Genomic DNA, 57671 nt, shown 5'->3' on the forward strand with positions numbered 1-57671 from the left:
TGTGGTGGCTCGAAGGGACGGCCCAGCCGGTCTGGCAGATCCTGACCCGCGTCGGAATCGACCTGTTCGTCATGCTGGTCGGCGGCGCAGTCTTCGCCGTGTTCTGGGTCGAGACCACCGACATGGGGCCGGAAGCGACGGCCAAGCAGATCCACAACTCCGGGATGCAGATCCCCGGCTTCCGGCAGAACGTCGGCGTCATCGAGAAAGTCCTTGAGCGGTAATTCCGCAAGTGACTGTCATCGGTGGTGCGCTCGTTGGTCTTCTGGCTGTTATGGCCAACATGCTGGGCACCATCGGTGGCGTCTCCGGTACCGGGCTGCTGCTGACGGTCTCCATCACGTACAAGCTGTACGAGGAGATCGCCGAAGAGCAGCTCATGGAGATGCATCCGATGATGCGCCAGATGTTCGGATAGAACGCCCGAATATCTACACTTCTGGCTCTATTGAAACCCTCTTGCCGTCTGGCGGTTTGCTTAGAAGCTAGTGTTGCATGGGATCCGTGAAATACGGTGGGAAGAGTGGCTCTCCCTAACGTCCACGCTGAAGGTTTTCAACAGAGCCACACTTCTTTAGATCCGCTACGTCTCTTGAGCGACTGCCCCGGCTTCAATTTTCTCCTGTCAAGAGATGGTCAGTGTGAGCCACGTCGCAATTGCCCTGCATGAGTACAAGGGCGATTTTATTTTCACCGAACACGGCTGAGCTCGTATTGAATCATTCGCAATCTCCCCTTTTGAGCCAACAGCTACTATGGGAGATCGGGACAAAAATCACGGGCAGTACTTGAACAGTCAACCTAAAATATCAAAAAGGCGGTATCGCACCACCGTCGGTAGTTCCCATTGGAAAAAGAGATAGTCACAACTAATAGGGTTAGGTTCTCAGGAAACGTCTGGATGGGTGTCTATGAGATTTCTCCGGTTGGCCGTGCTCGCCCCGCCGCGGTGCGGCGGGCGAGCACTGCCTATCATGTTCCGCTTCGAGGTATTCCGCGAATGGGTTGATCATGCGCTTGACGAGACGCTACGTCGGAAATTGGAAACACCGACCGACCGTACCGGAATCCCGGCATCCTACAGCCAGCTGGACGCGGGTTGAGATCGCCCGCTTCTATAGTAGCCATTGAAAATCAATGCACACTCGACCGCACGACTGCAGTGCGGTCGGTGTGTAAATCGTTTCAATTGTTACTATAGCAGCAATATCGTGAATGACGGCGACTTCGCTTCTCGTCCAAGGTGACAGCGTTCTCACCGACTGAGACCACCGTTTCCGTTCGACTGAGTGGCCCGGTCGATCTGATTTCTCTCCTCTTCCTCCAGAAACTGAGTCAGCAATCAGGACTGATGGGAACTACCGACAGTCTGATGACCCCGCCAACGTGGACGACTATCAAATTTCGAATAGGACAGACGGGCGCTCGGCTCCGCAGCGGTCAGCCGTCTGTGCCGCCGCGAGCAACTGCTCTCGTGGTCTCCTGTCTGTCCCCGGGTGGTTCCTGAGGTTCCAGCAGTATACAAGTATTTTTCATTCAGGAATTTAAGAGCACTGCGGTGATGTCTTCCGTGATCGATACCAATCCCAAATCCAACCACGCTCAAACGATGGGTTCGATGACTCGATCCAACATCGCACCCACCGTGCGTGTCTCCTACAGGTCAAGTCCGACTGTCGAGCCATAATAAATCCCTTCGTCTCTGAACACTGAACCATTGTCGGTTTTGTGGACTCCCCACTCGAACATGAGCGTCGGGTAGTCGCTGATAACGACCGGACTGTTCTGTGCCGTAGTGGCGTCGGCTCAGAGGTCACATCTATCGCTCCACCACGACGAAACAGTATACCCAACCAGTAGTGCGAAAACTGGGGTGGCCACGGCACGATACCGAAAAGATTGGCTTAAAAAAGTTAGCACAACAATACCTAAAATAGACAGCATTGGTATCGTCCATAGTTGTAACAAATTTATATCACGCTGCTTGATAAGTTTACTTAGGCCCAGTAGAGTCAGTGGGATGACAATAAATAGACTAATATTATGCAAGTACTTCCATCCCGGACCGGAGTAAGCAAAGTTAATTACGGGATTAAAGAATGCAACCCCGCGAAGGATGAATAAGACCAATAAGTCTGGAAGATTAGTAATGAAAACTATTGGATCAGTACCGGTGACAGCACCGTGTTTGTATTCTGAAATAATGAACTTCTTATATCCATTATAAATTATCCAGCCATTATTCCACGCTCCGGAGATACTACCTGATTTGTTTCCACCTCGAAGCATGGCATTCATCGGGATAACCGCCAACAAGCTTACGAGTACAAAGACAATCTTCCACGAACTAAACAAGGCTATTCCGCCTCTTCTTTCTCGGACGATCATATCGCTAACGACCCATGCCACAACGATCGGGACACCATGAGGTCGAAGAATTGCAAGCCAGGCAAAAACTCCAAAGACAGCCAACTTCCTTTGTTGGGTTGGGTTAGCATGAAATATAGTGTACGAATAAAGTGCCAACGCCATTGCGAAAATTGAGACCGTTTCGGTTAGTATTGCGATATCCCACCGAAACGCGTCGTATGAGATTGCCAGAGCTAGCCCTGCCACTATGCCAGCCGTCTTATTTAGATGCTGTGCCGCAGTATAGTAAACTAAGAGACAGGCAGCAGCAGAAAGCATTACTTGGAAAAAGACCCACAATTGGAGATTCTGGCCAGAAATACTGTAGACAGAGCAAAAAGGCACCGTAAAACCTATATATGAGGGCCCTTTTGTGAAGGTGATAATTCTGATTGGGTCTGAGAAGAGTAGGCTGCAAGTTTCAATATAGGTACCTGTATCTGGTGGCGTTCTAGGGTGTGGGTATCCAGCATGAAACCAGTGAAAAACTCTGAGCGCGAAGGCGATAGAAAATATAGAAAGTGACGTCAAACAATCGTCAATTTGAGTATAGGAATCCGGAATTAGATTCCTTAGGTGATCTCCGATAGTTGACGAGACCATATCTATATTTGGACCTATTCGCTATTGATATAAAACTGTCTACTCTCTACCTTTCTGGACAATATTAAATAGGCACAGCAGTAATGACTTGTTTCTGGATTACTTACTGAACGGAACTTAGGATGAGTAACCTTCTGTATTAATAACCGCTAAAACCGTTGCTCATTCGAATTGTCTTAATCCACTTTGTTTACCATTTGATTTTTCGTCAAAATATATTTTGTGGCTCACTTTTGATCAGTGTATCCAAGAGCGTGTAATTGTTCATTTACCGAAACTATCTCGGTGCGATTCGTCTCAATTTCGGGAGTATACGAACCAGTGTCCGTCGCAGTTGTTCGGACCCACGGCACTTCGCGGAGGATTTTCATCGGTAGTTCTGGATGTCCCCAGATATCCTTTTCTCCGAAGGCATTCGCGTGGTCTGCTGAAATAACTACTTTTTCGGCATCGATATTATTCAGTAACACTTCAATGTCGTCAAGAACATATCGAAGATTTTCAACGTATGCATCCCAAATTTCCTCCCAGGAGTGGTCATTTGGTTTACCCTGTTCCCAAATCCACTCGGCATCATCGGAACCTCCGTCTCGAATCCCGAATCCGAGCGGGTTTGGAACGCTCGGAAAGTGAGGTTGCATGTAATGAGCCATCAGCCGTGCATTAGGATCTTGCCGGTGGACATTGATAGCGTGGTTGGTCACTGACCGCGCCAATGTTGTCCCCGCATCCTCGTTGTACTCTGTTTTCCACACTTCGACGAACTGTCCGAATTCGGAACCAGTCAGTAACCTATCGGAGTTGGGATTCGCGGTTACATAATTTGTATTCTTGATTTCGTCTTGGTATCGGTCGGTGAATGTCCGCCTCATCCAACTGGCGGAAGAACTTCCGACAGAATAGTGCACTGGTACATCTTCAGGGATGAAATTGTATTCGGACGCTACCGCGCGAAGCGCGTCAGGGCGACACGCATCTAACAGAAGTAGCGCATCCCAATCGTCCTCATAGACGGATTGTCCACGGTATGTTCCCATCCAACGTCTATACCCATACCGGGCTTTCCGGACCATAGCTTCGCCAAGATATTTTATCCCTTCACGGTGATATGCGGAAAGGGTGCGGAAAAACAAATTCCTCAGAGTCATAGCGAGTTTACAATCTCACCCCAATTATAACTAACCCATGTACTGCGATGACTTGACCAGCGGATGTTACGCAGCCATACATTTGGATTCGGTCGCTGTATATTTATCTCTTCCACCTGTAAAAAAATAAACCCATTAACGCCTCAACATTATCTTTTGGCTGAAACTCAAACCTTGGTTGCGTGGCGGTAGCGAGCGTCTCCTATAAGACGGTCGTTACTGGTGGGTCCTTTGTGCGTCTTCGATCAGCCGTTCCAACAGCGGTGGTGAAGAGTAGCCAAGGAAATCGCCGAGTTCGTGGAAAATAAGCTGGGTGTGCGACCAAGGGCCTGATTCTGTGTCTATACTCCGGACTATGTGAGTAATTCGGACAGTTCTTGATCTAAATCTGATTTTAGGGCGTCCCAACAGTGGTCTTGTACCCGTGTGAAATTATCCGACTTCAGCCGTTGAATCGTCGTCTCAGAGCCACTAATGTCGTCAATACGCTCCGCCAACAGTGCTGGGCTATTTTCTGTAAGCAGTTGCGATTCATCCAATAAATCCGACGTTGGTACGGTTTCCGTCGCGATAACGGCGTTGTACGTCAACATATACTCGAATATCTTGATTGGGTACGCGTACTTGAAGTTGTTCAAACCTCGCTTGTACGGTAACAGACAGAGACCGATATCCGCTCTGTGTAGCTCCCGAAATACGTCTTCGTGGCTTAGTTCGCCAAGATACTCAACACGTTGAGATTCATCCACCATCTGAACGAACGGTTTATCGAGCGATTCGTTGAAATTCTCCGGTCTTGCCGCGGCATCAGGCGTTGGTCCAACGAGCGATAGTTCCACTTCATGATTGACCTGCTGCATCGCGTCCAGAACGATATCGATGCCTCTATGATAATACATACTCCCAACGTATATGATACGAACAGGGTCGTTATTGTCGGCTGAACATTCATTTTTTTCCTCAACACCGTTACAATCAACACCACCCTTGAGAAGGATGTTCTTTGGTTTATCGAAGTCTACGTACCCACTCAAATCCGAATATACCCTGACGTCTGCGTGTTCCCCTGCGAACAGTTCAATCTCAAACCGGAGACGATGATAAGCACCTCGAATGCTGTATTTTTCCCCACCTACGTGGTTCTTGACGACGCTGTACCTACCCTCTGGTACATCAGGTGCCAGCAATATCCACTTGGTCCCCAGTACAAGTTTCAATAGTATCGATGGCACAACCGCTTCGGCACCCTGTAGCGTATATATCGTCTCGGCCTTCCTGCCGATGACTACGGATGCTAAGAATACGAACAGCGGGAACAGTAGGCGTCGGACGCCACCGCTACCTGGTGGTGAGTAAATCTGGCTGGCTTTGTCCGATAGGGCCTGTGGAATTTGGTCGGGTTCCGAACGCACGATCAAGAGAGTCTTATGATTCGAACAGACGTAGTCGACAAATTGGAATTGAGCTCGCGAGGATGGTCCAGACACGTCTTCAAGAATCAGAATAGCAGGGCCTGACATATTATTACAGTCGAACTGTCGGTATTTGACTTATTCGTCTCGGTTACTCAGCCACTGACCTATGGCAGGGATGTCCAAGTTGTATTTTTCCAACGCTTGTTGAACGAGTTCACGCTCGTAACTTCCGATTGCAGTCTTTCCAACAGTGAACAGGTAGCCGAGTGTAACTGCGAAGAGAACTGGTATCGTAACGACTGTGTCGGACAGCCTAACGACATGCCTACTAAACCAAAACAGAACTCCTAAACAGATACCGCTGTAGGAGACGACGGCGGTTATGTTCCGTGGTATCGACAGTATTCCAGATTTGCGATAGATTTGCGTCCCTATCAGAATGTTCCGGAACGCATAACTCAAGCTTGTTGCAACCGCCGCTCCCTCGGTCGAATAGCTCGGAATCAGGAGGACATTCAGAAAGATGTTCAAGACTGCGACCAGCACACCACTTAAAAAAAGGAACTGCGAGTAGCCGAGCGCCTCAAGTGAATCCCCGTTCGGGCCAGTGATAATATGTGTAAAAAAGCCTAGTGTCAGAATTACTAGTGTCAGTGACCCCGCGGTATACTCCATGCCATAGATGACCGCAATAATTGGCTCAGAAAAAAGTATAAATACAGATACAACCGGGATTGCCACTATTGCAGTCCACTTCACTATCAGCCGGTAAATCTGTTGAAACTCTTGTTTCTCCTCATTTGAATCTAATTTCGAAAGCGTCGGCATTGCGAGGTAACCAGTCGATTGTGGAATAATTAGTAACAGCGATGCGAGTGGATACACCACATTGTAAATCCCAACTGGTCCACTCGTGGTTGAGTAATATGAAAGCAAAATTGTATCAATATCAGTCAATATTTTATACGTCACTCCGGACAGTGCGATTGGTATTGAGAACGTGAGTACTTTTTTTGAGATCGCAGTATCTATTTCAATCCGATTCAGATATTTGCTGAGATAGTAGATACCCACAATCGACGAGAGGAGATAGCCTGCCACATATACGTACGAAAAGTCCACCATGGAACCGCCGATGTATATGAGAGTGAGGAACCCACACAGTTTGGACGCTGGGTACAGTACATCATCCATCAGGATTTTCGGAATCGTCTGGTTCATTCCCCTGGCTGCTGCCACAGACAACTGAACGATAATAAACGGAATGACAAGAAAAGAGAACACTGCAATTGTTTTCGCAGCCGCTTCGTCCTGGAGGAATGTCGTGGCGATCGTCTGTGACGCCCCAAAGAGTACCACGCTCACGATAGCGGAAAGTGGCATTCCGATGATGATGCCAGTCCAAATTACCTTCGAACGGTCAGCAGTGTCGTCGTAGCGGGGAATAAAACGCGCTATACCATTGTCTAACCCCATCCGAAGCAGGGATGTAATAAATAGCACAAGTGTCAGAGATGCGGCAATGCTCCCGAAGTCTTCGGGCCCAAGATACCGCGAGATTGCGACTTGGCTGGCAAAGCCTAGCAGGTATTTGACTGACAGACCAAAAAATACGAGTATTGAACTTTTGAAAATCGCGGAGAATGCGCGTTTCATTTCCTCGGGTGAGTGCGTCTCTTTATTATGCTGTGTCGCTCATAATGGGTCTCGCCACTCATCATCCTACTGACACTTAACACCGGCGCCGTCAGCGGCAATACCTTCGTTTTTGAGGCCTCACAGCAGTAGATTCGATCAATCATGAGTGGTCTTTTATATATGTTCTGTTTCCACAGCAATATTATATAACCGGTATCGATATAATCCTTCGAAGTGTTCGTCTATCAGATGTCGGCCCCGGCGTTACTCTACCCCCACCATCTTGACCTTTGGAATCCAATCCACACCATCCATCGGGAGTTGGCTACTGCGCTCTCTGACAGGTATCGAATCGTCGGGTTTCGAGATGGAGTCGAAAGTCCTGTCGAAACTATCCACACCAAACGAATCCGAATAGACGCAAACAGGCTCAAGAAGTCGGTTTCATATGTCCGGGCGTACGGCGACCGATACGATCTCGTTCACATCGGCCCGAGTCCTCGACACAGACTCGCAAAATTGTCCCAGCTGCGTGGCGCCAAAATCGTCCATACACTCCACTCCACACCGCAGGATTCGGCTGTTATAACCAGACAAAAATCGCTCTCGAAAAAAGCAGACGCGTTGACGGCGGTCAGTCCGTACGTTCGCGAGTGGGCGGAGTCGGAACTCGACTGCAACAATGTGTCCGTTGTTCCCAACGGCGTCGATTTAGACCATTTCACCCCGGATCGGGCGCCGACCGAACAGCGGAGCTTGCTATTTATCGGCCGCTTCATCGAGCGAAAGCACCCGGAACTTCCTGTGCAGATAGCGCGGGAAATACCGGAATACACAGTAAAGATGCGTGGGGGGGACGCGTCGGATATAGCCGGTCCCGTTCCGGAGAATGTTGAATTCCTTGACTACCTCTCGTACGACGAGCTAGCGGACCTTTACGCAAGCTCTCAGTGTATTCTTTGTCCGTTCGAACGCGAAGGGTTCGGGATGGTCGTGATAGAAGCGATGGCTGCTGGTACGCCGGTTATCGGTCTCAATCATGGTAATCTTTCACACCTCATTACAGATCGGAACGGCGTTCTCTGTGAATCCACCGACTCATCAGAGTGGGAAGATGCGATACGACGAGTCATCAATAGCTATAACGCCTTCTCTCCAAGAGAGACAGTACAGAAGTACGCATGGTCGGAAATAGCCAATAAGTACGACAATATCTATACCTCCCTCTTACCATCTAATGAGTGACCCCCTAATAGTACTTACCGTCGCTCTCTGCACTGTCGGAATATTCACGACTCTCATTACCGCCCGTGCTAGATCATTCGATGTATCGGTATTTTGGCCTCTAGCTGCGTTCTTTCTCCCGTTGCTGATTGCGACCGTCAATCTCAAGCTCGGTGTGCTGCCCGTATTTTCAGACGCACAGTTCTACGATCAGCTTGTGTGGGACACGAGCCTCGCTTGGAGGCGCGGTGAGCTTCTTCCGTCGACATATCACAACCTCCGGACACAGGCCTATGCGTCAATAGTTGCGGTTCTGTACACTGTCGCTGGACGGTCACCGTTTCTTGCTATCCTCCTGAATACCGCTCTCTGGGGCCTTGCTGTCTGTTACTGGCTCCGCCTCAACCGAGAGGCGTTCGACGTCCGCTCCGAGGTCTTCGGTGCGCTCCTCGTTGCATATCCCGCCGGACTAATCTATGCGGCCAGCTTCCTCCGAGAGGCTGTGATGTCGCTGCTGTTGGTGCTCACACTCCTACATCTGTCCCGGTGGTTCCGGACGAAGCGATTCAGTAGTTTATTCGTGGGAACCCTTTCTTTCGGCGCATTGGCAGTATTCCGTCCCGAGACACTCCCGATTATGCTCGTCGCCGGGAGCCTGACGCTGGGTTTCGATTTGTTTAGTGAAGTGAGCCGGTTAAAGAAGTCCGCTCTGCTCGCGGTGACAACCTGCTGTTCAGTCGCGCTGCTTCTTGTAGCCGACGTTTCCGGATACTATAATCCGTTCCGCGTTGACTTTCTGGAGACCAAACGACAAAACCTAGCTCAATACTCCTACTCGTACCTAGCTAACTTATCTTACAATTCTTGGTTCGATGTAGTCCTCTATTTACCCGTGCGTATCTTCCATTTCTTGTTCCAACCGTTCCCATGGTATCCTCAAAACTACAGTCTGACCTTTGCTACTCTCGATGCCCTCTTTTTACTCGTTGTTGTTCCACTTGCTATTATCGGTATCAGCAGGTACTGGTCAGAACTGTCCAGTGAACATATACTGCTGCTGGCATTTGCAACTCTGTCGATCGTCGGCTACGCACTCGTGGTCTCTACGAAGGGTGCGGTGACGCGGCGCCGACTGCTCTCGATGCCGGTTTTACTTCTTTTTGCCAGTCTGGTGCTACCCAGGATACGTGTGATTTATCTGTCTAATAACCGTGGCTGACGAATATTAGGCGTTCTACCGAATAATCCACTGGCACTACCGGATATACACTAATCTAATACTACTTAATTTCAGTACAATATCAACCTAATATTTTGAAATCGTGTATATAGAGTCCAATTTGTATTTTTGTCTGTTCCATCTAGGTGAGTAGGTTTAAATTGGGTTCTTGCTTAGGCCGTCTATATGGCTGACTCTAAGATTGTGAACGACCCGATTCCTTCTAAAACATGCGTCGTCGTCGGCACTCGGCCAGGTATCATCAAAATGAGTCCGTTGATAGGCGAACTCGAATCCAGGGATGTAGACAGCTTCACCATCCACGCCGGTCAGCACTACTCGTACGAGCTGGACGGGAAGATGTTCGACGATCTCGGTCTGGACAAACCCAAACACAGGCTCAGTGAGGTAAAAAACAAAGAGTTCCACGGGGAACAGACCGCGGCGATGCTCGAAGGCATCGAGAAGATCCTGCTCGAAGAGCGGCCGGAAAACGTACTGGTCTGTGGTGATGCTAACTTCAACCTTGCCGGCGCGCTCGCGGCGCGAAAGCTCCGACTGACACTCGGTCATGTGGAAGCAGGTCTTCGAAGTGACGATTGGCGAATGCCCGAAGAACACAACCGGGTGATGATTGACCACATCTCTGATTATCTGTTTGCCCCGACTGAAGGGACTCGAAAGAACGCGGAAGCGGACAACGTGAAAGGCGAAGTCGTTGTCTCCGGAAACACGATCGTCGATGCAGTGCAACGGAACATAAGTATCGCCCGCAATTCGAGCACAGTACTTGAGGATAGGGGCCTCGCCGAAGGGGAGTATATCGTGTTCACCGCTCACCGTGAGGAGAATGTGGATGACCGGAAAGTTCTCACGGACCTCATCGAAATCATTGAGCGCACGACGACGGAACTCGATAGATCGGTAGTCTATCCGATTCATCCCAGAACTGAAAAACGACTCGAACAGTTCGGACTGCGTGAGGAGATCGACGCTATCGAGGAACTCATTCTGACCGACCCGCTCGGATACCTCGATTTCCTCCATCTCATGGCTGAGGCTGAAGTCGTTCTCACTGACAGCGGCGGCATCCAAGAGGAATCGTGTATTCTCGGCGTCCCCTGTGTGACCCTTCGGGAGAACACTGAACGGCCCGAAACAGTCTCTGTCGGAGCGAACGTTGTAGCTGGGACCGATCCCGACCAGGTTCTGACTCGCACGAGGGAGATGCGACAGGGGCCCCATGAGTGGGAGAACCCCTTCGGTGATGGAACTGCGGCGGAACAGATTATCGACACTGTACTCGACGATTCCCAGTAAACCGTCCAATGTCCTCAAAACGTCTACTGCTTCCCTACTTGGGCCGATGGAACCAGTTTCGAAAGTCCCGCTTCCATCAGATTGCAGAGCGTCTCGTAACCCAAGGCTTCGAAATCCACGTACTGCAAACCCCCGTAACTGAATCCGACGAGGTTCTCTTTCGCGAGCGAGACGTCGAGACACCGGACGGCCTCATCCTTCACGATGCGGACCTGAGCGATTGGCTCTGGAACAGCCGGTGGATGAACAAAGTTCTTCAAAAAGGCTACCACGGCTTCGGGACTCATTCTCAGGTGCAGGATCTTATCGAAGCCCAGAATATCGACGCGCTGTGGTTGTACAATCTTCCACACTACAGGCTAGCTGTCACTGCAGATGTCCCCGTGATATTCGACTATGTTGACGATTACGTGGCGATGCTCAACAGTGAACTCCAGCTACTCGACAATCCGGCCGCCAAGCGTGTCGAACACTTCTTTTTCGCTCATATTCTCCGCAACGCTGACCTCGTGTTCTCTATCTCCAACGAACTGCAGCAGACGGTCCAGCGGCTTGCGCCGTCGACTCCCTGTGAAATACTGCCAAATGGCGTAGACGATCAGATATTCCCGGTCACAGACGGAGTCGATAGACCGACACTCCACGACCCAGTTACCGTTGGATTTGTCGGTTCTTTCGAGTATTTCATCGACTTCGACATGATATTACAGGCGGCAAACCGCCTGCCAGAGTATCGTTTCCTCCTTGTCGGGGACGGTCGGGAGTTTGACCGCGTTGAACGACTCGTTGAAAAATGGGGTATCGATAACGTTGAGTTGCCCGGTCTCGTTGATAGCGAGGATATCCCATCGTATATCGACCAGATGGATATCTGTCTCAATACGTTCAAACGGGTCCCAGTTGCGCATTCCGCTGTCCCACTCAAACTCTTCGAGTATCTGTCGATGGGCCGGCCAGTGGTTAGTACCTCTATCAGAGAAGTCCAGCATATTGATTCGGGATATCTCTATTATGCAGATACACCCGATGCACTTGCGGGCACTATCCAAAATATCGTCCGTGAGTATGATAACGCCGTCAAGCATACGCTCACTGCGAAAGAATCAGTAGCAAACGTGTACAACTGGGACGTTATAGCCACCGAATTTGCATCTAATCTTGAAAAATATGACGTGCTCTGACAGATCATGTCTTCATTTTGATGTTTGCTGAACAGTTTCGGAGTGGCACCGTAGCGACCGTACCAGTCGTAATTTATATAATCACATCGTAGTCCATCTGTGCACGTCTGCCTGATTTTCCACACTCCTTTCCCGAACACATTTTCAACAGCAATTCAGGAAACGGTTCGTCATCTGGCCAAACATGTCGAAGTGACCGTTATTGCAGCCGCTGACGAGCGTGAGACGGTCATGTGGAACGGAGCAACAGTTCATCGACTGGTCTCTGACACTTCCACCGCGAAATCACTGGATCCGACTCGCTTTGGAATCAAAGCGAACCGGCTCGTGTCCGAACTAAACGATGCCCAGGGAATTGACATCGTCCATCTTCACGCCTTCCCTGCCCTCGGTGCCGTACTCACGACGACACAGGGGATTCCAGTGGTTGCCGATATCCGTGGAACCGCCGTCAGCAACTGGGTGTTCGAACTGGTCAGTCGAATAGGACTCAAACTCCAGCGGCGGCTTGTCGACGAAGTGATAACCGTCTCCGAGCCAGTTGCAAGACACATCTTCGGCCCCGACCCCGGTGTGTCTATCGTGCCACTGGGAGTCGATCTGGCTAAGTTCGACCCGACTACGGTCACACCGGTGGAGCAGGACAGCGACAGTGTCACGGCTGTGTACGTCGGTCATCTACACCCGTCGCGAGAACTGGAAACACTAATCGAAGCAGTTGCAACCGCGAAAAAAGAGACACCGCAACTCGACTGTCTCATCATCGGTGATGGTGACGCCAGACTCGATTTGGAGCAGTATGCCGCCGACTGCGGTGTCGCCGATCACATCGAGTTCGTCGGTTCTGTGCCCCACGAGGAAATACCACGGTGGCTCGTGGCTGCCGATATCGGACTCGCTTACGTCGCAGACAAACCACAGTATCGACACCAGCCACCAATCAAGACGGTCGAATATCTTGCTGCAGGCCTTCCGGTAGTCGCAACGAACACCGAGGGGAACGAGCAGTTCGTCGACGAGACTGTCGGCATTCTAACGGACGGAAGTGCATTAGCATACGGGGACGGCCTCGGTGAACTATCCCGGAAATACAGCCAGTTTTCGGCGGCTGACTTACGAAAAAGGGTGGAACGATATGATTACGGGTACACTGTCGAGAACGATCTGCTCCCGATTTATCACCATCTCACATCGCAGTGACCGCCGGGACCCCTTCGAAAGCACTGAACAGCACGGTAGGGTGATTGAATCTCACTACGCTAACGGGCGCTAATTTACTTCGAAGGCCACCTCTTCCGTAGTAGTAAACTCGCATACATAAATACCCCGTACAACTGCCGAACAACAATTTTCAGATCGAACCAGAACGACTGTTCCCGGATGTCCTTGATGTCGTAGCGGAGTTTCGTTCTGGGAATCTCACTGGTCACCCCGTTGATTTGGGCCAGTCCAGTCAGGCAGGGTTTGACGAACCATAGCTTGCGTCACTCGTTCGTCTCGGCTTCGAGGTATTCTTCCTCGTCAGTCCAGGCGGCACGTGGGCCGACGACGCTCATATCGCCGACGAGTATCGACCACAACTGCGGTATCTCGTTCAGATGTGTTTGGCGGAGGTACCGACCGACGCGCGTGATTCGATCGTTGTCCTCGTCGGTGGGCATGGTCGTCTCCTGGCCGATCATCATTGTCTGGAATTTGTAGATGGTAAACCGCTCGCCGAAGGCAGCGGTTCGGGTTTAATTGCACAGCACTGGTCCGGTCGAGTCCAGCTTTATGACGGCTGAGATGAGTAGTATGAACGGCGATAGACACAGCAGCGCCAGCCCGGAGAAGATGATGTCGAAAGCACGTTTGACGACATAATCCTGCCCACGGCTCCAGATGCGTATCCACGAGTTCCAAACTCTCCGATTCCGAGATAAAGACACTGTCGGCGTGCTCGCGGTGGACCTTCGCTTGGACGCCATGTTCGAAATACGCCGACAGCGTGCCGAAGAACTCCTTGCAGTCGGGGTGTTCGAAGGCCAGCAGGACGGTGTCTATATCGTGTTCCACGAGCCCTTCGCCAAGCGGAAAGAACCCGCCTAGACGTGGGAGTTGCTCCAGGTTCTCGATGGTGACACCGCCGTCGGCGATACGGCAGTTCGAAGTCCTGCGCTGGACGTTAGCTGGGGCGACAAGTCCAAGAATTGGCACCGCAGCGCTCTCGTGAAGGGTCTGCATGATCTCGATGCCGTCGCCCACAATAATCGCCCCCGAGGAGACATGCGGCCGTTGTCGAATCGTGATGAACCATAGCTGCAAGGCGACTGAGAGTGCGACAATGGTTGCAATAAGGGTTGTCCGAGGTAGCCATGACGACCAGTTGAAATACCCCAGCATCGCCAGCACGGCCGCGGTGAGGAACACTCACTTATCGGTCAGCGATATCGTATCGAGAATCCGCCGCCGTCGGGGTTTAAATAGCGGGCACAGCATGATGGTGGTGAGATCACTACCGTCATTGCAACCTGGTCCAGTAGAGCACTGCCTGAGTACGTCGCTGGCTGGAGATTATCGAGTGGTGAGACGGTTGTAACGAGTATCTATACGGGTGAAGCGTTTGCGATAACTACGGTGGCCGCGACGATTACAGGAGCTCCGAAAATTGTTGCCAGTCGGTACCGCCATCCAGATTGCATCGCCGGATAGATTGTGATTACGATATAAAAATACTGGGTCGTGTTTAGTTAAGCGTGAAAAGTGAGGCGGGCGGATTTCTTGCTGGTTCATGGCAGAAATCGGCCGCCTCAGCGGACATAGAGAGTGGATTGATTTGGATTTTGTGGAGCGCGAGCGGACACCCAAGCCAGCGATGGCGCTGGGTATTCAAGCGCACGTTGCGGGGCTGTCGCTGTCGAATACCGTCGAATTACTCGACTCGCTGGGTGTCCAACGCAGTCGAAAGGCCGTCCACGATTGGGTTCAGAAAGCCGATCTACAGCCAGAATCCGGTAAATCACCGAATCAAGTTGCGCTCGACGAAACAGTGATTCGCATCAACGACCAGCAGTTCTGGCTGTATGCCGCCGCCGATCCGCAGTCGAACGAACTGCTTCACGTCCGGTTGTTTGCGACGACTACGACCACCCTCACAGAACTTTTCCTGCGCGAACTTCGGCAAAAACACGATGTCGAAACTGCCGTCTTTCTCGTCGATGGCGCTCAACACCTCCAAATTGCACTCCAACGAGCTGGACTCCGCTTTCAGATGTGTCGCCACGGAAATCGGAACGCCGTCGAACGGATTTTCCGAGAGCTGAAGCGTCGAACCTCGTCGTTTTCAAACTGCTTCAGTCATGTCGAACCGAAAACCGCCGAAAATTGGTTGCAGAGCTTCGCTCGATGGCTCAATGCTACTAACTAAACACTACTTCGCTGAGAGCACCGTCATTGAGTCCTGTTGGATAGAAACGTGCGGAAAGCACACGAAACGTACTCTTTCCTCACTGGACCGAGTTAATCACAGCGAATCACCACTGGGACTGTATCACATTTGCCCCTATTTCATTATCTCAGATATAGCCATTGATATCAGCTATTTCATACCTAAGTCAACACCCTAAGACTGATTCAACTCTGATCTCCCCGTCTGTTAGTAGCTCTGCTGCCGTTCATGATCGGTTCTGTTGTCCGCAAGAATGTGTATGAAAGTGAATCGAGTGCAGCTAGGTACTTTGAGCAGGGATACTTCTAGAGAGATAGGAGCTGGTTAGTCAGATAGCGTCGAGAACGCGTATCAGTACAAAATATATATCGCTGGGTTGACTTCCAGTAACGGTTTGTGACCTCAAAAACACCAGAGGGAAACCGATTATGAAAATCTTAGTTCGCTGGTATCTCAGAGAGTTGATGGCCTCCTATTGAGGGACTCGTCTTTGGGCAGAGGCGAATAGATGCCTACCGAAGTTATGAACGCTACAAGTAGCCGATCCGAGCACGACACAGAAGCGTATACATTCCTCGATAGCCGAGTGTGAGTTGGTTTGTTTGCAAATGCCCAGTATCACTTTAATTGCTCATAAATCGCATGAGGCCACGCTGATAGGACTCTTCATCCTGTCCATATCTCAACCGAGTTTTTCACTCTAGGATTCGACGAGTCTTACACCGTGAAGCTGGATGAATCAGGGCAAATCTGTTGGTTTCCGGTCTTTTGTTTTTACGAGGGATAGTATCCACATAGAGCGACACCCAATAAGAAACGTAGGCTAATTCTCAGTACCGGGTGAAACTCAACGATGTTTCTCGACTATTTTTCAGATTGGCATCTGTCCTAGCTGCACTTCATATCCAAGCTTCCCAAGGCCTTGCGGACAAGAAACCGATTATGAATGAGAAGTGCGGAACTGAGTGAGACAGATATCGACTCTGTCTATGTCTCAGGTCGTTAGGTCGATTATGAACGGGATGGAGTATCGATAGGCCGCAATCATGGCTGGGTGATTCTCGATCTTAATCGAATTCAGCTATTGACTTTCCTTGTGACGAATTATCAGTCCCTCAAAAGCGTCGCCAGTTGATCCGATCTGAGCCTGCATTTCTAGCCTGAGGAGCCACCATTCGCAGATGATATCTGTCGAGTGAGGTTGGAGCTGTCGCTGTCGGCGGCGATCAGCCGCCGACGCGACAGCGTTGCCACTCACGAAGAGGCGTGCTCGGTCGGTGATTAGCGGTAGAAACTGTCGTCAGGTGGCCGATTAGTGGAGACGGTCCGACGCACCGCGAAGGCCGTCCATGCTGCTTGACACAGCATGTTGATGAACTCTTCAAACATGGCCAGAGGCGACGCCCGCCACGGCGGGGCCTCGCCACTGGTGCTTGGACACATCTCAGCAAGCAGGCGTCTCAACTAACCGGCTTTGTGATGTACTGATTATATGGCTCTGTTGAAGCCCTCTTCACGTCTTGCGGTTTCCTATATCGGCTCGTTTCAGCCACTTTGGCCGTCCACGGCGAATAGAGCATCTCTCCCGTATGTCAACGATGAAGGGTTTCAATAAGGCCGATTATATTATAAATTACAGTCCGTCACTCAGGATTTCGCTGTGATAGATAGACGAATGCATACCCCCACCTTCCCGTGAGTAACGAGTGTTCCGACATCCTGTCGGAACCGAAGAGTGAACAGGCGGAGATCAATGAATCACCCCCCCTCACATCGAGTGTGATTTACAGTCTGTTTGACATTCGGAAAGCCATGGTAGTTGGAGAGATACACTGGCGAAAAATAGAGCGACTGGATGAAGCTGTCCAGAGTCGTATCCAGCGATAATCCAAACTGTGGTGTACAATGAGAGGGAGTAGATCTACGCTGCAATCGACACCGAATCGGAGCTACCCTCGCGCGCGCTCCAGAATCGCATCACGAGCCTTTTTTGCACACGCTCGGCCACCGCGGTCAAAATGCAGCGTGTTCGGATTGACCGGGTCGCTCAGCAGGCCGCCGCTGTCAACCGGGACGTCGACCTGCTCGATCTGGATGTAGCCGATGGTGATGCCACCGTCGTAATTGACACCAGTTATTTCCTCGACTGGAATCTCTCGGTTGTTGAAACTCGAGCGGTCCACACGCGTGATTGCGATGTAGTCCTCGTAGACTGCGAGGGTGCTGTCCTGGAACTCACAGACGACGTCTGCATCCGGATGGTCGGCCGAGGGGTCAGTGCCCGCGTCGGTGTCGCTATCGCGGCTCCACGGGAGATCTATCATGACACTCACGTACTATTAGCCGTCGCAAAAGCATTTGGCACAGTACCAGAGCACGGAGCCACTGACCACGCATCCAAGAACGCCCGCGTCAGTGCCGCGACTCCGGAGCGAAACGTCCGTATATCGACCGAATCTGAGTCGGGATAGAACCGCTTGTGCTCTTCCTGAACGATGTCCTCGATGGTTCGATGATAAAGCGTCTCTTATCGTATCGGTCGTTGCTGATGGATTTTCTGCGCATCCTCGATTAGCCGTTCTAACAACGGTGGCGGCGAGTAGCCGAGGAACTCTCCGAGTTCAGAATGGATGAGTTGGACGTGCGACTGAACTCGGAGGAGGATAAAATGGGTTCCCTTCTCGGATTAAAACCCGTATTATCATCACAGGGGCCCGCCAAGAATTCGGTAATGCATATTAGCATCGTCGGGAGCGGCTATGTCGGGACGACAGTCGCGGCCTGTCTCGCTGATCTCGGGCACGAAGTCGTAACGATAGACATCGACGAGGACATCGTCAGCGCCATCAACGACGGCGAGTCGCCGATACACGAACCCGGGCTCGACGAACTCGTCGCCGAACACGGCGGCGGTCGCCTCCGGGCAAGCACCGACTACGACGAGATCCTCGACACCGATCTGACGATGCTGGCGCTCCCGACGCCCTCGAACGACGACGGGAGCATCGACCTCCAGTTCATGGAAGCCGGTGCGGCATCCGTCGGCGAGGCACTGGCCGGCGCTGAGGGTTCGGCCGACGACCCGCACCTCGTCGTCACGAAGTCGACTGTCGTCCCGAACACGACCGAGGACCGACTCGCTCCACGTATCGCCGACGCCGGCCTCGAACGCGGGACGGACTTCCTCGTCGCGTCCAACCCCGAGTTCCAGCGTGAGGGCACCGCAGTTGCGGACTTCCTGAACCCCGATAAGCTCGTCTTCGGGACGGACGACGACCGTGCGACGGCGCTTCTCCGTGACCTCTACGCACCGCTTCGCGAGGCCGCCGACGGCGACGTGCCGGTCGTCGAGACCGGTATCGCCGAGGCCGAGATGATAAAGTACGCCAACAACACGTTCCTCGCGACCAAGGTCAGTCTCATCAACGACATCGGGAACATCTGCAAGGAGTTCGGCGTCGACGCCTACGAGGTCGCTGACGCTATCGGGCTCGACGACCGAATCGGCGAGCAGTTCCTCCGGAGCGGCGTGGGGTGGGGGGGTTCTTGTTTCCCGAAGGACACGGACGCTATCATTGCTGCAGCACGAGAACTGGGCTACGACCCGGCGGTTCTCTCTGCAGCCGTGGAACTGAACGACGCCCAGCCCGAGCGGCTCCTCTCCCTACTCGACGACCACGTCGACGTGTCCGGAAAACGCGTCGCCGTGCTCGGACTGGCGTTCAAACCCGGGACGGACGACATCCGGAACACGCGAGCGGTTCCGGTCATCGAGGGGCTGCAGGCGCGCGGCGCAGAGATCGTCGCCTACGACCCCGTCGCGACCGAGAACATGCGCGAGCGCTATCCCGACATCGAGTACGCCGACTCGGCAGCAGGCGCTCTTGAGGGTGCGTCCGGCGCAGTCGTCGTCACCGACTGGGACGAGTTCGCGGCGCTCGACGCCGAGTTCGACGAGATGGCCGACCCTGTCGTCGTCGACGGTCGCCGCATCATCGAGCGCCGGGACGGCATCACCTACGAAGGGCTGACTTGGTAGTGCGGTCAGTTCCGCGCCCGTATCCGTCTGTCGAGGACGGCTACCGTGCCGGCAGCGAGTAGTGCCACCACGAGTACGGTCGGGTCCGAAGACACGTACAGGCTCGGTGTCGGCGGCCGCCAGTTCGTGAACGGATACAGCCAGGCGCCCGCCCGCCCGTCGGCGTACACCCGCAGCCCATCCAGCAAGAGCGAGGTGAGGCCGCCGAAGGTCACGAGGCCGTACACGCGTCCCCAGTGCCGCCGCTCGAACGCGATGGAGATGGCTCCAGCGACCAACAGGACGCCCCCGAGTGTCGAGAAGGGCACATAGGTGAACGGAATGCCCAGAAGCGTTTCGACCGTGGTCTCGTCGATCACGATTTCGACTTTTCTCAGATCGGGAATCGCCGCACCGCCCATCCCGACGACGACCCAGCGCCGGTCGAGCCAGCCGACGCGCCAGCCTGCGACCGTGAGGATGGCGTACGGAACGAGCAGGTGGGTCAGCAGGTCAGCCATCGCGTCCCTCCAGTGTCCACGTATCACGGTTGAGACGCCAGTACCGGACGAACAGGAGCAGGAACCCGAGTGCGCCGATAGCCGAGGCGCCGTACTTGTAGAACTCCGCCCACCGGCTGCTGTTGACCACCTCGACGCGCTCGGCCGAGATTGTCTGATCCGGTTCGAGCGTTCCGTACACCTGGACCACGCCACCGGGTTCGACGGTCGCTTCCGTTCCAGTGACTCTGAGTGTAATCGCCGTCCCGTCGCTTTCGGCCCTGATATTCATCCCGCCTTTCCCTGTCTCGGTGACGGTCCCAAACACCATGAGCTGCTGTCCTACGTGCGAGTCGTATTCGGACGAGAGGTCTGCAGCATCCGGATACGGTGACCACTGCTCTTCTGTAACCTCTGCGTGGACGAACAGCCCTCCGAGTGTCAGACACAGCCCGAACAGGATGAGGACACGAACCCAGACGCGCACACGCTGTCTTCTCTCGGTGGGTGTCATGGTCGTTTCGCTTCTGTCGCTCGCGGAGCGAAACGAACAGCCGATTCCCCGGCCGTCACCCGACTGTCACGTTTCCGCCGTCGTACACTGTCTGTTCCGGCACTTCGACGGTCGCCTCGCCGCCGTCGGCAGTCGTCACGGTGTACGTCCCGGGGTTCGGGACGGTGACAGCGAACTCACCGTTCCGGTTGGCTGTCGTCTGGCGCTCGTATGGGACCTCTCTGTCCGAGACAGCGACCGTCGTCGCTACAGAGACGGTCGAATTCGGGGCCGCAGTGCCTCGTACCGTCCCACCGGGGACGACCGCGAACGCCCTGTGGCCCCCGTCCTCGCTCACGAAGAGCGGCCGGTAGTGGGCCAGGCCGTCCACATCCCCGTTCCGGCTTCCGAAGTGCTGGTGTAACCGGACGTACATCGTGGTCGGTTCCTCGAGCCCGGTCCCCGTCGTCACGACGTATCCGGCTCGTCCGGAAATTCGGTTATAGGCCTCTTCGGGGGCCGTCGCTGCGAGGAACGGCCCGTACGTCTGTCGGGCGTCGGCGTAGCTCTCTGACTCGCCGCTGACGAAGTAGTTGTACACGCGGTTCTGTCCCCAGCGGCTGAGCACGTAGTTCTCGGGATGTTCGAGTCCCCGGTCGGCGGCGTCGGCTTCGACCGCAGTCGCCGCGCCGTACGTCCCGTCTTCGACGAGCACCTGACTCGTTTTCACCGGCACCTGCACCATCCCGAGGCCACCGAACAACAGGAACAGCACGAACAGCGACACGAGAGCCCGGGAGTCCGGCACGAGTGCGTCTCGCAGGTCGCTGTTACTGGTTGTCAGCACCGGACGGGCGACATCGACCCACGAGGCGGCCCAGACGAACGCGAGGCCGGCGAACAGCGAGAGAAACGGAGCCAGTTCGCCGACGAAGCGGACCTGAATCACGGCGAGAGCGAACAGAACCCAGGCGTAGCTACTGGCGATCAGCCAGCCGCTTCCGTCGTTCCGAGCGAGGCTGATCCCCCACACCATCGCCGGGAGCGCCAGCAGCAGCGTCAGGCCGAGCAGGAACAGGAAGCCAAAGGCGTCAGCGCTGAACAGTCCGTACGTCTCGGCGATCCCGTCGGAACGGAACAGCGTATCGAGCCGCCTGCTGAACGTTCCCCACTGTTCCGTGAGGCCAAAGCGGAAGACTATCAGGGCGACGACACCCAGCCCGACGTCGACCGCTACCAGCTGCCTGGCGGTGCCTCCGAAGCGCCTGGCTGCCTCTGCTGTGCCGATGACGACGACGGTACCCGCCGTCAGCAGTGCCGGTGTGCCAGCGACGAGCGCGGTCTGCCAGCCGGCGATACTGTGGACCGCGCCGGCAAGTCCCGCACCGAGACCGACCCCGGCGAGGACCGGCGCGTTCCTGACCAGCGCCGACCGGTCGTTCGATACATCGAGCAGTGTCTGTCCCAGTACGACCAGACTGACCGGCAGGACGAGCAGTGGTCCGGCCTCCCAGGCGAGGACCTGGCCGGCGATACCGACTCCGATGCCGACCGCGGCGAGCCACGGTTGTGGACGCCGAAGCGACGCTCGGTCTGTGACCGTCGTCAGTGCGACCACGAGCGCCAGTGCAGTGAGCCCCAGCCATGGATAGTCGAAGGCGTGGTGGTCCGCGAACCCCAAACTCGTCCGGAAAGCGTGCCCCGGAATAAACGCCAGAAAGAGGACCGATGCGAGACCGACACGTCGGTCGCTGGACACCCGAACCGCGAGCAGATAGAGCAGGACGCCCGTGACGAGTGCCGACACGACAGGATACCACGCGAGAACGTGGCCGATGACGTCTTTGCTCCCGCCGAAGAGGCTGGCAACCAACCAGAGCGTTGCGACCATGAGCGGCTCTCCGTTTGTGACGCTGCCCGGAAGTACGGCGAGGGCCCCGGTATCGGCCACGCTGCCGGCGTTCGCCGCGACCTGTTCGACGTGATATCTGTAGTAGTAGGGGTCGTTGCTCGATAAGACGATGTCGCCGCCGCGGTAAATCGATCCGATGACGTACGTTCGGGCGACGAACACGACGGCCAGCGCGGCGACGAGCAGGCCGGCTGCTCGCGCGTCGACGTCGAACTCCAGGGCGTCCCCGATAGCTACACCGCGCCCGCTGTCGCTACCGACCTCGGATTCGCCGTCGAGGGCGGCCCGCACGGCCTCGGGGTCGGCGACGCGATACTGCTCCCCGTCCTTCTCCACGATACCCGCTGAGACGAGTTCGCCGAACTGTCCCGAATCGACGGGGATGTCGTCGAACGTCCAGCCGTCCCGTTCGTCGTCGACGGCCAGAACTGCCGCTGTCGCCTCTCGTAGCTCGGGCCGGTCGTCGAGTACCGCTCCCGCCCCGGGCGTGTCGCTCATGTGTCCCCTCTTTCCGGTCTGGCGAATAAATCCATCGGGACTCGTCGCCTACGCGTTCGCCGACTCCAGCGCCGCTCGAATCGCTGACTCCACGTCGTGTTCCGGGCTCCAACCCAGCGCATCGGTCGTCCGGCCGGTGTCGACCGGGAACGAATCGACGAGCGTCTCGTCGTCGCCGCGTGGGTTCTCGACCAGCTCCACGTCGGCGTCGATATCGGCGACCTCGGCAGCGACGTCTTTGACTAGTTCGGCAACGGTGTGGACGCTGGGGTCCTCGTCGCTGGCGATCTCGTACTTCTCGACGCCGGTCTCGCCACGCTCCAACTGACCCAGCAGCCGCTCGCAACTGTCGACGTAGGCCCGGGCCACGTCCTTGACGTGGATGAAGTTCCGGGACTGGGTTCCCGGCTCGTAGACCGTCAGCGTCTCGCCGGCGAGCGCGCGGTTCACGAAGAAGTTGATGACGGTCCCCTTGGAGACGGTCTGCCCGTCGAGTTCGTGACTGCCGTAGAGGTTCGATATCATGAACTGGTGGGCGGGGAACGCGCCCTCGGCGTACGTCTCGATGGCGCGCTCGTTGAGCAGTTTCGTCCGGCCGTACCAGTTCAGCGGGTCCCGCGGGTGGTCGACCGTGATGGGAAACTCCTGTGGGTCACCGATGACGGCCATCGAGAACGGGAACACCAGCGCTGCCCCGGTCTTCCGGCAGAACCAGGCGACGTTGTCGGTCCCCTGGACGTTGGCCTCGTAGGCCAGGTCCTGGTTCTCCTCGCAGTCGTCGACGCCCGAGACTGCGGCGAGGTGCATCACCACGTCGGCCCCCGACAGCGCCGCTTCCAGCCGGTCCCGGTTCCGGATGTCGACGTGCTCGATGTCCACGTCGCCGACGGACTGCACAGTGCCGAGATAGAAGTTGTCGACGGCGGTAATCTCCCAGTCGGGGTGGGCCTGCTGTAGCTCGTAGATGACGCGACTGCCGATGTAGCCTGCACCGCCGGTGACAGTGACGGTGACTGTATCGTCGGACCCGTTCATTGGAGGAAGCATCGTCGCGGCGATATATAGCAGCCGTGGTCTGTCTCGTGGCCCACCGCAAGCGATTTGCGTACACGTACCCATGCATAACGCATGAGCAAAAACATCTCCATCTCCGACGAGGTGTACCGGAAACTAAAACGCGAAAAGGGTGACCGGAGCTTTAGCGAGGTCATCGACGCGAAATTGGAATCCGGTGGGCAGTTGGCAGACGTAACCGGTCAAGAAATCTTCAAGCCCGACACCTACGACGGCGTACAGGACGAAATCGGTCGGCTGAGCGAGGGAACGATGGAGCGACTGGACGATGAAACTCGTTGATACGTCAGTCGTCGTTGACATCGACCGCGGTGGCGTCGACCGGCGTGTCGAGATACTCGACGAAGAAGGGCGACACGCGATAAGCGTCGTCACGGTCACGGAACTCCGCCTCGGCGTCAACAGACAGTATGACCGTGGTACAGACGCACACCAGGAGGCGATGGACGCACTCGAACGACTCTATTCTCGTTTCGATGTTATCGATGTCACCAGAGCTGTGTCTGTGGCTGCGGCAGACATCATCGCCACACTCCGTGACCGAGGTGAACCGTTACACGACCTCCACGACGTGTACATCGCTGCGACAGCCCGAACCGAGCAACTCTCAGTGCTGACTGGGAACGTGGACCATTTCGAACGAATCGATGGGGTCGATGTCACCGATTGGACAGAACTGTGAGTGAGATGGGTCGATGGCGGCGGAGGTGTCGCGAGCGTTAGGTCTCGGTGAACCTCTCCGCGAGGTCGCGGACGCCCTCGCGGAGCGTCCACGATGGTTCGAAGCCGGTTCCGCCCAGCCGGTCGAAGTTGACGTGATACGACGGGCCGGGATGCTCGTCTTCGAGGTAGGTCACGTCGACCGGCGCGACCTCGTCGGCGACGATATCGGCGATTTCGGAGATCTGGTAGTTCGATGCCGCCGACCCGACGTTGTACACCGGTTCGTCCCAGGCTTCTGGGTCGCACGCTGCCTCGGCGTAGGCGCGGGCGGCGTCCCGGACGTGGATGAACGGCCGCCAGTTCGAGCCGTCGCCGTAGACGGTGAGCGGGCGGCCGGTGAGCGCGCGGAACACGAAGTAGTTCACGACGAGGTTGAACCGGATGCCCGGCGAGTGGCCGAAGTTGGTGGCCATCCGGAGGGCGGTCCCGGTCATGCCGAACTCCTCGCAGTACTCCCGCAACAGCGTCTCCGATTCCAGTTTCGTCTCCGCGTAGGGGTTGATCGGGTCCGGGTCGACCGTCTCGTCGATGTCGGTGCTGGTCGCGCGGCCGTAGACGTTACACGAGGAGGCGAAGACGACGTGGTCGACGCCGAGTTTGCCGGCCGCGGTCAGGACGTTCTCGGTGCCGTCGTAGTTGATGGCGAACGTCTCCTCGCGCCGTTCGTGGGTGCTCGCCGCGCCCGTGATGGCCGCGAGGTGGATGACACGGTCGACGCCGCGCATGGCGCTTTCCACGTCGCCGTACTCGCGCACGTCGCCCCGCCGGAACACGAGGCCGTCCCCGAGCGTCCCAAGCAGCGCCCGCGGCGACCCCGACGAGAGGTCGTCGAAGACGACGACGCTGTCGACGCGGTCGTCCGCTCGCAGCAGCGGAATCAGCGCGCTGCCGATGTAGCCACAGGCCCCGGTGACCAGCACGTCCATGGTCAGTCCTCGCTCAGGACGCCCGGCAGGAAGCGGTCCTCGTGGGCTTCGATGGTGTCGGCGTAGCGGGTCAGCGTCTCGAAGATGTCGGCGACGCCGTCCTCGACGGACTGTGACTGGCCGCCGATGAGGTCGGCGTAGCGGTCGTTCTCGATTTCCATCTTGTGGGTCTCGTCCTCGTCGCGGGGGTTCTCGAAGTGCTCGACGGCCACGTCGAGGTCGTACTCGCTGCCCACATCTGCAATCGTCTCGGCGATCTCGACGATGCTGATTGCGCGCGTGACCTGATTGTACACTGTCAGCCCGTCGGGGCGCTCGTCGGGGTCGGCCAGCGCCACTTCGGCCAGCCCTTCGACGGCGTCCTCCAGCGAGATGAACGGCTTGCGCTGCTCGCCCTTGCCGTAGACGGTGACGGGGTAGCCCGCGACGGCCTGCGCACAGAAGCGGTGCGTGACCGTTCCGAAGTAGTAGTCGAAGTCGAAGCGGGTCTTGAGCCGGTCGTCCGCGCGGGTCTCCTCGGTCTCGGTCCCGTAGACGATGGCCGTCCGCACGTCCGAGATCGGGATGTCGAACTGCGTGTGGGCCAGGCGCATGTTCTGTGCGTCAAAGCCCTTCGTCGCGTGGTACCAGCTCCCGCCCATGTTGGGGAAGGGCACGTCGTCGCGCTCGCCCCGGTTCTCCATCGTCGCGCCGCCCTCGGGGATGGGGAACTCCGGCGCGCCGTAGACGCCCGTCGTCGTCGTCTCGACGAAGTGGGTGTCGGTGAGGTCGTGTTCCTCAAGCCCCCACAGGAGGTTCCGTGTCGCCTGGAGGTTGTTGTGCTGGGTGTAGTTGGCCCGCTCGCCGTTGATCTGTGAGTACGGCGCGGACGGCTGGGCGGCGGTGTGGACGACCACGTCGGGCTCGTGGACCGCAAGCAGTTCGTCGACGAAGGACTTCTCGGCGAGGTCACCCTCGACAAAGGAGAGGTTCGTCAGCCCGTGGACCTCGCGGGCCGCGTCGAGACGCTCGTCGATGCTGGCGACCGGTGTCGCGCTCGTCGCGCCGACGTCCTCGACCCACCCTCGTCGGGCGAAGTTGTCGACGAGCAGCACTCGGTCGTCCGTTCGGTCCGCGATTCGCAGGGCGGCCGGCCACCCGACGTAGCCGTCGCCGCCAGTGATGAGGATCGTCATAGTTACTCAAATAGTGAGTAACCGCGACGCGTAATCAATCTTCTGTTCAGTCACTCCCCCTACAGCTTGACCTCGTGAGACACGGGCGCGCATTCAAAACAGCAATTGTCACCCTCTATCGGCCGATGTCGAACCGCTCGAAGTACTCCGTGACATACTGGTTCGCGTCCGCCGGTGGCTCCGTGACGACGCGATACGCGTCGTGTTGGTCGTCGAGCGCTATCTCCGTTCCCTCTTCGGGCACGACTCGATACACGACTGGTATCGTGTGCCGGGAATCGACGCCGTCGACCGACGAGGTGTCCCAGAAGTGTTCGCTGACGCCGAGTCGCTCCGCCTCGACCGCGCTGAGGCCGAGTTCCTCCTCGGCGATGCGTGTCGCCGCGTCGTCCAGTCGTTCGCCCTTGTAAAGTCGACTCCCCGGCCAGAACCACTCGCCTTTCGCTGGCTCGTTCTGCCGTCGCGTGAGTACGATCCCGTCCTCGTACTCGACGACGAGGTCGACACAGGGCTGGGGCATGTTGTCGAGACAGGTCGCGAACGTCTCCGCCGGAATGCGTTCGTCGTGGAGTTCCATACCGCTTCGCTCGCAGGCCGTCCGTGAAACCGCTCCGCTTCTCGCTGTTTCGCAACCGTTAAAACCGACCCTGTCTTCTGTCCACTTGCTATCGCACGGGCCGGTGGGGTAGCCTGGTATCCTTCGGCCTTCGGGTGGCCGTAACCGCGATTCGAATTCGCGCCGGCCCATTTTGGCTGTCCCCCATATTGGTGCCGACGGTAATCGCCACACAGCAACGGGTTTCGCGTTGCTATCGCGCCCCGAGTGGGGTCGATTTCAATTGTCGCGCAATTGGTGGTCGAAGCAGTCATGTGGTTTCCGTAGAGCCGACAATGGCTGGCGCACGCACTTATATAAAACCTCGCACCAGCAGAACTTCTTTTTATAACGGGGGAATTAGTGTCAGAAACTACAAAGGGCTCTGTTCTCCCTGGGTTTCCATCAGCTCATCGTATTCCTCCTTGACTAGCTCCATCTTCTCCAACAAACTGTGAAGGGCATCCAGCTGATTCTCGGAGAGGGTCGGCCCGGTGTCCATCTCTTCCGGTTCCAACGTGTACGTACCATCTTGGTAGCGCACAGTTAGCTGGCCGTTGTGATAGTTTTCGCTGATGAGGCATCTCCGGATGTTCCGACGGTCTCAGCAAAGTCGAGCAAGGCCTGCATTTGCGGGGGATTGAGAATCAGACTATGCCACGGATTCAACGTTTCGTGGGCTGTCGCGAAACTGTACACGTCACACGACGAGCTGGAGGGCGTTCGGTTCCGCGACCAGAAGCAAATCGAGAACCAGAAAGACATGACCATTGTCGTGCGCGACCTCGCCGACATATTCTATGAGAAACCCAGTGACGATGTTGATGTCAAGTCTCGAGAAGAGCCGAGTTCCGGACTGGTTGTTCCTGACGACTGGCCAGAAGATGCGGAGCAAAAGACACTGGATGAGCTCTAACGACGACTGATATCGTCACCTGTGTCGCTCGGTGAACCGTTCCTTTGCGTGCTTTTCGCAGAGTAATTCGCCTGTTTCTGGGTCTTGCCACGTAGCGTCGTCATCACACCTCGCGCATTCGCCATTGACGGATGAGATTGGGCCACGGTCACCCATCTCCAGTGATTCCCTGATGATTTCCTTAGCTTCTTCGTCAACGTTGAGGGCGTCTTCCATGTCCGACAGTTGACTGTGCAGACACTTAGACCACCCCACCACTCACACTGAGGGGTGTCCTGTCTTGCTGTCCGGGAGGCTAAAACCAGAGCATTTCGTCGTAGCGCCGATTAGGTTAGAGTCAAGGTTATTATGACTATGCCAAACTTTGTACCGGTAACCACATGGCCCCTGACTGGTTCACACAAGTCGATTTCGAAGATTCCTCTTACGACGAACATTTTCAGCGTATACATAATCCAGAATCGGGTTACAAGTACATCCAGTACCTCAACAACAACCTCGGCTCCGAGGACGAAATTCACGGCTATGCCCAAGTCGATCTCTTCCGGGCTACCATGCAGTATACCGAGGAGTTCCTCATCTACTTCCTCTCCTACATCAACACCGAAGACAACTTTGTTGAAGACTTAATCCGCAACCAGGTTCGGACTTTCTGCAAAAAGTTCCTCGACGGAACTCCGGATGAATACTTCGAAGACGCCAGTTTCCAGTTCAGCGATCGACTCAAGGCCGTCTTCGGATATGATGTGATCCTCGCAGCAGACGATCCAGCCAGTCGTTTCGACGATGGGCTTGAGGTAGACCAAATCGAGGACTACGTTACACGATCGGTCGAGCATATTCGAGCACAACTCACCGACATTTGCCGATTCTATATCGATTTCATCGATATGTACAACTCGACTAAACATGGAAACAAATTCCAGATATCTCCTAGTCCCACGATGGAGATACATGGAGAATACACGCACGAGCCCGACGAAGCATTCGCCAGTTTCCTCTGCAAACGCAGTAGCGAAGCAGGTGAGGGGCAACCATATCTTGTCAACTACCCACTCAATCGCCTTGTGGATCGCAGTCTCTCTATTTCCGAGGTGACTAATTCACTCTTCTCCTACATGAACACCGTCGTTGAGGAACAATTAGAAGAGAGCACCACACGAACCAAGCGCTTCTTCCTCAGCGAAGACGCGGAGGAGGAAGCTGTCGATGACGAGACCGAAGACAACCAGACGATCGAAGTCTGGAATCAAGACTCAAAGTTTGTTCTCCCGCGAACAGAAGAGTTAGCAGAATTCGTTGCTGAACCGGTTACCGAAGTAGCAGTCCGGCTGTCATTGAATAATCACACAGTGCACGTGGAGACGATGGGCAACGCTGAAACGTCAGATGACTACCCAATATTAGGAACGATATCCTTCGACACTCAACCCGGCCCGAGGCTGATTACAGAGTACACTGCCAGCTTCGAGTTTGATCTGCTACAGATGGACATCAAGCAGTACTCTGAGCTTGTCAAGTACAGTGAGAAAGCCGAGAACGATGAGCTGTCTCAAATGGTCATCAAGTTTGATGATACGGGTGTTGAGGTCACCGAGCCAATCGATGGTCTAAATCCCCCCGAGATTACAGCCGAAACAGACGATGATGTACTTGAGAGTCTTGCACTCGCTCAAATCATTTCACAGACGCGTCTCCCTCTCCCGCCGACTTTCTTAGAGGGCCAAGCAGACGTGATCGTTGATTCCGTGCAGGACAGCCCACAACAGGATGATGTTCTTGACGCAATCGAAGAGGCGCGCGGGATGGGCGAAGGAGAGGAATATACGCAAATCTTGGCGGAAGCACCGGATGACGGGCATCTGGAATCCTTACAGTTGTTTCCTGGGTTCATCGAACTAGAGTATTCGATGGATGGCATAGATGGTGAGGAGATACCAGGTTCGTTCCGTGAGGTCTGTGAAGATCCTGATTACGACGACCCTAGTTTTAGCATCACAGATCGGCCTGGGACATATGAACAGTTCGTTGAGGACGTCACATCACTAGGTTTGCCGGCGCTGATTGTGCCGAGACCGGTTGAAGAGGATGTAGATTCGGGGACTTTCTCCGTGGACATCGAAATAAATTACAAGTCACAAACGTACTGGTACGACCTGCACCGGGTCATCATACGTCGCCCGGACTAACTGAGGGGTGTGGTATTAATAGGGCGATTCTTGACCACTCACAAGGAGGGGTGTGATTTCATTTCGACAACGGGGTCTTCATTTCGACCCTACCCCCTTCATTTCGAACACAGTACTTCGATTGTTCATGATTCCACTCACAACGAGAAATGTTTCTAGTATCCCGTTTCGGTGAATGCGTTCTACTCCTCACTAATGACTTCTTCTGGCCAACAGTCAGAACACATCCGGACGTTTTCTTCTTGAAAATCGATCCGTGACCCCAAGTCCAGATTAGATAGATGGGACGAGAGGAGAATCCCGCATTCTGTCGCATCTCTCTGCTCACCAGTACTATAGTCGGATACTATCGCATGGCAAGCACCTTCGATCTTTACTGCACTGTGTCCATGCATCTCTTTGTCGAAATCAGGTGGAGTGACTGTCATAGGAGATTTGTTCGGTGCTTGTATGATTAGTGTTCCCCTCACCAACATGCCGAGTATAACGTGTCGAAGAAGGGAGGTTTACGACACAGAAGTGTTTCCACTTCCGGTCTGGTTTGCTCAGTTATTACCTTCTCCAGATACGAGATCCATATATGCCCCTACGTAGCGATCCCACCAACCCATACGCAAAGGACTAAACACAATGATGGTTCCTGCCGTAGAGGGAAAGATACATTAAACGATCCATCGGAAGTGATAGACAGCAAACAACCCGACGCTCGGATTCACCAGCAAGGTGAAGAATGGAAAAATCAGGAACACTGCTCGATTTCGCACAGATCGACACGCTGTCCAAGCTGTCGCAATACACCGAGCAGCGGGTACAACGTGAAGATGAACCTGTAAGAGCAATCACCTTCGTCTCAGAAAGCCCTCCCGCCGAAGTTTTTGACGAATTTGACCCAACCGGATTCCACATCGAACTTGAAGACCAAGGCGAGTTCATAACCGCTTCTCTCACTCGCCGGTTGAAGGGTCAGGGTGAGGAATACGACGATGATGGATATCGGTACGTAGAAGGTGAATTCTACCTCTTCGCACACGACAACGCCGACGTCTATACCGCATATACAATTTCAGACAGTGACTTCTACAAGTACGGCCTCAAGCGTTACCTGCAAGCTCTCCCACCAGAGCTGTCCCTGTCTTTCATGGACAGCGGTGACCTTCGGCGCCTGTTCGAAGTACTTGATGACAGTATCGATGGCCAACTCGTCGCAACACGCGCAGTCATCAAGTCTCCAGGTGCGAACACAGATGTTCGGTATTTCGACGACACCGACTATTTCGAGGTATTCAACTCACCGGAAGTCGCCGAACAAGATTACTACGTAGACAAACTTGAGTTCGAAGTCAGACAGTCCTCCCGCGATTTTAGTGGACAAGTCTCTCGAAAGGCTGAATCCCGCTTCGTTGACGGCGAGAGCGCAATTTACTTCCAACTCTTGTTGGAGAACGTCGCCTCCCTTATTTCGGACAAGAGCGACCTCTTCTCCAACCGATCTCGTGAATACGGTTCCAGAGAGGCCGAACCAATACAAATCACCTACCGAGAAGGATCAATCGAAGGGCGCGAAGAGAACTACCGGTTAATCCGAGCGCTCGACGGATTGAGTAAATCATCAGTCACGGTCTATCACGACAACCCGTATATGCACGCCTCCGTCCTCGATTTCAACGATGGAACAACCGCGGACGTGTTCTTAACCTCTGACAGCAATGTTTCCATCATCCCGGGGTTCAATGCCTCCAGACGGGCTCTCTCGCGCATCACTGACCAAATTTTGGAGGGATTCCGTGAAGGAGAGCTCTCCGTTGGACGCGGGTCAAAACGGGACTTTGACGACTATTTCTCAGAGGGGTAGATACACATGGGTGAGGAAGAGTACCGAGAGTGCGTCGATGATATCTTCGAGAACTTTCGGAGATACGACCAATACGTCGACGTCGTCTCCAGCTGGGAACATTTCCTCACCGAACAATACGATCACAACGATATGTTCCATTTCGACCGTTTTCCGGCTTATTTTCCCGATGATTCAAATACCCCGTTAGAACCTAGCTTCTCGGTACTGTTCAACAAAGACTATGGCATCGTATTTGATGTAAACCAGAAACTACCATCGGTCGAGACCCAATTCGAATCCCGGCTCACCGAGCTAGAACAATACGATCAAGACCTACAGTTTCATGCTGGAAACGGTGATCGGGTTGCCCCTTCGAAGCACGACATCGCGCTGCTAATTAACGGAGATAACTTCCAAACCGAGAAACTCCGTGTTAGGAATGCACTCGACGAGAGTCAATTGGATGTAGAGTCAAATCTGGTGTTGTTGAGCTACCAGTACATCGATCAGGATACTAACCCGAAGTACCAGTTCCAGAGGGCCTCGATGGTAGGAGATAACTTCGGGGATGACGCCCTACCCGATTCCCTTCAGATGAGTACTCGGATGTCGATGGAGGGAGGTACGTTCAAGAATATCGACATTCCAGCAGAAGTTTTCTACGACCGGAAGGCGACCGGGGTGTTATTCAACAGTGAGCCACCGCCACTGTATCTTGCGTGCTATATCTGGCATACGGTGCTCTACGACCTGTTAGATGATGACCAGCGAATAGTCTGGCAGCGGAGAGATCCGACGAAGATCCTCGACTTGGTCGTCAATGTAAGTGACCTTACAGAGCGGCTGAACCGAGACTATATTCCAGATGGCGGTGTGCACGAAGATTGGGTAGACAACACGCTGGAGTACATGTGTGTTGCCGAGACTGCTGATAAAATCGCAGATGGTGAGTACTACGTGAAGTTCCGGAATCTACGAGACAAGCGTAGAGAGTACAACGACACACTCAGTGACCGGAGTGAACATTCAGACCTAGCCCATCTCTTCGCTGAGTGGCATTGCGAAAACACAGTTGAAATGGAGAGTGGAGAACTCCAAGAGTTGGTGAAAGCAGATACGTCGAATGGGCCTGATGAGCCTCGAGAAGACCTCACACAACCGGAACTCGGAGAGTTCTGATACGATGGACGGAGACACCCGAACAGTGGGTGGAAGCAGATTTTCTGTGAAGGAGGATTTGGCTGATCGGTATCAAGAGATGCTAGACAGTCAGTTGTCTGCGATTGAAAACTTCGACACGAAGGCTTGGAGGGTAGCGCGACTGGTGGGGATTTTGCTTGGTGTGCTTTTTACAGGCGTTTCGGTATTCTCATCGCAGGTCTCTGTGGATCTGACCATAGAATATCTTCCAATAATCATCGCGGTAGGAACGGGAGTTTCGGCACTGATTGTCTCCCTCATTTTTGCTGCCTTATGCATCCTGAGTACGACAGCTGGGTTCGGCTTGAGGGTGGAACTTGCAGACGCTCTGAATGAAGGGGGAGTTGCTGAGGAGGACTATCCAGGACTTGTCACAAAGAGCTACTCGAAGAACATCGAGAACAATATCAAAGTGATGAGGGCCAAGGGCCGTCGGCTCCGATATGCTCTTTCTGCGCTGGTAGCTGGTATTCTGATGCTCTCGGCAGGAGGTATTTTGTTGTTCGTTACGCTTGGGTATTGGATTCAGATCGGGTTCCTTCTGCTTGTCGTGGTGTTGATAGTGGGGGTTCTATACTACGTCCTGACGATGCAGTATTCTGTATTGGAGAACGGGGGCGGGGAGGGAAATAACAACGATGAGGACGAGTATTAACAGACGGTCAACTCTCCTCGGAGTGTAGGATACTACTTCAAAATGCCATTTCGTGCAATCTTAGATGGAGAGGTTGTTGCACCGAGCGTTGTAGACGATGGTCAAGCAGTCCGTTGTCCTGAATGTGGAGGAGCAATGTATCCACGCGGAGGGGATAATGTTGCCCGTCACTTCTACCACGAGAATGTTGACATCGTTGGTGGCTGTGAGTACGCTGGTGAATCTGATGTTCATCACCGCTGCAAGGCCCTTGCGCTAGCAGCACTGAAGGAGCAATTTGGGACGATGGCCTACCGGTATGGCGTCGAAGAAGACGTAGATGTGGCGTTTACCCCTGATGGGCCTGACCGTCGGACAGCTGATGTGCTTCTCGAGTTCGATTCAAGGAACCGATACTTTGGAACAGGACTCGTCATCGAAGTCCAGCACCGGAACAAGGACAAGGATCTCCGGAAGGTGACCTATGACTATGTCTCTGCGGATTATTCTGTCGCGTGGCTCGGCCCACAGCATTTCGATGAGGAGTCTCTGGATTGGGATGTTATGAACGAACTATTCGCTACGTATAAACAGAGGCACGACTGGCAAGGAGGGGAGCCAATTGATGTGGGTCATGCCATCAGCGTCCGTCAGCGCCACCCTGATTCGCTGGGTAAAATACCGGAGTCGTTGGAGCAGTATCGGAAGTATCCACACCCAGGAACAGATGTGTCGGAGGGCAAGTGGAGTTTCATGAAGAATCCGTGGCAGTAGTGTTGGGAGCTAGTGGGCTACTCAGCCGTGTCGTTCCTCGAAGAACTCCCGTTGGTGTTCCTCACAGAGCCACTCGTCGCCCGGCCCGGGGACTGCATCTTTCTCGCACCGAGCACACGTTTGTCCTTCCGGTGGGGACTTCGCACCAGGGTCACCCATCTCGACTGACTGTTTAATGATTTCCCTCGCTTCTTCGTCAACGTCGAGATCGTCGTCCATGCTCAATAGTAGCTTACCCCTATCACTTAGAACACCCCACCACTCACAACGAGGGGCGTGTCTTGATTTTGACCCACTCACACTGAGGGGTGAGTGACTAATGCCCCATATTCATAGTGAACCGAGGTACCCTGATTTACGACGACGTCCACCGCTCGAACGGCTATGACGATATTCAGTTTGGGAGTCTGTTTGTACTGACCGCCTCAACGGTGATCTTTCGGACAGCAGATATTTTATAACAAACCAGCATAGAAATGGTATATGATCGGTGGAGGTGTCTCTAGCGAGGTTGTCAAGTGTATCGAAGAGTGGGTTCCTGGAGATCACGACGACGAAAGTGGATTCCAAGATGAGCTACAGAATTACTTAGATGAGCGACTGAATGAATCCGACAACGCAGACATGCATGTAGGGCTTGGCGGCAGTTCTGGTGAGCAATTCCCAGTCCGCGTGGAACACGGAAAATCAAGAGCCGATGTTGCAGTGGGTGAAGAGGTTGGGATAGAGTTGAAGTACAATTTAACAAATAACCGAGTATACGAACTAAAAGGGCAAATAGACACCTACAGGAAAGAATACCCATGCGTGGTTGCGGTTGCGTGCGGTCTCTCAGACAAAGGTAGATGGCGAGAAATACAGAACGAGTACGGGGGGATGGGGACAGTTGGCATGAATCAAAGTGAGGTACACTTCATCCACAAGCAGTCGGAGCATTTCGGGAAAGACCCATCAGAAGTTCGTGACGATAGTGATGGATTCCTAGGTGAAGGAGGGCTGTTATAATGGCTAACGAAGACCCACTCGAAGACCTTCCCGATTGGATTGTTGTTTTGATGCTAGTTTTGTTCCTGATCGGTGCTGGTCTCGTTCTGTATCTCTGATAATTAATCTTCTACGAATCTTATGTTCTTGATCTTGGTCGCACAGACAGGAGTTAATATACCGCTGTTGATATAGCAAATTGTATGCCCTGTGAGGATTGCGGTCGTCTTCTCTGCGCGTCTCGGGACGATAGCTCGCTCTACTGCCCAAGATGTGCTGGGCTTCCTGTTGAGGGGACTCATGTTGTTCGAGCGAAGACGGAATGGTTGCTAGAGGATTACCTCACAGACAAAAATATTCTCGTTCTTGTTGAGGACTACAGCAAGGCCAACCTCATTTTAGCTTCGCTCACACAACTAAACCAGATTGCGAACGTCTTCTTCAGCGAGAATGGAATGCCCGTCTCTGATTTCGGGTACTTAGCGTACATCATTCGGTCAATCTACCAGAAGAACGATTTTGGAGAGGAACAACTATCGCTACCGTTCGACTCTGACAGTGAACTTGAGGTGCTGAAGGACGCCTATACAACCGTTGTTTCCGCATACCGGGACGCTCGTGAGCAATTCAGTATCTGCATAAAAAACGATGACTTCACCGGTGAATGGTCGAACTTCGCATCGGACTACTCACTCCACCAATCAGAATATGGACTGTGCTTCGAACGATGCGTTAAAAGCATCCTCTGTGGCGACCCGGATCACTACGAGGATTACTCGTATGTCGCAGATGTACTGAGATCAGTCGATAAGACAGATGTGGGCGATGTGGAGACCAACTGGGAGTTTGGGGATGCATGGTATCAATTCATACTTCAACTTCGATTGATGGCCTCGACCGATGAGATGGTGGGGAACATCTATGCGACGAGACTCCCTAGCGACGTGACGATTTTCGATATTGAGACGTTCATCGATGCACTTGATAACCGATTCACATCCGAACAACACACCAGAATGCACGAAGAAGGCTACGCTACCGTACTAGATCGGGCGGAGGTTGATCAGTGTGGGGAACTGGCATTCGGTGACGCTTGGAAGGATGTGCAGGATCAGGTAATCGTCAGTAAGAACAATTTGGATGCTCACCCGTTTTTATTCGAGCTGGAAGTCGAACAGAGCAGGCGTATCAGTAATAACCGGTATCGGAGAGAACACGTTCCCAAGGTGTTCTACCCCCGATTTTACACCCGGCTGTTGAAGTTCCAAATCTTCCCACTTCTGAAAAACGGAGAAGATCCATCAGGGCACGAGATTCTCACTGGAATCACTGGTGATCGGGGTGAGGTGTATGAGCGGAATCTCTATGAGTTCCTCAAGGATAATGGGATTGAGTGTTACCACAACGCCAAACTCCCGAATCGAGATTCACGAGAAATCAATCTGTTATGCAGAGTTGATGACTCGCTTATCTTCATCGAGGTTAAGTATCTACTCCCGCCCATACACCTGAACTCTGAAGAGGGTGTGCAGATACTCAACCAGAAGTTTGATCTCAAAATATTCAATGAGGTGAGTAGCGATTCTGGCCGGAGTCCTGAGGGGACTCCATTTCCGGAAATTGTTGATTCATGGGTTGATCTTGATGCTGGGGATCGTTTCCATTCCCAAGTCCAAGAGGGATCTGGTGGGAGGGAGCATCATACGGTGGGGGATGATTGGGTTGATTTGGGGGTGAAGAAGTTCGTTGTCTCAAATGTGGTTCCATCATACATCGAGAAACAGGGAGTGCGGTTCTTGACTGACTTAGAGTTCTACAAACTCATCGAACACGACGACGATCGTGTGCTCTATACTCTTCCGTAGAGGCTGACCCAATAATAATCTCTATTTAGTTTGGGTAAATAGCCGAAGACAGATTGGCTTCACAAGCCTGTTCACGGGGTAGGGGAATCAGTGCTTCTCCTTTGTTTATATATAATCACGGTTACAGATGTACGTGGAGCGATGTTCGTCAAGACGACGTTCCTCTCGAACCATCATTATTCGAGACGTGGTGTGCCGAATTCGGCATCTCGAAATTGTTGGAGTTTCTCAGGATAGCGGTCTTCACATTCGAGACGGGCACCGTCTGCGCCGATGCAATCCTCGTGAACCTCACCACCTTTGATATGGGCTGCATTCGTGACAAGATCCTCATAGAGGTCGATCACGGCATCTGAACTGCCCTTGAGCATTACATAGGACGCATAGCCTGGTTCTTCAAGAACGAATTCCCCAGACGAATGCATCTTATCGCCAGTAATGGGGTTTACACACGTGATCATGAGCACCTGGTCGTTATACCAGTGCCAGTACCGTGTGTGGATACCATCACGCGTTACTTCGTCAAGCGTGTACGTGTCTGTCAACTCATGACGGTCACAGAGGTCAGCAAACGTTTCTGCGTCAGGAAACGTCGTAAGGTCAAAGTCGACATTCCGTTCGTAGGGAATCGAATATTCACGACCAACAGAGGGAGATTCTGAGGGAAGGGTGAGATATGTGTGAGACATTACGATTCATAGTCAAGACTCGGTAGTAATAACGATAGCGCAGATTCCAATGATAGTGTAGGTGGAGTGATATTAGTCAGGGTTCTGATAGACTCTTTTGTCTCACGGTGTTAAGTGGAAGGCCCGGTTTCCGCTATTTCCGCAATTAGTGTCTGTTCGGAAGGTAACCAGACAAAATCTACCGTAGTCTTAAGTGCATTATCTGATTACAGACAGTAGACTGAGCATGAGCGGATTAGGGAATGAATATCATCACGCTAAATAATGGTATACACCTCCCAATAGAGTTCAAGAATGGACAAAAGAGCACTTCGAAGAAATAAAGGGCGAACAAGACTCTATCAATGGATTCCATTAGCAAACCCCTCATCAAAGACCGACAAACAGTAAATCAATGAGCGATACCACCTCCAACACCACAAAATCGACCGGACAGCCACCATCAATCTTTGACGCTTGCAGCCCTCGCCAAGACGTTCTTATTGGCGAATTAGCCGAAGACCAGTTCGCCGCAAGTCTCGCTGACGTCGCCCACAGCACCGATGCCCCCGACGTCTACGCAGACCCGCAACTCTTCTTCGAAAAAACATACCCTACAGACGGCCTACAAGACCTTCTCAGCAGACTCACTACCCGGTTTGTTTCGGCCCACAACAATGAATACAGCGGAACTAACGGGATTCTCCGGCTTGACACCAGCTTCGGGGGCGGCAAAACCCATAATCAGATCGCTGCCTATCACCTCGCAGAATCACCAGACTCCGTTCCCGACCTTTCAGACTTCCTCAAAGATCAAGATATCGCGGATGCATATACTGACGCCGCGGCCCTTGGGCTCGACGTCAACACCGCGGTCTTCGTCGGCACCCACATCGGCGCGCAAGAAGCACGTTCGAACTATGACGACCCAGATGCTCCCGCAACGAAGACGATGTGGGGTGAAATGGCGTATCAACTCTTTGGGCGTGAAGGCTATGAATTCCTCCGGGAAAACGACGAAAGCCGTTCTCCCCCAGGTAGCAACAAGCTTGAACGCCTCTTCGAACGTCATTCTGACCCGTCACTAATCCTCATTGACGAGATGGCAGCATACCTGGAGCAGGCTGCCGCTGTTGAGGTTGGTAACTCAACGCTTGCCAAGCAGACGAATACCTTCCTGATGTCGCTGCTCTCGGCGACTCAGAACACCGACGATATCACTGTCGTTCTCAGTATCGCAGATACTGCCTTCGCCGACCAGGCAGAGGATGTCCGCGGGCTTGTCTCAGAAGTAATCGCTGAATCAAATAGCATCACTGACCGGACTGAAGGCTCCATCACACCAACTGAAGACGACGAAGTCGCAGCTGTCCTTCGCCACCGATTATTCGAGGATATCGACCCCGACGCCCGCGGTTCGACCGTAGACGCCTACTCGTCGTTCTACAATGGCGATCAGAGTTCCTTCCCTAGCAGTGCATCCAACGCAGAGCATCGCGAGCAACTCAAAGAGAGCTACCCGATACATCCGACGGTCATTGATACGCTCACTGAGGAGCTGGATTCTCTTCCCTCGTTCCAGCGAACACGAGGTGCGTTGAAGCTCCTGTCCCGAGGTATCTATCGTCTTTGGCAACAACGCGATCAACAACAGAACCGGCACTACGTTCGATTGTTTGATTTACACCCGTCGGACGGCGACGTCCGCTCCACGCTGCTTCGACTGTTCGGTTCCGTCGATATGGACTTCGAGGCGGCCATCAAGGCAGACATTTACTCCGAAGATGGAACTGCGAACGCCGAGGAAGAAGACCGGAAATGGACGAAGAAGGGCCACCCGCCAATCGGAACTCAGCTGACGACCACCATTCTGTGGCGAAGCATCGTCAAGGGTGCCGACGGGCGTGGAACAACACGGCGCCCTCTCCGTCATGCCATCGCCAACACCAACGTTGAGCTTGCCCACTACGATGATGCACTCAACAATCTCCTTGGTGAGGGACGTAAGTCCGCGTGCTTCTATCTGCACGGCGATAACGGTGAGAAGATTCAGTTCAAGTCCGAACCAAATCTGACGAAGCTCATTGATTCCGTCGTCGAACAATTACAGGACGGCCTCTCACGCCGGCATCTTGAGGAAGCTCTTGATTCTGCACTCGGGCAAGGGAGCCTCAATGTGATTGTTGGGCCGGAGGAACCACACGAGATCCCCGATACTGCTGACGAAGCACATCTCTGCGTGATGGACTTCGATACAGTCAGCATCACTGACCCAGAGGATGTCCCCGAAGCCATCGAAGCGCTGTTCAACAACACAGCGTCCTCAAGAGGTGGTCAGAAAACGCCGCGCGTGTACAAGAATAACATTCTCTTCCTGGCAGCGAGTGCTAATGATGTAACTGATGCAGAGCGTACCGCCGAACGCGTTGCTGCCATCAAGCATATCCAGAATCATCTTGGCGACCAATACGAGCTGAATTCCGAACAACAAGACAAACTCGCTGAACGGCTTGACAGTGCCAAAGGGACGCTCGATCAGGACGTCAAGAAAGCCTACACCCATTTGTACTTCCCATCTGAAGACGGACTCTCGCACCGTCGTATCACGACAGATAGCACGATCCACCAGAGTGTTATCGACAAGCTGGATGAGGCAGGTGCAATCATCCCCGAAGGTGAAGATGCGTACGGGGTTGACTGGTTCGAGGCGACAATTTGGAACGTTGGTGCGGATTCCATGACGACGCGGTCACTTGAGGAACAGTTTGGACAGCGCCGAGACGCCGAAATTCTGCTGTCACCAATCCCGCTGCGAAAGACGATCGCGCGCCTCGTTTCAGAGGAGAACTACGCCTACTGGGACGGAGACAACGACACTGGCTACTACACAGAGGGGGCCTCGATTACTCGCAGTGACCACGATCTCGCTGATGCGAAGAATATCTCTGATGGCCTGAAATACCAGAGCGTGAAGCTCTCTCAGACCCACACAGTTTACACTTCCATCGATGAACTGGTCGAGGATGTAGGCGATGAAATTGACTGGGAGGAAGAGGACGAATCTGACGAGACAGACGGAAAATCGACCGGTAGTACGACCGACACTGGTGGCGACGAGCCTGAGAAGAAAACTGAGGACGACGACGAGTCCTTCAGTCGCCTGATTGAAGTCGAGACGTCCGATCCCGTCCACGTTTCTCGTGCACTCCAGGAGATGCGGGCGGATATCGCAGATGCACTGACCGAAGCAGAAGAGGATTACCGCGGCCACCCGGACGAACTCACACCCGTTGTTGAAGGTGTCTGGATTCGGATTGACGGTGCTGATGGGTGGAAGGGCGCTTGGTTTACAGCGAACAAGCTCGGAGACTCGGACGAATTCAGTGATGTGACTGGGATGGAGTTCGAGTATACCGCAAACGATGGCGCGGATGAATATTCCGAATTCGAGGTAGAATTCGACGGTAGGCCGGACGTGTTTGCCGATCACCTTCGGTTCAATATGGAACCTGAAGATCTGTCGAGTTCAGGTGGTGGGCGAACGGCAGAGGCCGACTTCGACATCGAGTTTGACGAGGATGATCGTCCGCTGTACGGCGAGACGTTCGATTCACTCGATGAATTGCTTGCCGTGGACAACGCGTTCACCGTCACAATGCAGGCACACATTCGTGTCGAAGGCACTAGTGGAGGGAGCCAGTAATGTCGCATGGTGTCGCAGAGGGGGAGTCGTTCGCCTACACAACCGGTGTGTACGGCAACAGGCCGACGTTCATCCTTACACGCGACCGGGTTGAGGATCACCATGAAATTACGCTGTACGAACTCGCTCCAGAAGACATTGCTACTGCTCGAAAAGATCGGTTTGCTCGGGCGAAGAAGTCGGTCAACATCACGATTTGTGACCTAAAGGAGTCAATCAATGGTGGCGAGTCGCCATCCGATCTGGTCGGGTCTGAGGATGAGGTAGCGTACGATTGGGATGGATGGTGTGCAATTAAGATAGCGACGCTACGCGGAGCCGGATTCAACGAGGCCAGCTATCTTATTGAATCGACGTTCCGAGAAGCGGGGTTTGACTCCGAAATTGTGTGTACTGGTGAACCCGCCAGTGTAAGTCTGCCCGAGGCAGCAGGAGTTCGATTATCGATTGCGTTCCGAGCTATGAAGCCCGTTCAAAGACGTGATCGACTTCGCGAAATCGCCCAGGGAATCGATCAGATGAGTCTTGGTGAATGCTACTACTGGCACGCCAAAGCCCGTTCACCAACCTCACCGAACGGATCGAAAGCACTCCGAGTACTGCTGGCTGGACACATCGAGTAAGACGAGTCACAATTCATGTCTGAGCAAACGCCTGACGAAGTTAATGAAAAGGAATCGAACGCGCCAGAAAAAGTGGCGATTGAGTCACAATTGCCGCTCACAGCTATTGACATTGAAAGTCAAAAGGATATCACTCCTCCTCGTGGGCATCCAATCCGTGGCCTTCATAAGTGGTTTGCTGCTCGCCCTACACCGGCTGCCCGACTTGCCATTCTCGCGTCTGTCTACCCCGGTGAGATTGACTCAGACCAACTCTTGAACCTGATGCAGATTGGGCCGAAAGCACTGGATTCGAACATTGCGGAGTACGTTGAAGGGAAGTTTACGGAATCGAAGGGGAATGGTACACTTGATGACCACTATGGATATCCCAATCCAAACACACAGTCGCCAACAGAGGCTCAAATCAAGGAATTACACAAAACTCTTAATGATGGTTGGGGCGGTGATGGCCCCACAGTTCTCGACCCGACAGCAGGCCGCGGAATCATACCATTCGAAGCAATGCGATACGGGATGGATACAAAGGCAAATGAACTCAACCCAATCCCGGCGCTAATAACAAAGGTTGGTCTTGAATATGCTCATGACGTTGGATCGTTAGAGCCAGATATTACTAGTTGGTGTAAGAAGATTGATGAGAAAGCGAGGGAGAATGTTGACCCATACTATCCAACTAAAGAAGACGATCGGCGAATTCTGAACTCTGCATTCACGTACTTAATCCGCTGCGATTCCTGTGGTGGAAAAATCCCGCTGGTAATGAAATGGTGGTTGCATACTACTCCCGAGGGTGGCGATGCAATTCGTCCAATTTACGAAAACGGTGAAGTCGAGTATGAACACGTTCTCGTCGAAGAAACTGACGACGATTACGATCCAGATGAGGCCCCAGTGACACAAGGCGATGCAGAATGCCCGCACTGTGGAGTGGTCACGGAAAGTGATGAAGTGAGAGAACGGATTCGTAGTGACGAGTTTGAGTACAGTATCTATGGCGTCAACTATGAGACTTCACAGGGCGAGTGGGGCTTCCGTGCAGGGGATGAAATAGATCAACAGGGGATGCAGAAAGCATTAGAACGGATTGAGTCTGACTTCGCACTACTAGACTTTCTTAGTGAACCAATTGAGGTCAGTAGTAGACTCAATGACCCAACAGCATACGGAATGGCGGAGTGGCGGGACATCTTTACCCCGAGACAGCTTGTTGTCCATTATGAATATCTCCGGGCGTATCAGCACTATGCTCCCGAGATACGGGAGGAATACAGTGAACAAACAGCGGAAGCCATCTTGACGATTCTTGCATTTGGTGCAAGTAGGTCAATTACTCGTAGTAGCCGTCTTTCTTCCTGGCGTGATCGCCGAGGAGTTGGTGGTTACATTTTCTCAGAGAATAATTACTCCTTCAAGAAGATGGCAGTCGATAACAACTTATCTGCACCACGAAAGGGCTACTACACACGATGTGAGAACGTCATTGAAGCGTACGAAAAGCTAGTCACATACCTTCCAGAAGGTGGGCCAGCTAATATCGCCTGTCAAGACGCAGCCACCCTCACCGAAACTTGGGAACCCGAAAGTGTTGATGTAGCCGTCGTTGATCCGCCTTACTATAGTAGCGTTCAATACGCAGAACTCTCCGATTTGTTCTATGTCCTTCAAAAACAGTATCTTGAGGATATCCACCCTGAACTCTTCGACTCTAAACTAACGAACAAAAGTGACGAAGCGGTAGCAAATCCCGCTCGGTTTGATGAATTGGTTGATGAAGAGCAGTCGAAGAAGGAACTCTCGGACAAATATTATGAAGAGAAGATGAGTGACATCTTCTCAGAAATCCATGATCTCCTCAGTGCGGGCGGAGTCATCACGGTCATGTTCACCCACCGAGAAATGGAAGCCTGGGATACCCTCACAACAGCGTTCATCAATGCAGGGTTCACAATTACGGCGACCCACCCCATCAAGACGGAGATGGCTGACCGAGTAACTCTTCAAGAGAAAGCAAGTGCAGACAGTTCGATTCTTCTTGTCGGGCGGAAAACGGGAGAGGGAGGAAACGAAGAGACAACACTTTGGGAGGACGTCGAATCAGATATCCGAACTACTGCGAAGCAGGAGGCCGAAAACGCCCTCAATTCAGGACATAGCATATCAAAGATTGACACTATCATTTCAGCTTACGGCCCGACTCTCCAGCAGTACACTGAGTCGTACCCAGTCGTGAATAAGAAGGGCGACTCAATTCGTCCCCGGGAGGCGTTGTCTACGGCTAGAAATGCTGTCACAGGGGTTCTCTCAGAGCGGTACTTGGAAACAGAAGGACTCGACGAATTGGATGAACTAACTCGTTGGTATGTCCTCTGTTGGCTCATATATGAAAACGATACGCTCCCTTACGACGAAGGAAGACAGCTTGGCGTTGGTGTTGGGATAGATATTGACAAAATCAAACGCTCAACAAAGATCTGGGGCAAGAGAAGTGGTGAAATCCAATTAAAAGACCACACCGATCGAGTTCAGGATATTGTCATGCTCCGCAGCGAAAGCGCAGACAACCCATCCACTCGGAAGTACCCTGTTGACCCAACTGACGAACGGTTCACCTACACAATCGATACCGTCCATGCCGCACTGCATGTCTATGACCGTGAGGGCGCGAATGCAGCGTGGGAGTGGCTTACTGAACGAGGCCTAAAATCCGATAGTGCATTTGAGGTTACCGTTACTGCTCTTCTAGAAGTTCTCCCATCGGATACTGGGATGTACAATACGCTTGTCAATCTCGTATCTGGTGAGACAGGCGATTACTTGGACATCAATCTCGATCACATCGATATGTCTGGGATTGAACGACAGAGTTCGCTTACAGATCACACAGAATGACGCTTCAGGACGTATCGTGGGAACCGGTCTACGAGAGTGGGTTTAGTGGCGGTCAGACGTTGATGGATACCTTTTACCGCCCGTTCCTCGAGGAGGTCATCCGCTATGATCGACTAGCGGGATACCTCAGCCTTCGCAGCCTCGCTCACGCACTTGAAGGCGTAGACTCTCTGTTAGAAACCGACGGTACCGTCCGTGTCATTGCCGGCGCTGACCTCCAACAACGCGAAAAGGGCGCAATGTTCCCTGACGCAGATGAACCGCTTGAATCCTGGGTGGAGTCACAACTCACCATCATCGCCACCCTCCTCGACCGAGGAGATTTACAAATCAAAGTTGGTGACCCGAAATCCGGTGATGGTCTCTTCCATCCCAAATTGGGCATTGGTGTTGACCGAGACGGGAATAAGGTCAGCTTCGAAGGCAGCGTCAACGAAACGCTAAGCGCTTGGCAGTACAATTACGAGCGTTTCAAAGTCCATCGTTCTTGGAACCGAGGGGAAGCCAAGTACGTCGAAGAAGACGTATCCACCTTCAACGCACTGTGGAACGGCTTCCATCCATCCGTCAATGTCTACGAGCTCGACGAAGCTGCTCGTCAAGACCTTATCAAATGGAAAGACACTGATGGCGACCTCGAAGACCACATCCAGAACGTCCGTGAGCACTCACCCCAGACCACGCTCACAGAAGCAGACACAGCAGATGTCGTCTCCGTAGCAGGCCGCACTCCTGGCGGACTCCACCTCGCAGAGGATGTCAGTACGGTCACACCGTGGCCACACCAGCGAACGATCTCTGACACCGCAGTGAGCATCCACCCGAACAACCTGTTGTTCTGCGACGAAGTGGGGCTCGGCAAGACCATCGAAGCCGGACTCACACTCTCACGCCTCATGCACACCGGCGATGTCGATTCAGCACTTTTCCTCGTTCCAGCCGGGCTCGTCCAGCAGTGGCAAGACGAACTCCTCAACCGGTTCAACATTCACGCCTACTACCACGACCGCCGCTACGACGGGGACTACCTCGTCGGGCCGCTTGGTGGGCCAAACGATCATGGAATCAAAATCGATGGGCATGTAGACGCTGACGATTGGGAAGACACCCCGTTCGGAGGGTTCGTCGAGAGCCGAGACCACTCGACTGTCATCATCGAGTCCTGGCACACAGCCCGGATGGACTCCAACCAGCAACACGTCGCTCCATCGACACGAGACACGGCCTGGGATCTGACCGTCGTGGACGAAGCCCACAGCGCTCGTGAAGGAACGAAGCTCTACGAGCTGCTTGGAGAAGTCGAGTCGGTATCCGAGTGCCTGTATGCACTCACAGCGACGCCGATGCAACTGAACGTCGGCGAGCTCTACGACCTCCTCCGACTCTGTGGCCTCCCGGATTCGTGGGACAACAAGGAACGGTTCGTCCAGTTCTTCGAGACTCGCCGTGCGCTTCAAAATAGTCTCGCCACCGTTGGGGAGAACTATACGACGGTTTCAGACGGACGGCAACAGGTTCTCAAACAGCTTCGAAAGGAATTAGATTTGGAAGACAATGAGGGGATAGCCCGCTTGAAGCGGTTCGGTCAATTGCTGCACGACCACATCACGACTAACCCCGGGTACGGCGAGCGTGCAGAGCGATTAGTGGATGAAACAGACACTGCATCACTGCAACAAAAGAAGGCGCTAGAGAAGCTCGTCGGTGTGCGTGATACCTCTTCCCGGTTCGACGACCCACGGTCATTGATGTTCAATTGTGGGCCAGAATCGTGGGGTGCGTTGGTTTCAGCGACAGAGTGGGCAACACCCGTTCAGTCGCGTATCTTCCGGAATACTCGGGCGGTGCTCGAGAAGTGCCAGGAACTCAATTTGCTGACGGATACAGTCCCAACACGGTCGGTGGAGACGAAGCGTATCGAGCTCGGTGAGGCGGAAGCACTCTACGACAAGGTCGAGGAGTACATCGACGAGACGTACAAGCAGTCTCAGAAGGTACTCACCGGCAAAGAGAAGCTGGCGCTGGGGTTCGTGATGACCACTTACCGGCAGCGCCTCACGAGCAGTCTACACGCGATCCAGCAGAGTCTACAGCGCAGGATGGAGAAACTCGACCAGGAAGTCGAGGACATGACCGAGGAGGTCTCGGATTTGAGCGAAGACACTGGTGTTACTGAAGCAACGATTGACGAAGTGGTCGGGACTGAATCACTCGACGGCTACCAGCCGACTGGCAGCCATGCCGCGAACGTAATCCAAGCCGAACGAGAGGCGCTTCGAGACTTCGTCGATGATCTGACCCAAGCACACACCGACCCGAAAATCGCGCAACTCAGGCGAGATATTCGCGGGCTCCGCCAAGTTGCCCGTGACAACATCATCATCTTCACACAGTACCACGATACGCTCGACCACATCCGACGAACACTGACCGATACCCACCCGCACGTCGGCACCTACAGTGGCGGGGGCGGGAAGCAATATGACGAGGAAACGGATTCGTGGAGAGAGGTCGGGAAGGAGGCAATCAAGCGCGACTTCACGAACGGAGAGACGAACATCCTCATCTGTACCGACAGCGCGAGTGAAGGGCTGAATCTCCAGACGGCTGATGCGTTAATCAACTTCGATCTGCCGTGGAATCCGATGCGTGTTGAGCAGCGTATTGGTCGGATTGACCGAATCGGCCAGAAGAACGAGGTGGTGCAGATCATCAACTACGCCTACAAAGACAGTATTGATGGCGACATCTACGAGGAGCTGGAGGAGCGCTTGGAGTTGTTCGAGAACGTCGTCGGGCCGATGCGGCCCGTGCTCAACAGCATTGAGAGCGATATCAAGCAGGCGGTAATGGGTGGCGACAACGAGTCTGATGCGACCGAGCAGGTGGTGGCTGAAGCGGATTCACAGGCGAAACAAGCCAAAGAGAAAGCCGAAGAAACCGGGCTTGAAGACGAGAGCGACTCCGCGGCAACTCGTGAGGAAATCATCGAGAGCTCAGGGCTCGATGGGTGGGAAAAGCGTCGGCATCCGGCCCTGGTGAATATTGGTGGAGATGACCGGGCGTATGACCCTGTAGTGTCTGTGGAGACGATTGAGTCGCTGTTGACACAGAGTAGCCGGGTCGAGGAGGCGGAGTGGTTGTTTACTGCACTTCGGAATCACGACCGTGCTGAGGAGTACGAGGGGGTTGCAGATGGGGCGTATGTGCTGAGTGTCCCGGACTGGGACTTGGTTGCTGTGCCGGACTCGATAGCAGAAACAGCCCAGGAAGAACTGGGTGGGGCAGATGGTGTTGTCGTGACATTCCTGCCCTCTGTGGCTGAAGAGTACCCCTCGATTCGACTAGTGCTCCCCGGTGATCCGCTGTATGAGGTGTTGGTGGGGATTGCCGCAGCTGGTGAAGCGTCTACAGTGGAAATGGTCTATGGTCGGGGTCGTGGCGGTACGGCTGAGGTCACCATCGGAGAGAGTGGTATCGAGATTGAGGATGCGGACGTTGTGGCTCCGGCGACGAAGAATGAGTCTGTCACTAATCTGCTTGGTGGAGGATCTCTTGAGAGCGTTGATGGCGCAGAACAAACTGTTCTGGAATGGCTTACTGTTGGCACGTCAGCGGACGAATAGTCGTCTGAGTGGAGTACTCGTCGAAGCCGTCGAGAGTGGTTATCTCCCATTGAGTGTGTATTTCTACCATGTTAGATGATAGGAACAGCTCCCGGCGTTTTCCACCCTTTGTTCAGTCTTGATAGTAAGTGGTGCAGTTCCTCGATCACCTCCCATATCTTTCCAAAGTGTGAGCGTCTGTAACGAGAAATCTGCAAATAGTATTCTGGTCTGCCACCAGCTGCGAGGTTGATATCGACAGCCCAATACTGGCCGTCGTCGTCTTTGACCAAATCTACTCCGACACCCTGAGGTTGAACCGTTCAACAAGTTCTCGGGGGGATGATGCAAGCGCTGGTCTGACTTGTATCTGGTTGAGGAACTGCTTTTCTCCATAGAGCTTTGAAGTAACGCATCTCCCTGCGACATGTATTCGTTCCCCGTCGTTGACGGCATAATACTTGTAATCGACTGGCTCCGTCAGGATTAGCTTCTGATAGAAATCTCCATCGTCATTGAGTTCGGGTTCGTTGTTCCAGATGTAGTAGCCTTTAGCGACGTACTCGTCACCGGGTTTCTTTCTGGTCTTTGGCTTTTTATATCTCCACTTCGCAGTAGGAATTGTTGAAACCTAGACACACCCCATGAAAGGTGGACAGGTGCTGAGACACCTGCCCTGGGTTTCACAGTAGGATCTGATCAACCCATGAAAACTATCGTTGACCTGTGTAATGAACGCTGTGCTGTCCCGTATAGAGGGATTGAAGAGTGACGCCACCTGTCACTCCACACTTTGATCCCACAGATGGATCGTTTGGTGAGAACCTCTCGAAGGGGTTCCACCTTCTTCGGTCGAAACGCCGACGGCAGGTGGTTTGGTGTATGACGTATCTTGACCCTGATGAGACTATTACAGTTCGTGAACTGGCGAAACAGATTGCAGCTGTTGAACAGGGAGTTTCGATCCATGCAGTTGCTAACGACGAGTATCGGACGGTCTATACAAATCTCGTCCAGCATCACCTCCCAGACCTTCGTGAGGGGAGCGTAATCGCCTACAATCGCGATCGTCAAATCGTGTCTCCTGGCCCGAATGCGGAAGCTCTCGCAGTCATGGCAGCCATCGCTATTCCTGCGATTCATCTGCTTCTTGCGAGAGACTTCGAGTAACCGGGGAACAACATGCGGTTCATGATTTTATTATAACTCCTCACAAGTATCGGTGATGAACGATAGTAAGGGCGAATCCAGCGGGGTAAACGAACTCACGGACTTGGTTTCGGGAGACGCTTTCCGGGAATGGTACAAGGAGAAAGAGTTCGCGGAGAATATTCGAAATGGTCAGCCGTATTTCAATGGCCCGAGCAATATCTCGCCGGAAACCAAGCACAGTCCAAGCCAGTTTCTCCAATGCCACCGGAAAATCTACTACCGACAACTGAACGCTCCCGAAGAGACTGACAATTCGGAAGGAATTTTCTGGTTCGGAAGCAAATTCGAGACTGATCTTGTAGTACCTTTCCTCCAGTCAATTGTCGGTGCGAATCAGTACATACGGAACTCAATGTGGATTGATTTCACGATAGATGCTGAAAGTCTAGAACTACGTATTCGAGGAGAAACTGATCCCGTTATCGTTGACTCGGAGAGTATTCCTCTTTTGTTGACGGAAGTCAAGAGCAAAAAGTCATTAGAATACTTGGATGAGCCGAGTAACCGGCATCTCGCACAGACCCACGCCTACATGTATGGGTTGACTGAAAAATATGATCGAACTCTTAGAGATGCACTCATTATCTACGGATCTAGAACAACGCTCAATCTTCGGGTATTTCATGTTGAATTTGATCCATACTTTTGGAGAGAGACCGTCCTTAGCTGGGCAGCTGCCCACAGCCAGTATCGGGTTGAAGATCGACTTCCCCCTGCTACCCCAAAACAAGACTGGGAATGTGACTTTTGCTCTTATCAAGTGCGCTGCGGGAAGACTGATGGTCGTTTTGCCGATTCCTCAGCAAAAGGATTTCTACCACTACAAAATTATCCACGTCATGCAGTCATTGATCATATAAAGAGCTACCAAGATGAGGGGGTGAAGTTGACCCCGACACTCGCGCATGAATATCCGGAACTTGCCTCGGAATATCCTGTATTCGACTGGCAATGTTACAGTTGTGGCACCACATATGAGTGGACTGCATTGACACCAGATGGAATCCCAGATGAACCACTGGAGTGTCCGGAGTGCCAGTCGATGGGCCGTGGGCCAGGTTCTGTCTATTCATTCACGGAATCTGAACAGTCCGAGGTACTAATATGACTCACCGATCGTTGTTCCCGATTCCGGATAATACACGACGGACGTGGTGTATCTTGGTTCTCAAAACTACTTCTGAAGATGGCGACCAGCGGATTGTTGGGTGGGGACTTGGCGACGCCAATAAAAAGCGGGTTGTCGAAACAAAAACCGATGAAAGCGAAAATAACGCTGTAGAGGAAGTGGTGCTTCGGGGATTGTGTAGAGAGCTTGAACAACGACAGTACTCCGAGCAGACGCTAGTCACATCCACGACCGATACAGTCCCACTACTTCGAACTAGACTCTTGCAATCTTCGTTCAACCAACCAAGTTTACGAGGGTTCCAGCACGTTAATCTCGAAAGAATAGTGAATCGCTACTTTGGCGACGACACGGTCTGGGCTCGCCTCTCACCCAGCCAACCGCAGCACTTGGAAGAAACAATCAATGAGATCTGGCAATTACGCAAACGGATGGGATTGTTAGTACCAGTATCCACATTGCGTGGGCGTTCGCTCTGACATTCGTGTCTTGGCTATCTTCCAAAACATAGCCAATGCGTCGTATTTCACTACTACTCGACAAAATGTCCCATAGTGGCCGCTAGTGTGGATTCAGTACACATGCTGCACACTTGTTTCCTCAAACGGCGGTGCAGCGTGTGTATTGAATCCACATCTCAAAAATCACTCCGGAAAATAAAGGTGTGAAGGACAACAATGATAAGATACTCTATGAGAATTGCTCCAGATGGGCAGGATTACATCGGGCTTCCACGTTAAACTACAAATAGGGGGTGAGAGAAAACCAGTTAGATTTGGTTGATTTTGTCACGGAGCAGGTCAAATGCAGGTTTATTGTCGGAGTGAGTATATCTCTTGAGAGTCTTCAAGTCTTCGTGTCCTGAGAGCCTCTGTCGGTCGGAGTCTTGGACGGAGTCCTTCAAATGTGTTAAAATCGAGTGTCGAAGGGTGTGTGGCGTCACACGATGAAAATCTCGCGTCTCACCTTGGCCGTTAGCTATCTGACCTAGAACTGCCTGAATACCCGCAGCCTCCGCTGCCTCGGATACGATTTCTCTCAAGCGTTCCTTACTTAATCCCCCTCCAACTTGAGATGGAAACAGGTAGTCGTGCTTGTCCCAGTTTTGGTATGTTTGACGTCCCGAATCGATCCAGTGTTCAGTGCGTAAGGCCAATTCCTTTCGGATGGGAACCGAATAATCCTTACCACCCTTGGAATTGGTGAATTCTACAATAAGGTTGTCAAGATAAATATTATTCACTCTGAGGTTCCTAATATCTGAGTTTCTTCCAGCTGTTTCGTAGAGATATTGAAGTATCAATTCATTGCGCGGACACGTTGCGTGGGCGAAAAGTTTCACTACTTCATCCCGAGAAATAGCCTCTCTTTCAATCGGATTCTTCGCTTTCGAGAGGAGCTGTTTAGTAAGCCCATTTTCAATTATGACTCCACTCAGTGTCGGATTTATCTCATCTTGGAGTTCCAAGAATATATAAAACATTTTAATTACTGATTTGTAGTTCTTTAGGGTGCCTTCACTGAGTTCACGGTGATGAACACAGTGATGGTAGAACCACTGTACATCTACTTTATCCACGTTCTGAATTGAAGTTTCGCGAGCAAATTCCATACAGTCTATGAAATGCTCAAGTCTACTCTCGTAAACGCTGATAGTACCCTGTGTTAAACCGTCAAGTAGACACTGTTCAAGATATTTTTGCGCCCATTCGTTATCGATATTGAACGGATCTGTGGAGATGAATCCTCCATCATTTGTCTCAATGTCGAATTCATTGTCATTTTCAACGACTGCTGGGTCAACTGACCCGTACCGTTCGTCCGGGTTGTCGTTCTGATTGTTCATGGATTGGTTGGTGTGGTTGATGTCGTTGTCATTAGCTGGTACTGCGGGTTCTTTGAATCCGGATTTACTGGCTCCACTATACTGAGATCAAGGAGTGTTTCAAGTCCATCCCTGACCTCTTTTTGTGACTGCTCTAGCTCACGTGTGAGGGCCTCAGCGGATGCTGGCGAGTCGGCTTGATTGAGATGATTGCGGATATCCCACGCACATGCCTCTGCACTTTGCTTGTTGATGGACTTCTGGAGTGGCTTCCCGGAATCAAGCTGAGCCTCAATGTGCTCCGATTCTTCGAGAACCTCTTGCAATATCTCCAGTATATTATTGGTTTGTTTAATGTTGGTGGAGAGATCACTACGAATCAATTCCAATGCGAGGAGTCCCTCGTCGTTGAGTGTGCGCTCATGATCACTAACACTCGCTCTGACTAGGTGACTAACGTTTCCTCCATAGTGTTGGTCAGCGAGATCGTCAAGTTTGTCCGCAAGCGATTGTGGCATTGAGATGTTGCGACGGATGAATTCTACTTCATCCTCTTCTGCCTCGGAGTCTTGCTTGTTACTCATTCCTGCACCCCACGCGGGAAGGCTCGCAGTTGGTGGTGTACGATGCATGCCGTTCTGGCAGCGATACGCAGATGCCATCGCAATCTTGAGGCTGTTGATGCCCATCTATACTCAGCTGGGCCCACTGAGAATGGGGATATTGACCTTCTGTGCAACGCCACAGCCGGTATTGATTGAGTCCTTCTTCAGGGGCAATTGGTTCAACTAATGATACCCGGAGCCTCTCGGTGGTTTTTCGGATCGTCTTATGATTCAGGTCGTTTCCTGGTTCGGATTTTGGCATTTTCGATGGTTATTGTGGGCTTCCCGCTGTAACGGATTGAGACACAGCGGAAACGATTACACGAATGGGGCCCAATAGTGGATTGGGCACGCTCTGTCGTGTCCGTGTTCGAGGCTGCCGGGTATCTCGTACCAGAGTCAGCCCGACAGTCTCGACCTCTTCCTTACGAAAGGCCAGTAGCTCGGCCTTCCGCCGATCGCATCCAGATGTTCTCTTATCGAATTGCGGCTAACTGTTGTCGATATTGGATAATATAATTAAGGATTGAACATTATGGAGATATATTTTGATGATTTGGATGATATATTGAGTTGGGTTGTATTTCCAAATATTAGTTTGGGCTTCTATCAACACTTGTTGGTTGGGGTTGGTATAATTCCGAGGTACATGACGCAGTTCGGTTGTATTTTGCAGGGCAACCAAACAACAACCCAAACATAGAGAGATGCATTTCTGTCCCAAGATGCTTCTTTTCTAATAAGAATTTCATTTCCGAAAATACATATCATATATACAATCATTAAGCAGTGGGTGTCATAGAACTCTTCTCACACCGTGATGATCGTGCTCCCCGGATTGTCTCCGCGTTCGTAGTTGGTGATAGCGATGACAAAGCGAAAACACAGTGCGAGGAACACCTGTGCTCGTGCGTGGACGCGGCCTCGGGCGAACGCACGCCCGAGGCCGCAGTCCTTCACTGATTCGTTGGTTCGTTCAACTCCTGTGCGGCGATTATATGTTTCGTCTAGCGTCGATTGCTTCAGCTGAACGTCCTCGCTGTGTTCCTCGATGCGGTCTTCGACCCGGTACTCGATGTTTTTCGGGTCGTCAGTGTTTCGCGGATTGTACGGAGCGACTGGCACGACCCCTGCGGCCAGCAGGTGGTCGTGCCAGTCGAGCGTGTCGTAGGCACTGTCACCAATCATCCAAATCGGTTGTTCGACGGCGAGCGCGTCACGTGTGACGCGCATCGCCGTCTCCTCTGGTGCTTGTTTGCTCTCAGTGAACTCCGCTGCAATCGGGATTTTTGATCCAGTCGAGACGGTCGTACAACCGTACCCGTAATAGTACACCTCAGCGGTTGGATCATAGTATTTCGACGCGTCTGGATCGCCGGGCATCGCCCTTACATCGGTCGAATCGATGCAGTAGGTCAAGTCGAGCAGGCCGCCCGCCACGGCCTGCTCGACGAACCGATCGAATATGTCGTCGACGACGTGTTCAAGATCGGTGAGAAAGCGATCAACCGCATCTCTGGATGGCGGTGAATCAAAGCCACAGCCAAGCCAGATAACCGTGTTGTGCAGCTCTCTTGCAACAGGACGAATCCCGTAGATATCCTTGTAATAGCAGTGTAGGAAGCCACGCATCAGCTCCGGGGGTTCGTACTCTCGTGTTCGCCCCGTCTCGGTCGGGGCGAACACATCGAACTCTTCGAGAAATTCGAAGGAAAGATGCTCAAACAACGCAAGCGTCTCTGTCTCCACGACATTGAAGAACGACTCTACCGAAGGATCATTTTGCAGGGTCGCTGAGTCCATACCACCTCAGCATTCACCCTGCTCTTTGGTGTGCGAACCGTTCTATGACACCCTCACACTCTGGTAATCGTCACAGGGAGAATCGGTCGATACAGTCTATGTATCTAACTGTCTTCCACTTCATCGGCAGTCTCAACGACCTCAAGCTCGTAAGAACCACATGAGGGGCAGTCCCCACTTCCGATTACTTTTGGAGGGTCATCCGGCCATGCCCAACCAATATTCGTTGACCCACATTTCGTACAACGGGTGATTACTCGTTCTCTTTCCGTCATTGGGTGAGTAAACTAACATGACCGTGAAAAGAATGAGGGGTGTCATACTGAACTCATCCTCTGTATCACGCACGACCAGCTGAATGGTCGGTAACTGTTTGGTTCGCACGCTCTTTCTGACGGCTGTTCCAACAAAACTCAGATGCAAACAACACCTTGTGAATCGTTCTATGACACCCTCGGATTTACTCCAACGCCAATAGAAGCTGAATCACAATGAATCGGCGAATCGTTTGCAGATGCCGAACGGAACGTCCATAGACACTTGTAAGGTGTGTTGAAGTCTCTATGTATAATATGTCGAAGAATCCGCTTGCTAATTTAGACTCAATCACTATCCCATCTCGTGAAGCTATCAAAGACGCTTATGAGCAGAATCAGTTCCAGGGAGATCAAATCCGTGTTGCGATGGATGAGTATGTTGGAGACCAGCGTGCACGGGTTAAGCATCCCCACGAACATCTTGAGATGAGTCTCAGTCCCAGAGAGTTTATCGAGCATATCGATGGAGAAACTTGGCCAACAAAACACGATGCAGAAAGTGTTGTGTTCACTATCGACCGCTATCCAGAGATCACGTACGAGCGAGAGGAGGAGCTTGAGAATTCTGAAGAGCTTGAGTCTGCTGTTGCAGAGGTCTGGGAGGAATTGAAGGAGTATTGGTGGAACGATACCAAGTTCCTAACTGAACTTGAGTCTCCTGATGGTCACTCAGTATCAGTTCATTATGAAGAGGATGAAGAGACCTGAGGGAGTTTGTTAGATGTTGTTAAGGTACTCCCGTCGAAGCTCCATCTTCTCTCGCTCTGAGCGAGAATCGTAGTGCTCGTCAATCACGTCGTTGGACACGTCCATTCTATCAGACACCACTTCGGCTGGCGTGTCCATATTGAGGAAGTGTGTGATGGCGCCACGCCGGACACTATGTGGTGCAGTCGATGACGGACACTTGCTGGCCTGTTCCCGCCCTTCCAGTGCCTCACACGCGTCTGTACCGCGGTCATGGGGACAATCACCTCCGTTGTAGGTGCATGGTCTGGTCATGCAGTAAACGTAGACTCGCATGGTGTTCTTGGTGAGTCTCCCTTGCTTACTGGTGAACAGTGGTTCTCACTCATAGTCATCTCTGACGTTGTGCCGGTTCTCATTGATATAGTCCCCGAGAATGTTGCGAGTGCGCGTATCGATTGATATTGCACGCTCTCCAGAATACCCGTTTTTCAGCGTAGTGCCTGTCTCTGGCCTGTGCTCCAACTCAACAAACTCATCTCGCAAGTGCAGGTCATCGAGATCAACACTATGTGCGGCACCGATTCTACACCCCGATGTCCAGAAGAACCGAAACAGCGCGTGCTCCAACGTCGCGTACTGATATTTATCCAGATAGGACAGGATGGTTTCAGCCTTGTTTGCCCGTACGATGTCTTTATTCCGGAC

General features: G+C 53.1%; 44 protein-coding genes, 1 tRNA gene and 3 pseudogenes (1 of these 48 running past the window's edge). 27 read left to right on the plus strand and 21 right to left on the minus strand.

Annotated elements, in window-relative coordinates; genetic code table 11:
- A pseudogene (locus KZ498_RS05085) lies at nt 1-418 on the plus strand (preprotein translocase subunit SecY); the annotation flags it as partial.
- A 1388-nt stretch (nt 419-1806) separates the two neighbouring features.
- Here the strand turns inward: KZ498_RS05085 and KZ498_RS05090 are convergent.
- From KZ498_RS05090 to KZ498_RS05105, 4 genes are all read right to left on the minus strand, one after another.
- A complete protein-coding gene (locus KZ498_RS05090; RefSeq protein ID WP_312617386.1) occupies nt 1807-3012 on the minus strand; it encodes a glycosyltransferase family 39 protein in 1206 nt (401 codons plus the stop codon).
- 227 nt (nt 3013-3239) lie between these two features.
- Nucleotides 3240-4160, minus strand: a complete 921-nt coding sequence (locus KZ498_RS05095) for a hypothetical protein (protein WP_312617387.1) — start codon at nt 4158-4160, stop codon at nt 3240-3242.
- Nucleotides 4161-4513: 353 nt separating this feature from the next.
- Nucleotides 4514-5572, minus strand: coding sequence for a glycosyltransferase (locus KZ498_RS05100; protein ID WP_312617389.1), 1059 nt, complete (start codon nt 5570-5572; stop codon nt 4514-4516).
- Between the two features lie 138 nt (nt 5573-5710).
- Entirely contained in the window at nt 5711-7231 is a 1521-nt protein-coding gene (locus KZ498_RS05105; protein WP_312617391.1) for a flippase, read from the minus strand.
- A gap of 231 nt (nt 7232-7462) precedes the next feature.
- On the opposite strand from KZ498_RS05105, the gene KZ498_RS05110 reads away from it, so the two are divergent.
- The 5 genes from KZ498_RS05110 (at nt 7463) to KZ498_RS05130 (ending at nt 13357) form a co-directional block, all read left to right on the plus strand.
- Complete coding sequence (locus KZ498_RS05110) at nt 7463-8458, plus strand: glycosyltransferase family 4 protein (protein WP_312617393.1); 996 nt, start codon at nt 7463-7465, stop codon at nt 8456-8458.
- Nucleotides 8451-9656, plus strand: coding sequence for a hypothetical protein (locus KZ498_RS05115; RefSeq protein ID WP_312617395.1), 1206 nt, complete (start codon nt 8451-8453; stop codon nt 9654-9656). The genes KZ498_RS05110 and KZ498_RS05115 overlap by 8 nt, the downstream gene beginning before the upstream one ends.
- 186 nt (nt 9657-9842) lie before the next feature.
- Nucleotides 9843-10976 carry a non-hydrolyzing UDP-N-acetylglucosamine 2-epimerase gene (gene wecB, locus KZ498_RS05120; RefSeq protein WP_312617397.1) on the plus strand — a complete coding sequence of 378 codons (1134 nt, stop codon included), beginning with the start codon at nt 9843-9845 and terminating at the stop codon, nt 10974-10976.
- 8 nt (nt 10977-10984) lie between these two features.
- Nucleotides 10985-12157, plus strand: coding sequence for a glycosyltransferase (locus KZ498_RS05125; RefSeq protein WP_312617398.1), 1173 nt, complete (start codon nt 10985-10987; stop codon nt 12155-12157).
- A 99-nt stretch (nt 12158-12256) separates the two neighbouring features.
- The gene (locus KZ498_RS05130; protein ID WP_312617401.1) at nt 12257-13357 is read left to right on the plus strand and encodes a glycosyltransferase; all 1101 of its coding nucleotides are present in this window, start codon (nt 12257-12259) and stop codon (nt 13355-13357) included.
- Between the two features lie 74 nt (nt 13358-13431).
- Here KZ498_RS05130 and KZ498_RS05135 read toward each other — a convergent pair.
- Nucleotides 13432-13842: pseudogene (locus KZ498_RS05135) on the minus strand (sugar transferase).
- Nucleotides 13843-14122: 280 nt separating this feature from the next.
- On the opposite strand from KZ498_RS05135, the gene KZ498_RS05140 reads away from it, so the two are divergent.
- Together KZ498_RS05140 and KZ498_RS05145 are read left to right on the plus strand one after the other, a co-directional pair.
- Nucleotides 14123-14245, plus strand: coding sequence for a hypothetical protein (locus KZ498_RS05140; protein WP_312617403.1), 123 nt, complete (start codon nt 14123-14125; stop codon nt 14243-14245).
- Between the two features lie 682 nt (nt 14246-14927).
- Nucleotides 14928-15563: an IS6 family transposase gene (locus tag KZ498_RS05145; RefSeq protein WP_312617404.1), complete on the plus strand. Its 636-nt coding sequence runs from the start codon at nt 14928-14930 to the stop codon at nt 15561-15563.
- 1302 nt (nt 15564-16865) lie between these two features.
- On the opposite strand, the pseudogene KZ498_RS05150 reads toward KZ498_RS05145, so the two are convergent.
- Nucleotides 16866-17011: pseudogene (locus tag KZ498_RS05150) on the minus strand (ISH3 family transposase); the annotation flags it as partial.
- Between the two features lie 522 nt (nt 17012-17533).
- Nucleotides 17534-17908, minus strand: coding sequence for a hypothetical protein (locus KZ498_RS05155; RefSeq protein WP_312617405.1), 375 nt, complete (start codon nt 17906-17908; stop codon nt 17534-17536).
- A gap of 407 nt (nt 17909-18315) precedes the next feature.
- Between KZ498_RS05155 and aglM the strand changes: the two genes are divergently transcribed.
- The gene (aglM, locus tag KZ498_RS05160) at nt 18316-19623 is read left to right on the plus strand and encodes a UDP-glucose 6-dehydrogenase AglM (protein ID WP_312617406.1); all 1308 of its coding nucleotides are present in this window, start codon (nt 18316-18318) and stop codon (nt 19621-19623) included.
- Between the two features lie 5 nt (nt 19624-19628).
- Here the strand turns inward: aglM and KZ498_RS05165 are convergent, their stop codons facing one another.
- From KZ498_RS05165 to KZ498_RS05180, 4 genes are all read right to left on the minus strand, one after another.
- On the minus strand, nt 19629-20123 hold the full coding sequence (locus KZ498_RS05165; RefSeq protein ID WP_312617408.1) for a hypothetical protein: 495 nt from the start codon (nt 20121-20123) through the stop codon (nt 19629-19631).
- A complete protein-coding gene (locus KZ498_RS05170; protein ID WP_312617409.1) occupies nt 20116-20589 on the minus strand; it encodes a hypothetical protein in 474 nt (157 codons plus the stop codon). The genes KZ498_RS05165 and KZ498_RS05170 overlap by 8 nt, the downstream gene beginning before the upstream one ends.
- Nucleotides 20590-20671: 82 nt before the next feature.
- Nucleotides 20672-23005, minus strand: a complete 2334-nt coding sequence (locus tag KZ498_RS05175) for an STT3 domain-containing protein (RefSeq protein ID WP_312617410.1) — start codon at nt 23003-23005, stop codon at nt 20672-20674.
- A gap of 48 nt (nt 23006-23053) precedes the next feature.
- Entirely contained in the window at nt 23054-24040 is a 987-nt protein-coding gene (locus tag KZ498_RS05180; RefSeq protein WP_312617411.1) for an NAD(P)-dependent oxidoreductase, read from the minus strand.
- Between the two features lie 93 nt (nt 24041-24133).
- On the opposite strand from KZ498_RS05180, the gene KZ498_RS05185 reads away from it, so the two are divergent.
- Nucleotides 24134-24361 carry an antitoxin VapB family protein gene (locus KZ498_RS05185; protein WP_312617412.1) on the plus strand — a complete coding sequence of 76 codons (228 nt, stop codon included), beginning with the start codon at nt 24134-24136 and terminating at the stop codon, nt 24359-24361.
- Nucleotides 24348-24761, plus strand: coding sequence for a type II toxin-antitoxin system VapC family toxin (locus KZ498_RS05190; RefSeq protein WP_312617414.1), 414 nt, complete (start codon nt 24348-24350; stop codon nt 24759-24761). Before KZ498_RS05185 ends, KZ498_RS05190 begins: the two co-directional genes overlap by 14 nt.
- A gap of 37 nt (nt 24762-24798) precedes the next feature.
- Here the strand turns inward: KZ498_RS05190 and KZ498_RS05195 are convergent, their stop codons facing one another.
- The 3 genes from KZ498_RS05195 to KZ498_RS05205 all read right to left on the minus strand — a co-directional run bounded on the left by KZ498_RS05195 (nt 24799) and on the right by KZ498_RS05205 (nt 27480).
- Nucleotides 24799-25728, minus strand: coding sequence for an SDR family oxidoreductase (locus tag KZ498_RS05195; RefSeq protein ID WP_312617415.1), 930 nt, complete (start codon nt 25726-25728; stop codon nt 24799-24801).
- A gap of 2 nt (nt 25729-25730) precedes the next feature.
- Entirely contained in the window at nt 25731-26903 is a 1173-nt protein-coding gene (locus KZ498_RS05200) for an NAD-dependent epimerase/dehydratase family protein (protein WP_312617416.1), read from the minus strand.
- 115 nt (nt 26904-27018) lie between these two features.
- The gene (locus KZ498_RS05205; RefSeq protein WP_312617417.1) at nt 27019-27480 is read right to left on the minus strand and encodes an NUDIX domain-containing protein; all 462 of its coding nucleotides are present in this window, start codon (nt 27478-27480) and stop codon (nt 27019-27021) included.
- Between the two features lie 97 nt (nt 27481-27577).
- Between KZ498_RS05205 and KZ498_RS05210 the strand changes: the two genes are divergently transcribed.
- Both KZ498_RS05210 and KZ498_RS05215 read left to right on the plus strand, forming a co-directional pair.
- Nucleotides 27578-27650, plus strand: a tRNA-Pro gene (locus tag KZ498_RS05210).
- 407 nt (nt 27651-28057) lie between these two features.
- Complete coding sequence (locus KZ498_RS05215; RefSeq protein ID WP_312617419.1) at nt 28058-28414, plus strand: hypothetical protein; 357 nt, start codon at nt 28058-28060, stop codon at nt 28412-28414.
- A 15-nt stretch (nt 28415-28429) separates the two neighbouring features.
- Here the strand turns inward: KZ498_RS05215 and KZ498_RS05220 are convergent, their stop codons facing one another.
- Nucleotides 28430-28630, minus strand: a complete 201-nt coding sequence (locus KZ498_RS05220) for a hypothetical protein (protein ID WP_312617421.1) — start codon at nt 28628-28630, stop codon at nt 28430-28432.
- A 164-nt stretch (nt 28631-28794) separates the two neighbouring features.
- Here KZ498_RS05220 and KZ498_RS05225 point away from each other — a divergent pair, with 164 nt between their 5' ends.
- From KZ498_RS05225 to KZ498_RS05245, 5 genes are all read left to right on the plus strand, one after another.
- Nucleotides 28795-30603: a hypothetical protein gene (locus KZ498_RS05225; RefSeq protein ID WP_312617423.1), complete on the plus strand. Its 1809-nt coding sequence runs from the start codon at nt 28795-28797 to the stop codon at nt 30601-30603.
- 730 nt (nt 30604-31333) lie between these two features.
- On the plus strand, nt 31334-32455 hold the full coding sequence (locus KZ498_RS05230; RefSeq protein WP_312617425.1) for a hypothetical protein: 1122 nt from the start codon (nt 31334-31336) through the stop codon (nt 32453-32455).
- Between the two features lie 6 nt (nt 32456-32461).
- Nucleotides 32462-33616, plus strand: a complete 1155-nt coding sequence (locus KZ498_RS05235; protein WP_312617427.1) for a hypothetical protein — start codon at nt 32462-32464, stop codon at nt 33614-33616.
- Nucleotides 33570-34292, plus strand: a complete 723-nt coding sequence (locus tag KZ498_RS05240; RefSeq protein WP_312617428.1) for a hypothetical protein — start codon at nt 33570-33572, stop codon at nt 34290-34292. The genes KZ498_RS05235 and KZ498_RS05240 overlap by 47 nt, the downstream gene beginning before the upstream one ends.
- A 135-nt stretch (nt 34293-34427) precedes the next feature.
- Nucleotides 34428-35045, plus strand: coding sequence for a hypothetical protein (locus KZ498_RS05245; protein WP_312617430.1), 618 nt, complete (start codon nt 34428-34430; stop codon nt 35043-35045).
- Between the two features lie 21 nt (nt 35046-35066).
- On the opposite strand, the gene KZ498_RS05250 is transcribed toward KZ498_RS05245, so the two are convergent.
- Nucleotides 35067-35264 carry a hypothetical protein gene (locus tag KZ498_RS05250; RefSeq protein WP_312617432.1) on the minus strand — a complete coding sequence of 66 codons (198 nt, stop codon included), beginning with the start codon at nt 35262-35264 and terminating at the stop codon, nt 35067-35069.
- Nucleotides 35265-35528: 264 nt separating this feature from the next.
- Between KZ498_RS05250 and KZ498_RS05255 the strand changes: the two genes are divergently transcribed.
- Both KZ498_RS05255 and KZ498_RS05260 read left to right on the plus strand, forming a co-directional pair.
- Nucleotides 35529-36050: a hypothetical protein gene (locus KZ498_RS05255; RefSeq protein ID WP_312617434.1), complete on the plus strand. Its 522-nt coding sequence runs from the start codon at nt 35529-35531 to the stop codon at nt 36048-36050.
- A gap of 182 nt (nt 36051-36232) precedes the next feature.
- Complete coding sequence (locus tag KZ498_RS05260) at nt 36233-37894, plus strand: hypothetical protein (RefSeq protein ID WP_312617436.1); 1662 nt, start codon at nt 36233-36235, stop codon at nt 37892-37894.
- Between the two features lie 176 nt (nt 37895-38070).
- On the opposite strand, the gene KZ498_RS05265 is transcribed toward KZ498_RS05260, so the two are convergent.
- Nucleotides 38071-38583 (minus strand): hypothetical protein, encoded by a 513-nt coding sequence (locus KZ498_RS05265; RefSeq protein ID WP_312617438.1) that lies wholly within the window; start codon nt 38581-38583, stop codon nt 38071-38073.
- Between the two features lie 394 nt (nt 38584-38977).
- Between KZ498_RS05265 and KZ498_RS05270 the strand changes: the two genes are divergently transcribed.
- The 6 genes from KZ498_RS05270 (at nt 38978) to KZ498_RS05295 (ending at nt 51705) form a co-directional block, all read left to right on the plus strand.
- A complete protein-coding gene (locus tag KZ498_RS05270; protein ID WP_312617440.1) occupies nt 38978-42265 on the plus strand; it encodes a DUF499 domain-containing protein in 3288 nt (1095 codons plus the stop codon).
- Complete coding sequence (locus KZ498_RS05275; RefSeq protein WP_312617441.1) at nt 42265-42888, plus strand: hypothetical protein; 624 nt, start codon at nt 42265-42267, stop codon at nt 42886-42888. Before KZ498_RS05270 ends, KZ498_RS05275 begins: the two co-directional genes overlap by 1 nt.
- Nucleotides 42889-42903: 15 nt before the next feature.
- A complete protein-coding gene (locus tag KZ498_RS05280; RefSeq protein ID WP_312617443.1) occupies nt 42904-45780 on the plus strand; it encodes a DUF1156 domain-containing protein in 2877 nt (958 codons plus the stop codon).
- Nucleotides 45777-49406, plus strand: a complete 3630-nt coding sequence (locus tag KZ498_RS05285; RefSeq protein WP_312617445.1) for a helicase-related protein — start codon at nt 45777-45779, stop codon at nt 49404-49406. Before KZ498_RS05280 ends, KZ498_RS05285 begins: the two co-directional genes overlap by 4 nt.
- An 861-nt stretch (nt 49407-50267) precedes the next feature.
- Complete coding sequence (locus KZ498_RS05290; protein WP_312617446.1) at nt 50268-50555, plus strand: hypothetical protein; 288 nt, start codon at nt 50268-50270, stop codon at nt 50553-50555.
- Nucleotides 50556-50610: 55 nt separating this feature from the next.
- Nucleotides 50611-51705 (plus strand): PD-(D/E)XK nuclease family protein, encoded by a 1095-nt coding sequence (locus KZ498_RS05295; RefSeq protein WP_312617447.1) that lies wholly within the window; start codon nt 50611-50613, stop codon nt 51703-51705.
- A gap of 790 nt (nt 51706-52495) precedes the next feature.
- On the opposite strand, the gene KZ498_RS05300 is transcribed toward KZ498_RS05295, so the two are convergent.
- The 3 genes from KZ498_RS05300 to KZ498_RS05310 all read right to left on the minus strand — a co-directional run bounded on the left by KZ498_RS05300 (nt 52496) and on the right by KZ498_RS05310 (nt 55959).
- Complete coding sequence (locus tag KZ498_RS05300; protein ID WP_312617448.1) at nt 52496-53572, minus strand: tyrosine-type recombinase/integrase; 1077 nt, start codon at nt 53570-53572, stop codon at nt 52496-52498.
- On the minus strand, nt 53569-54240 hold the full coding sequence (locus KZ498_RS05305; RefSeq protein WP_312617450.1) for a ribbon-helix-helix domain-containing protein: 672 nt from the start codon (nt 54238-54240) through the stop codon (nt 53569-53571). Before KZ498_RS05305 ends, KZ498_RS05300 begins: the two co-directional genes overlap by 4 nt.
- Nucleotides 54241-54966: 726 nt before the next feature.
- Nucleotides 54967-55959 carry a transposase gene (locus tag KZ498_RS05310; protein WP_312617451.1) on the minus strand — a complete coding sequence of 331 codons (993 nt, stop codon included), beginning with the start codon at nt 55957-55959 and terminating at the stop codon, nt 54967-54969.
- A gap of 572 nt (nt 55960-56531) precedes the next feature.
- Between KZ498_RS05310 and KZ498_RS05315 the strand changes: the two genes are divergently transcribed.
- Entirely contained in the window at nt 56532-56984 is a 453-nt protein-coding gene (locus KZ498_RS05315; RefSeq protein ID WP_312617452.1) for a hypothetical protein, read from the plus strand.
- 360 nt (nt 56985-57344) lie between these two features.
- Here KZ498_RS05315 and KZ498_RS05320 read toward each other — a convergent pair whose 3' ends face one another.
- Nucleotides 57345-57671, minus strand: partial view of a site-specific integrase gene (locus tag KZ498_RS05320; protein ID WP_312617454.1) — the 3' portion only. Its footprint extends 345 nt past the window's final position; the window shows 327 of its 672 coding nt (coding positions 346-672); the start codon falls outside the window, past its right edge; the stop codon is at nt 57345-57347.

This window comes from Haloarcula sp. 1CSR25-25 (assembly GCF_032027985.1).
In the GTDB taxonomy this organism is placed as follows: Archaea; Halobacteriota; Halobacteria; order Halobacteriales; family Haloarculaceae; genus Haloarcula.

Bases quoted from the DNA above. Each gene is read 5' to 3' on its own strand.
- KZ498_RS05315 (WP_312617452.1), top strand. From the start codon at position 56,532: ATGTCGAAGAATCCGCTTGCTAATTTAGACTCAATCACTATCCCATCT.
- KZ498_RS05260 (WP_312617436.1), top strand. From the start codon at position 36,233: ATGCCCTGTGAGGATTGCGGTCGTCTTCTCTGCGCGTCTCGGGACGAT.
- KZ498_RS05180 (WP_312617411.1), bottom strand. From the start codon at position 24,040: ATGAACGGGTCCGACGATACAGTCACCGTCACTGTCACCGGCGGTGCA.
- KZ498_RS05125 (WP_312617398.1), top strand. From the start codon at position 10,985: ATGTCCTCAAAACGTCTACTGCTTCCCTACTTGGGCCGATGGAACCAG.
- KZ498_RS05090 (WP_312617386.1), bottom strand. From the start codon at position 3,012: ATGGTCTCGTCAACTATCGGAGATCACCTAAGGAATCTAATTCCGGAT.
- KZ498_RS05140 (WP_312617403.1), top strand. From the start codon at position 14,123: ATGTTCGAAATACGCCGACAGCGTGCCGAAGAACTCCTTGCAGTCGGG.
- KZ498_RS05230 (WP_312617425.1), top strand. From the start codon at position 31,334: ATGGAAAAATCAGGAACACTGCTCGATTTCGCACAGATCGACACGCTG.
- KZ498_RS05110 (WP_312617393.1), top strand. From the start codon at position 7,463: ATGTCGGCCCCGGCGTTACTCTACCCCCACCATCTTGACCTTTGGAAT.
- KZ498_RS05285 (WP_312617445.1), top strand. From the start codon at position 45,777: ATGACGCTTCAGGACGTATCGTGGGAACCGGTCTACGAGAGTGGGTTT.
- KZ498_RS05200 (WP_312617416.1), bottom strand. From the start codon at position 26,903: ATGACGATCCTCATCACTGGCGGCGACGGCTACGTCGGGTGGCCGGCC.
- KZ498_RS05295 (WP_312617447.1), top strand. From the start codon at position 50,611: ATGAACGATAGTAAGGGCGAATCCAGCGGGGTAAACGAACTCACGGAC.
- KZ498_RS05310 (WP_312617451.1), bottom strand. From the start codon at position 55,959: ATGGACTCAGCGACCCTGCAAAATGATCCTTCGGTAGAGTCGTTCTTC.
- KZ498_RS05270 (WP_312617440.1), top strand. From the start codon at position 38,978: ATGAGCGATACCACCTCCAACACCACAAAATCGACCGGACAGCCACCA.
- KZ498_RS05175 (WP_312617410.1), bottom strand. From the start codon at position 23,005: ATGAGCGACACGCCCGGGGCGGGAGCGGTACTCGACGACCGGCCCGAG.
- KZ498_RS05195 (WP_312617415.1), bottom strand. From the start codon at position 25,728: ATGGACGTGCTGGTCACCGGGGCCTGTGGCTACATCGGCAGCGCGCTG.
- KZ498_RS05235 (WP_312617427.1), top strand. From the start codon at position 32,462: ATGGGTGAGGAAGAGTACCGAGAGTGCGTCGATGATATCTTCGAGAAC.
- KZ498_RS05185 (WP_312617412.1), top strand. From the start codon at position 24,134: ATGAGCAAAAACATCTCCATCTCCGACGAGGTGTACCGGAAACTAAAA.
- KZ498_RS05240 (WP_312617428.1), top strand. From the start codon at position 33,570: ATGAGCCTCGAGAAGACCTCACACAACCGGAACTCGGAGAGTTCTGAT.
- KZ498_RS05280 (WP_312617443.1), top strand. From the start codon at position 42,904: ATGTCTGAGCAAACGCCTGACGAAGTTAATGAAAAGGAATCGAACGCG.
- KZ498_RS05245 (WP_312617430.1), top strand. From the start codon at position 34,428: ATGTATCCACGCGGAGGGGATAATGTTGCCCGTCACTTCTACCACGAG.
- KZ498_RS05155 (WP_312617405.1), bottom strand. From the start codon at position 17,908: ATGATAGATCTCCCGTGGAGCCGCGATAGCGACACCGACGCGGGCACT.
- KZ498_RS05190 (WP_312617414.1), top strand. From the start codon at position 24,348: ATGAAACTCGTTGATACGTCAGTCGTCGTTGACATCGACCGCGGTGGC.
- aglM (WP_312617406.1), top strand. From the start codon at position 18,316: ATGCATATTAGCATCGTCGGGAGCGGCTATGTCGGGACGACAGTCGCG.
- KZ498_RS05105 (WP_312617391.1), bottom strand. From the start codon at position 7,231: ATGAAACGCGCATTCTCCGCGATTTTCAAAAGTTCAATACTCGTATTT.
- wecB (WP_312617397.1), top strand. From the start codon at position 9,843: ATGGCTGACTCTAAGATTGTGAACGACCCGATTCCTTCTAAAACATGC.
- KZ498_RS05165 (WP_312617408.1), bottom strand. From the start codon at position 20,123: ATGGCTGACCTGCTGACCCACCTGCTCGTTCCGTACGCCATCCTCACG.
- KZ498_RS05095 (WP_312617387.1), bottom strand. From the start codon at position 4,160: ATGACTCTGAGGAATTTGTTTTTCCGCACCCTTTCCGCATATCACCGT.
- KZ498_RS05300 (WP_312617448.1), bottom strand. From the start codon at position 53,572: ATGAACAATCAGAACGACAACCCGGACGAACGGTACGGGTCAGTTGAC.
- KZ498_RS05225 (WP_312617423.1), top strand. From the start codon at position 28,795: ATGGCCCCTGACTGGTTCACACAAGTCGATTTCGAAGATTCCTCTTAC.
- KZ498_RS05250 (WP_312617432.1), bottom strand. From the start codon at position 35,264: ATGGACGACGATCTCGACGTTGACGAAGAAGCGAGGGAAATCATTAAA.
- KZ498_RS05290 (WP_312617446.1), top strand. From the start codon at position 50,268: ATGACGTATCTTGACCCTGATGAGACTATTACAGTTCGTGAACTGGCG.
- KZ498_RS05115 (WP_312617395.1), top strand. From the start codon at position 8,451: ATGAGTGACCCCCTAATAGTACTTACCGTCGCTCTCTGCACTGTCGGA.
- KZ498_RS05205 (WP_312617417.1), bottom strand. From the start codon at position 27,480: ATGGAACTCCACGACGAACGCATTCCGGCGGAGACGTTCGCGACCTGT.
- KZ498_RS05265 (WP_312617438.1), bottom strand. From the start codon at position 38,583: ATGTCTCACACATATCTCACCCTTCCCTCAGAATCTCCCTCTGTTGGT.
- KZ498_RS05255 (WP_312617434.1), top strand. From the start codon at position 35,529: ATGATCGGTGGAGGTGTCTCTAGCGAGGTTGTCAAGTGTATCGAAGAG.
- KZ498_RS05145 (WP_312617404.1), top strand. From the start codon at position 14,928: ATGGCAGAAATCGGCCGCCTCAGCGGACATAGAGAGTGGATTGATTTG.
- KZ498_RS05275 (WP_312617441.1), top strand. From the start codon at position 42,265: ATGTCGCATGGTGTCGCAGAGGGGGAGTCGTTCGCCTACACAACCGGT.
- KZ498_RS05305 (WP_312617450.1), bottom strand. From the start codon at position 54,240: ATGGGCATCAACAGCCTCAAGATTGCGATGGCATCTGCGTATCGCTGC.
- KZ498_RS05220 (WP_312617421.1), bottom strand. From the start codon at position 28,630: ATGGAAGACGCCCTCAACGTTGACGAAGAAGCTAAGGAAATCATCAGG.